This window comes from Pandoraea nosoerga, from assembly GCF_902459585.1.
GTDB lineage: Bacteria > Pseudomonadota > Gammaproteobacteria > Burkholderiales > Burkholderiaceae > Pandoraea > Pandoraea nosoerga.
In genome coordinates this window covers 396,925-453,307 of record NZ_CABPSC010000001.1, presented here as the reverse complement: position 1 = coordinate 453,307, position 56,383 = coordinate 396,925, and the positions used below count along the sequence as shown (strand labels likewise).

The following is a 56,383-nucleotide window of genomic DNA, read 5'->3' as shown; positions in this document are numbered from 1 at the left end:
GAACAGCAGAATCAGCGGCTTGCGGCCCACGCGGTCCGAAATCCAGCCCGTGAGCGGACACAGCACGGCGATGAGCATGGCGGCGATGAACGTCGACAGGCTCGCCGCGCCCTGCGTGAGGCCGAGCTGCTTGACCGCGTAGATCGGCGTGTAGATCAGTGTGACGTAGAACGACGTCGTTGCGGCGACCGTCAGACCGAAGCCGGCGATCAGCGAGCGATAGTGCTTCGAGAAGACGTCGGCGAGCGGCGTGCGCCGCGCGGGTTCGCGTGCCGCGGCATACGCGAGGAATTCGGGCGACTCCGTCATGCGACGGCGAATGTAGAAGCCCACCGGCCCGATGAGAATCCCGAACAGAAACGGCAGACGCCAGCCCCAAGATTCGAGCGCCTCCTTCGTCAGCCCCGTGTTGAGCGCGTAGGCGCACAAGCCCGCCAGCGCGACGGCCAACGCTTGCGAACACATCTGGAAACTGCCGTAGAAGCCGCGCAGATGCGGCGGCGAGAATTCGATCAGCATGGCCGTCGAGCCGCCGAACTCGCCGCCGGCCGAGAAGCCCTGGATCACGCGCGCGAGCAGAATCAGCAGCGGCGCGGCGAAACCGATCGTGGCGTAGGTGGGCGCGATGCCGATCAGGCCCGTGCCCAGCGCCATGAGCAGCACCATCATCGAGAGGGCCGACTTGCGCCCGGCATGGTCGGCGTACAGGCCGAACGCCAGGCCGCCGATCGGTCGGAAGAAGAACGCCACGCCGAGCGAGGCCACACTCGCGAGCAGCGAGTTCGTGTCGTTTTCGGCGGGGAAGAAGAGTTTTGCGATGACGACTGCGAAAAGACCGTAGACGGTGAAGTCGAACCACTCGAATGCATTGCCCAGCGTAGAACCGATCACGGCCTTACGTCGCAGCGCCGGATCGATGACCGGCGTGCTCGTGGGGGTTGCCTGCATGTGCCTCTCCTGTTGGGGCGCCGCCGTCGGATAGGGATGCAAAGGGTTGGCCGTCGGCATCCGTCCGCTCTGTGGCGGCAAGTCCGGTTTAACGTCGTGTGTACCTCTTTTCAGGTTACGGACTCACTCTAGCGCAGGTTCGCAATGCACCACAACGGGTCAATATTCCGCCCGCGGCCGGCGTTTCCGCGGCGCGGGAAATACCTGCCGGCCGCCGGCGAGGCGCACCTGCCGCGGCCAAACGGTTCCTACGGCTTGGGCGGCGCTGCGTCGCGTTTGCGCTCCGACACACGCGGCTTGCGCGGCGCCCGGGCGAACAGCATGTCGTAGAGCCAGCGCGGCAGGCGGCGCATCAGGCATGCGACGACGCCCATCTGCCACGGCAATACCACGAAACGCCTGCGGCGTGCGATCGCGCCGGCGGCCTTGCGCGCGAACTTGTCGGCGTCCATCAGAAACGGCATCGGGAACGGATTGCCATCCGTCATCGGCGTGCGGATGTAGCCCGGTGCAATCGTCACGACGGCGACCTTGTCGGCCCGCAACTCCACGCGCAGGCTCTCCAGGTACGTCATGGCGGCGGCCTTGGAGGCGCTGTACGCGCCATGCCCGGGCAGTCCGCGCACGCCCGCCACGCTGCCGATGCCCACGAGCGTGCCGCGCCTGCGCGCGCGCATGCCGGCGACGAACGGGCTGAACGTGGCGACCATCGCCATCCAGTTGGTGTCCATGACGGAGGCGAAATGCGGCAGATCGGCGGCGTCTTCGGTATGCACGCCGTGGCTGATGCCCGCGTTGGCGATCACGATGTCGGGCACGCCATGACGCGCGATGAAGTCCTCGGCGGCCGCGCGCAGCGCGAGCGCGTCGCGCACGTCGAGCGCGTAGCAATGCACGGCATGCGGGTGCGGCAGCGTGGCGGCGAGATCGGTGAGCCTGTCGCCACGCCGCCCGACCAGTCCGAGAATGGCGCCCTGCGCGGCGTAGTGGCGCGCGAGCGCCTCGCCCAGCCCGCTCGAGGCGCCGGTGATGAAAACCTTCGGTGATGTCGTATGTGTGGCCATATAACGCAAAAGCCCGGCCGGGGCCGGGCTTTGTGAGCGGCGAAGCTTACATCTTCTTCGCGCGGATCTGGTTGATGATCGAGTCGGCCGTCTTGAGCGCGGCGTCGAACGTCTGCTGCTCGGTCGTGGCCGGCTTGCCCGCCTTTTGCAGCGCCTCGCCCGAGGTGGCCGGCGAAACCAGGTACTTGCCCTGGATCGCAATCGTCGGCACGCCGTCGATCTTGTAGTTTTGCCACGTCTTGTTGGCGATGTCCACGGCGGATTCCTTGCGCATCATGGACGGCTTGCCGGCCGCGTCATAAGCGTTGCCGTAAGCCGTCTTGTCGATGCCGAACTGTGCGAGGAAGTCGGCTTGCGAGTCCTTGGTGAGCAGGTAGTTGTGCCTCACGTGGATTTCGTTGAAGACCTTCGGCGTGAGTTCGGCTTCCTTGCCCAGCGTGCTGAGCGCGATGAACATGCGCGTGTGCGGCTCGAAGCGGCTCTGGAAGGCGACCGGCACGCGCTTGAACACCACGTCCTTGCCCTGCTTCTTGACCCACGCTTCGAGCGACGGCTCGAGCGCACTGCAATGCGGGCAGCCGTACCAGAAGAACTCGGTGACTTCGATTTTGCCCGCGCCGGCCGAGAGCGGTTGTTGCGGAATCGTCAGGTAGTCGGTCCCCGCGACCGGTGCTTCGGGCGACGCCGAGGCCGCGCCGGAGAGGAAACCGAAAGAAATCAGAACGGCACCAAGAAGTTTTTTCATGATCGTTGTCGATGTGTGAAGCGCACGCGCCGGCCCCCGGCCTGGCTGCGTCCGCGTGAAACCAGATCCCGGATTCAGGCGCATTCGCCAGCGTGTATGACCGGCAATGCCCTGCCGGGTTCAACGCCCGGCATGCGCCGCAAACCCCATCGCATGATGCAGCGTTTTACGAATTTGTGCTGCGTGCGCAGTCTGTCGGCCCTGAAGCAAAAGGCGTTGCCCGTGTGGTGCAACGCCTTTTGCGTTTATTGCTTGGTGAAACGGATGACCGCCGTGTCGTATCCGCCGTCCTGCAGGCGCTGACGCACGTGGTTCATCTCGTCGAGCTTGCCATACGGTCCGAGACGCACGCGATACAGCGTGAGACCGTTGGCGTCGCGCTGCGTGACTTTCGCCTCGAAGCCCGAGAGGGCCAGCCTGGCGCGCAGTTGCTCGGCGTCGTTTTGCGACTTGAAGGCCCCGACCTGCAGGTAGTACCCGGTGTTGGCGTTGTCCGTGGCGCTCGCCGGCGGCGTGGTCGGCGGGGCGACGGGCACGGTCGACTTGCCGTTGAGGATGTCGGCCGGCGACGGCTTCGTCTGGGCCGGCTGCGAAGAGGGCGCGGGCGGTGCGGACGGGCTCGAGGCCGCGGGCGGCGTGACCGGCGTGCCCGGCACCAGCGGCGAGGTGGCCGCGTCCGGTGCGGCCGGCCCCGATGCGGCGCCAGGCAGCGGCGTGCGCGGCTGCAGCGACTTGTTCGGGTCCGGCGCCTGCGCGGCCGGCGAATTTTCGGCCGGGCGCGGCGGCGTCTTTTCGACGAACGGGGTTGGCGTCTTCGTGATGTAGAGCGCGACGACGACGGCAACGGCCAGCCCAACGATCAGGCCGAGCACGATGCCCAGGAAAGTACCGCCCCGCTGGCGGGGTGGTCGACGTGTGTTTGCCATCGAGTCGATTCCGTCCTTACAGAGTTCCGATGCGTTTGCCGTTCGGAGTGGGTGGAAAACTGGCTTACATCTTGGCCGGCGCGGAGACACCCAGCACGGCGAGGCCGTTGCGCAGCACCTGACGCGTGGCCGCGAGCAGCGCCAGACGCGCATGCTTGACGGTCTCGTCGTCGACCAGCACGCGATCGGCGTTGTAGAAAGAGTGGAACGCGCCCGCCAGGTCCCGCAGGTAGAAGGCCACGGCGTGCGGCGCCAACTCCTCGGCCGCGCGCGTGAGCATATCCGGATACTCGGCGAGCAGTTGCAGCAGCGCGAGCGCGCGTTCGCTGTCGAGCGGCGCGAGTTCGACGCTGGCCAGCCGTGCTTCGTCGCCGCCCCATTGCGTGAGGATCGAGCAGATGCGCGCATGCGCGTACTGCACGTAGTACACGGGGTTCTCGTCGTTCTGCTTGAGCGCGAGGTCCACGTCGAACACGAATTCCGTGTCGGCCTTGCGCGAAATCAGGAAGAAGCGCACCGCGTCGCGGCCGCGGCGCAGCGCGGCTTCTCGCTCGGCGGGGTCCGTCACCGGCGTCTCGGCCGTGATGCCGCCCGACCACTCGATCAGGTCGCGCACGGTCACGTAGCTGCCTGCGCGCTTGGAGATCTTCACCTCTTCGCCGTTGCGCATGACGGTGACCATCTTGTGCAGCACGTAGTCGGGATAGCCCTTCGGGATGCCGATGCCCAGCGCCTGAAGGCCGGCGCGCACGCGGGCGATGGTGCCGTGGTGGTCCGAGCCCTGCACGTTGATGACCTGATGGAAGCCGCGGTCCCACTTGCGCGTGTGATAGGCGACGTCGGGCACGAAGTACGTGTATGTGCCGTCGGACTTGCGCATCACGCGGTCCTTGTCGTCGCCGTAGTCGGTAGTGCGCAGCCACAGCGCGCCTTCCTGCTCGTAAGTCACGCCGGCGTCGACGAGCGCCTGTACCGTGCGCTCGACGCTGCCGTCGGCGTAGAGCGACGACTCGAGGTAGTACTGGTCGAAGATCACGCCGAAGGTCTGCAGGTCGATGTCCTGCTCGCGACGCAGATAGGCCACGGCGAACGCACGGATCGAGTCGATGTCCTCGATGTCGCCGCTGCCCGTGACGGGCTCGCCGTCGGAGGCCTGCACGGTCTTGCGAGCGAGGAAGTCCTGCGCGATGTCGCCGATGTAGTCGCCGTTGTACGCCGATTCCGGCCAGGCGGCGTCGCCCGGCTTGAGGCCGCGCGCGCGCGCCTGCACGGACGTGGCGAGCGTCTGGATCTGCACGCCGGCGTCGTTGTAGTAGAACTCGCGATGCACCGCACGGCCCTGCGTGGCAAGCAGGGCCGAGATCGTGTCGCCGAGCGCGGCCTGACGGCCGTGGCCCACGTGCAGCGGGCCGGTCGGGTTGGCCGAGACGAACTCGACGAGCACCGGGGCGGTGTCGCGGCCGGCGGCGCGTTGGCCGAAGGCGGCGCCCTCGGTCAGGACTGCGCGGGCCACCGATTGCTTGGCGGCGTTGGCCAGCCGCAGGTTGATGAAGCCGGGACCCGCGATCTCGACGGCATCGATGAGACCGCCGGCGCGGCTGTCGGCAAGGATCGCGTCGGCGATCTTCTGCGCCAGCTCGCGCGGATTGGCGCGCATCGGCTTGGCGAGTTGCATCGCCACGTTACAGGCCAGATCGCCGTGCGAGGCGACTTTCGGGCGTTCGAGCAGGATGGCCGGCGCGGCGGGCGCGGTGCCGTCCGTCGGCATCAGACCGGCGACGGCGTCGCCGATCAGCGCGACGAGAGCATTCTTTTGTGCGGGTAGCATTGGCGGGTGTTTCGGATGCGTCCGGACGCTGCCGGACGGGCAATTGAATCGTCAGCACCGGATTTTAACAGGTGTATGATGAAGTCACGGTGCCCGTCTTGCCCCTCATTGCGTGACGGCGGGGGCGAGCGGCGGTGATAACGCGAACAGGGAGACAACCATGTTGGTAACGTTCAAGTCCAAAGCCTCGCCCAATATCACCATGCTGGAAAACCTCGCGCAGTACCTGCTGGGCGTGGTCGGCAAGAGGCTCGGCGAGCGCGGCGCCATCGGCGAAGACGAAACGGCCGAAGCGATCGCGAAGCTCGAAGCCGCCATCGCGGAGGACAACGCCGCGGCCAGGAAGGAGAGCGAGGGCAAGAAGGCTGAGGAGCGCGACGAAGACGAGCGGCTGCGGCTGGCCCAGCGCGCCTACCCGCTGCTCGACATGCTGCGCGAAGCCCACAAGCAGAAAGTCGCCGTCATGTGGGAGACCTGAGGCAGCCGGGCCGACTTCGGGGGAGCGCCGCATCGCCGGACGCGCAGCGTCCGGGCCGCAGGCGACGCCGGTCGGGTCGCGCACGGGCGAGGCATTCGTCTGAGGCGTCCGTCTGACGCATCAAAAAAAGCAGGCCGCGTATCGCGTGCCTGCTTTTTCTTTGCGCGCCCCGGATGGCCGGCGCGGCGATCCGGGGCTAAGGGGGATGATGCGGGATGGGCTTACTGGGCCCGGCCCGGCGCGTTGTCCGGAGCGTTGGTGCCGCCGTTGCCCGTGTTGCCGTTGTTCGGGGTCTTCTTCGTGCTGTGACGCTGCTTCTGCGCCTTCGAGTTCGGGTGCGGGTCCGACGGCGTCATGGTCTGCGCGCTCGGGCTCGGCGCCTGAGGCGACGTCGGCGAGGCCTGGCTGGGCATCGGCGTCGACGGGTCCGTCGTGGTGCCCCCGCCAGGGCCCGCGGCGCCACCCCCTGCGGCACCACCACCCGCGGCGCCTTGGGCGAAACTCAGTGCGGAAGCACCGGCAAGGGTCAGGGCTGCAATCGAGGTAATCAGCTTCTTCATCAGATGGACTCCTTTTGCTTTGCGCTGCACACCGAAGGAACGACTATCGTGCAGGCATCACTTGCGTCAGTGAGATTCCAGTCTAAGAAGCCGCTTGCGGCGGTGCTGTAAGCCTTTGTAATGGATTGTAATTCGACTTCTTTTTAGTCGTCCGAGCGGCTTGACCAGAAGACCTGGTTCACGCCGGGCAGCGTTTCGAGATGGTCGGTGAGCGCATCGAGTTCGCCCGCCTTCACAGCCGTCGGCAACAGCAGCGCTTCGATTTCGACTTCCGCTTCCCCGAACGGATGAATATCGAGCGCACGCACCGGATAGTTCGACGCCTCGAGCCACGCCTCGACCTTGTCGAGCACTTCGCGTTGCGTGGCGCGCGCGCAGATGACGGACAGCGCATAGGTCGCCTCGGACGTTGCCTCGTTGATCGGTGCGCGATTGATGCGATTGACGACCGGACGCAGCAGCGTGTTCGCCGCGAGCACGAAGGCCGCCACCACACACGCCTCGACGATCAGGCTCGCGCCCGCGGCGGCTCCTACGGCCGCCGAGCCCCATAGCGTGGCGGCGGTGTTCAGGCCGCGCACCGAAGCGCCGTCCTTCATGATCGCGCCCGCGCCGAGGAAGCCGACGCCCGAGACCACGTATGCGATCACGCGCGTGTCGCCCGGCATGAGCCGCATCGACAGATCGACGAACGCCGCCGCGCCCACCGCCACGAGCACGTTGGTGCGCAGGCCCGCGGTGCGCTGGCGCACCTGCCGTTCCACGCCGATGATGGTGCCGAGCACGAATGCGACGAACAGCGACACGGCCGTGTTGAGCAGAGGGACGAGCTGGAAATTCTGAATGCTTTGCAGTGCGTGCATGGAACGTCTCGAAGTGAGCGAGCCGGCAGGCGGCCGAAGGCTTTCATGGGCGCGGGCGATTCCGATGTGCCCGGTGGGCCGGCGCCGGCCGGTCGGGCGGGACACTACGCTTCGCGCGCGACAGGGGCGTGACACCGGGCATGACATCGGGCATGACACGGGGCAGCGCGCAGCGCGCAGCGGGACGCAGGGCGATGGGCGCCGCCGTGTGCGAGCCGCCGACGTGCCGGCTACTGCGCCGCCACGTTGCCGTCGTGCCGCCTCAGCGGCCGACGCCGCCGCGATTATGGCATCCGGGCCGGTCGGGCGAAAGTCGCTCGCCCAACCGGGCGCCACTCAGGGACGATGCCCTCGCGTCACGACAGTTGCGGCGCGAGCAGACGTCGCGCCGTGGCTTCATCCACGCCCGTGCGTTCCATGAAGTCCTCGAGCTGATCGGGGCCGATCTTGCCGACGCTGAAATAGGTGCTGTCCGGATGCGAGAGATAGAAGCCCGACACGCTTGCCGCGGGCAGCATGGCAAGCGACTCGGTCACGCTCATGCCGATCTCGTGAGCCTGCAGGTAGTGGAACATCGGCCCTTTGACCGAGTGCTCCGGACAGGCCGGATAGCCGGGCGCCGGACGAATGCCGACGTACTGCTCCTTGATGAGCGCGTCGTTGTCGAGCTGCTCGTCGGCCGCGTAGCCCCAGAACTCGCGCCGCACGCGAGCGTGCATGCGCTCGGCGAACGCTTCGGCCAGGCGATCGGCCAGCGCCTTGAGCATGATCGCGCTGTAGTCGTCGTGATCGGCGAGAAAGCCGGCTTCCCTGGCCTCGACACCGAGCCCCGCCGTCACGGCGAACACGCCGATGTAGTCGGCCACGCCGCTGTCCTTCGGCGCGACGAAGTCGGCAAGCGACCGGTTCGGGCGACGCACGCCGTCCACCACCGGACGCTCGCTCTGCTGGCGCAGGTTATGCCACGTGAACGCGACTTCAGCGCGCGTCTCGTCAGTGTAGATCTCGATGTCGTCGTCGTTCACCACGTTCGCCGGCAGCAGCGCGATGACCCCGTTGGCGGTAAGCCAGCGGCCCTGGATCAGACGGTTGAGCATGGCGCGGCCGTCCGAGAACACGCGGCGCGCCGACTCGCCGACGATCTCGTCGTTGAGGATCGCGGGGTAAGGGCCGGCGAGGTCCCACGTCTGGAAGAACGGCCCCCAGTCGATGAATTCGGCAAGTTCGGCCAGATCGTAATTCTTGAAGACGCGGCGGCCGATGAACTTCGGCCTGGGCGGCACGTAGCTCGACCAGTCGACCTTGAACTTGTTCTCGCGCGCGGCAGCGAGCGAGACCATCGGCGTGGCCTTGCGGTTCGCGTGCTGCGCGCGCACGCGCTCGTAGTCCGCCTTCACCTCTTCGAGGTAGCGCGCCGCGCCCTCGTCCGAGAGCAGGTTCGAGGCGACCGATACGGAGCGCGAGGCGTCCGGTACATAGATCACGGGACCGTCGTAATTGGGCGCGATCTTCACGGCGGTGTGCACGCGCGAGGTTGTCGCGCCGCCGATGAGCAGGGGGATGTTGCGCAAACGGAAGTACTCGTCGCGCTGCATTTCCGAGGCGACGTAGGCCATCTCCTCGAGGCTCGGCGTGATGAGGCCCGACAGGCCGATGATGTCCGCGCCTTCTTCCTTCGCCTTGGCGAGTATCTCGGCGCACGGCACCATCACGCCCATGTTCACCACTTCGAAGTTGTTGCACTGGAGCACGACGGTCACGATGTTCTTGCCGATGTCGTGTACGTCGCCCTTGACCGTGGCGATCACGATCTTGCCCTTGGAGCGCACGTCTTCGCCGGCGGCGGCCATGCGCGCCTTTTCTTCCTCGATGAACGGCACGAGGTGCGCCACGGCCTGCTTCATCACGCGAGCGCTTTTCACCACTTGCGGCAGGAACATCTTGCCCGCGCCGAACAGGTCGCCCACGACGTTCATGCCGTCCATGAGCGGGCCTTCGATCACCTGGATCGGGCGACCGCCGGCGGCGGCAATCTTCTGACGCACTTCCTCGGTGTCTTCCACGATGAACGTGGTGATGCCGTGCACGAGCGCGTGCGTGAGCCGGGCCTCGACCGGCTGATTGCGCCACTCCAGGTTTTCTTCGCGCTTTTGCGCGCCGCCCTTGTAGCGGTCGGCGATCTCGAGCAGCCGCTCGGTGCTGTCCTCGCGCCGGTTGAGCACCACGTCTTCCACGCGCTCGCGCAGTTCGGGGTCGAGGTTTTCGTACACGCCGAGCTGGCCGGCATTGACGATGCCCATGTCCATGCCCGCCTGGATCGCGTGATACAGGAATACGGTGTGAATCGCTTCGCGCACGATGTCGTTGCCGCGAAACGAGAACGACACGTTCGACACGCCGCCGCTGATCTTCGCGCCGGGCAGGTTCGCCTTGATCCAGCGCGTGGCGTTGATGAAGTCGACCGCGTAGTTGTTGTGCTCTTCGATGCCCGTGGCGACCGCGAAGATGTTCGGATCGAAGATGATGTCCTCGGGCGGGAAGCCGACTTCGTCGACCAGCACGCGATAGCTGCGCTCGCAGATCTCGATCTTGCGCTGGTAGGTGTCGGCCTGACCCTGCTCGTCGAAGGCCATGACGACGGCGGCCGCGCCGTAACGGCGGATGCGTCTGGCGTGATGCACGAACGCTTCCTTGCCTTCCTTGAGCGAGATCGAGTTGACGATTGCCTTGCCCTGCACGCACTTCAGACCCGCCTCGATCACTTCCCACTTGGAAGAGTCGATCATGATCGGCACGCGCGCGATGTCGGGCTCCGAGGCGATCAGGTTCAGAAAGCGCACCATGGCGGCTTTCGAGTCGAGCATGGCCTCGTCCATGTTGACGTCGATGACCTGGGCGCCGTTTTCGACCTGCTGGCGGGCGACCGCCAGAGCTTCGTCGAACTGGCCGTTCAGGATCATGCGTGCGAACGCTTTCGAACCCGTGACGTTGGTGCGCTCACCGACGTTCACGAACAGCGTGCCCTCGCCGATGTTGAAGGGCTCGAGGCCGGACAGGCGCATTGGCTGCACTGGCGTTGCGAAGGGCGTTTGGCTCATGGGCGAATCCGTTCGGTGAGTGGCGCGGCGGTGTGGCGGCGCGCCGGGATTTCTGGCAATCGATCTTGTGGGGCGGGCTGCCCGGCCGCCCGTTGGCTTACGACGCGTGCGCCGCGTCGCGGTACTGCGACGGCCAGCGGCGCGGCTTGACGTCCGCGAGCGCTTTCGCGATTTGCGCGATGTGCTCGGGCGTGGTGCCGCAGCAGCCGCCCGCGAGGTTCACCAGACCGGCCTGGGCGAACTCACGCAGCAGGCCCGAGGTGACGTCGGGCGTCTCGTCGAAGCCGGTGTCGCTCATCGGGTTGGGCAGGCCGGCGTTCGGATAGACCGACACGTATGTGTTGCACAGCTTGGCCAGCTCGGCGATGTACGGACGCATGAGCGTGGCGCCGAGCGCGCAGTTCAGGCCGAAGGTGAGCGGCTGGGCGTGGCGCAGCGAGTTCCAGAACGCCTCGACGGTCTGCCCCGACAGGATGCGCCCGGAGGCGTCGGTCACCGTGCCCGAGATCATGATCGGCAGCACTTCGCCGGTGTCTTCGAACAGCTCGTCGATGGCGAAGAGCGCGGCCTTGGCGTTGAGCGTATCGAAGATCGTCTCGACGAGGAACAGGTCCACGCCGCCTTCGAGCAGCGACTTCGCCTGCGCGTAGTAGGCCTCGCGCAGTTGATCGAAGTCGACGTTGCGCGCGCCCGGGTCGTTCACGTCGGGGCTGATGCTCGCGGTCTTGGGCGTCGGGCCGATGGCGCCGGCGGCAAAGCGCGGCTTGTCGGGCGTGCTGTAGGCGTCGCACGCTTCACGTGCGAGACGGGCCGACTCGCGGTTCATCTCGTCGGCCAGGTGCTCCATGTGGTAGTCGGCCTGCGCGATCGTCGTCGCCCCGAAGGTGTTCGTCTCGATGATATCGGCGCCGGCGGCGAGATACTTGCGATGGATCTCGCCGATGATGTCCGCGCGCGTGAGCGAAAGCAGCTCGTTGTTGCCCTTCACGTCGTGCGCGAAGTCGGCGAAACGTTCGCCGCGATACTGCGCTTCGGTCAGCTTGTACTGCTGGATCATCGTCCCCATGGCGCCGTCCAGAATCAGGATGCGTGATTCGAGCAGCGCGGGCAGGACCTGAGCGCGCGTGTATCGGGGCGCGCCGGGGCGCGGCGGCTGCGTGGCGTTCGGTGCGGTCCCCGCTTGGGCGCTGGCGGCGGATGAGGTTGCGGTAGTCATGACGGACGTCGCCTCGGAGTGGCCGGAAAACCTATAATTGTAATGGTTTTCGGCCATCGTGCCCGCGCGCCGTCGCCCGTCGGGCGGGCCGCGGCCGCCGCCCGGCGCGGGTCGTTCGGCCCGCCCGCGGCCCAGGCGGCGCGTCCCTTCAATCCTCTTTCGTCAACGACATGGAATTCCTGCTCCCGGGCGCCGCCCACAAGTTTCTGCAAGCCAACGCCAACGCCCTGTTCGTCGACTGCCGCAGCGAAATGGAATACCTGTTCGTCGGGCACCCGGCCGGCGCGATCCATGTGGCCTGGAACGACGGTCCGGACTGGGAGATCAACCCGCACTTCGTGCAGAGCGTTCGCAAGCTCGCCGGCGCCGGCGGCGAGCGGCCGGTGCTGCTGATCTGCCGCAGCGGCAACCGCAGTGCCGCCGCGGGCGAGGCCCTCGAGGCGGCCGGTTTCCTGAACGTCTATGCCGTGCAGCACGGCTTCGAGGGCGATCTCGACGCCACCCATCACCGCAACGCCGTCAATGGCTGGCGCTTTGAAGGCTTGCCCTGGGAGCAGTGCTGAAGCCGCCGGCGCCGTCATGCCCGGGCGGGCCTCACATCGGGTCAAGCCGTGGCGGGCGTGTGCCGCGACCATAAAAAAACCCTCGCCGGAGCGAGGGTTTTTCGTGGCTGCACCGCGTGCGGTGTCGGAGTCAGTGGAGCACGACCGGATTCGTCATGAAGTTATCGAACTGGCCGAGGAACTCATCGACTTCGTCCTCGGAGGGTTCGGTGGCAATGAGCTTCTGCACCTCTTCACGGAATTGCCGGGCGAGCGAGCCGTCGAGGAAGATCTCGCGGCCAGCGGTTTTGTCCACGATTTCATAGCCACCCGCAGACAGCGCGTGATTGCCGTTATCCGCGGCAAACTCGACGACACAATAATTCGGGCTGTTGTAAATCATGAGCATGGCAACTCTCCTGGTGTTCCTGCATGGTCCTTGGTAACCCACATAGGGGCGACGCGGCGCGATTTCAAGAGGCGATGCCCCATGATTCGCTTATCGGCACACCGGCTGACGAATTCAATGGTTTGGGCCCTCCTTGTGAATTTCCACGCTAAAGGTTCCGATTCGGACTCGTTCAAACGTTAGATGCGCTCGCTTGCAAAAACGTTGCAAGGAGATTGGTTACGAACTGTTTCTGCTCGACGATGGACAGATGCGCCGCGTCGGGCACGATTTCGAGGCGCGCGCCGGCAATGCCCTCGGCAATGCGCCGGGCCACGGCGGGCGGCGTCGACGGGTCGTTTTCGCCGACGATGACCAGTGTCGGCGCGTCGATCTCGTGCAGCCGCGTTCGCACATCGAACGCGGCGAGCGCCTCGCACGCGCCAGCGAAGCCCTCGGGATGCGCATGGGCGACCAGCGAACGGATGCGCTCGGCCCGCGCCGGGTGCCGCTGGCGGAAGCCGGCGCCAAGCCAGCGCTCGAGCGTGCCGTTGGCGAGTTCCCTCATGCCATGCGTGCGGGCCTTGGCGGCGCGCTCCAGGAATTGCTTCGCGTCGGCGGCGTCGTACCCGGCGGTCGTGTCGATCAGCGTCAGGCTCGCGACGCGCTCGGGGGCGTCGAGCGCCAGTTGCTGCGCCACGGCGCCGCCCATCGAAATGCCGATGAAATGCGTGCTCGGAATTTCCAGCGAACTGAGCAGCGCCGTCGCGTCGGCGGCCAGTTGCTCGACGGTGTACGGGCCGTCGGGCACGTCGCTCGCGCCGTGCCCTCGGCCGTCGTATCGCAAGACCCGGAAGTGTGCGGCGAGATCGGGCACGAGATCGTCCCACACCGTGAGATCCGCACCCAGGGGGTGCGCCAGCGTCAGCCACGGTCCGTGGCCATCCACCGCGTAGTGAATCGATACACCGTTAGCACTGACTTTCATGGCGAGAGGCCTCCCATCAATCGTGAACGTGTGTCGATGCAGTGGGATGTTTCCGATTATGTCAGGAACCTTGCGCTCGTGCAGCGCGTTTCGTCGTAGTAGGGCAACACTTCGCGCCCGGCCCGCGTGAAGACTCGATCGGCGCCACCGCCGCTCGATCGTTTGAATTTCGAGACATGTATTTCGGGACGTTTTTCGATGCCGGCGAGCGTGCCGCAAACCTCACCGTGAGCAGGGTTATCGCGACGCGGGCGGCGCATCCGGCCCGTGATTCAATTCGTCGCCTTTTGCGTGAAGACCAGCTCGAACTCGTTGCCCGACGGCTCGACCTGTCTGACGCGCACGGGCATCCAGTCGAGCGACGGCGCGAGCCAGATATCGACGCGCCGCTCGTCGCCCGCCTTGCGCGGCAGCCGCGTGAAGTGGCGCGTCTCGACGTAGCCCTGGGGCGTGCGCAGCGTTTCGGTGCCGACATACTGCACCGGCCAGACCTCGCTGCTGTCCGTGTCGGCCACGGTGAACTCGTGCGTCACGCCGACCTGGGTGTAGCGCTCCGGATTGCCTCGGGCGTAGCCGGCCAACTGCATCATCACGCTGAAGCGGTCCTGGGCGCCGGGCGCGAGCGGCGCCGACTGCCCCGAACGCGTGAAGCTCAGCGTGGGTGTGGCGTCGCGCTCAAACGTCGTGACGTATTGCGCGCGTCGGCCGCGTTTTTCTATATAGCGCGACGGCGCGATGCCATTCGCGTCGAAGCCGCCCTCGCTGACGAATTCGAACGTGCCGAAGAAAATGATCGGCACGGCGACCCGCAGCTCGTAATGCCCGTTTTCGTTGACCCAGTGCAACTCGCCGGTCTGGTTGCGAACGCCGTTCATGAGCGCGTCGTAGGTCAGCGTGGCCGAGGGCGGCGGGGCGAACTTGTCGCCGTTCGCCGCCGCTGCGGTGAGTGCTGGACCGGGCGGCGCGGGCGCCGACGCGGGGGCGCCGGCCGTGTCGGGCGAATTGCCGACGCCCGCGGTCGTTTGTGATGCGGACTGCGGGCCGGGCGCGTCGGCGTGCTCCGGCGCGGCGATCGTGTCCGTCGGCGCGGATGGCGCGGGCGGCGCGGCCGGCGCGGATGGCGGCTTGACCGCGGGCTTGCGCACGGGTGCGGGGGGCGCGGGCGGCGGTGGGGGCGCCGGCGGCGCGGGTGGTGCGATGGGCTTGAGCGGAATCAGCGTGATCGGGATTTCCGGGAGCGGCGTGTCGTCGAGCGCGCGGCGGTGGCGATCGACCCACAGCGCGAGGAACACGTGCGCCGCGAATACGGCCACGAGCACCGCGGCCCAGATGCGCCAACCGCGCCAGACGCGCCAGACGCCGCGTGCCCGCCGGCCGGACTGCGGCGGCATCGGCGGCATCGGCCGTGTCCGGCCTGCCGGCGGCGAGGCGGCCGCGTGGGCGGTGTCGGCAGAGTCGGCGGGGTCGTTGGGAACCGGAGGCACGTTGGGCGCTGCGTCGCGTGAGAGTCGATGGGCAGACGGTGACACGAAATTCGAAAACTCGAAAGTTCGAACGCTCGAAAGGCAAGGACGCCAGAGCGTCAGGATCGCATATCGCGGCGACCCCGGTTCGACAGACGCCGAGCCGGGCCGTTCACGCGCGCGGCGGCGGCGGCCTGCGTCCCGGCACGCGGCTAGGGCGCCGCGCCGGGGGCGTGCGCGTGGCCGAGGTCAGCCGACAGACGCTGCGCGAGCGCGCGCAGCGCGGTGTCGATGGGCCCGCCCCAGCGCGCGTCGAAACGGCTCTCGGGGCCGAGCGCCATCAGGCCCATGACGAGCTGCCCGGTCGCATCGAACACGGGCATGCAGAAGGCGTTGACCGACGGCAGCACCGTGCCCTCCACGCGTGCCGCGCGATGCGCGCGCACGTCGTCGAGCACGGCATCGTATTCGGCGCGTGTGGCAGGCAGATGATGGCGAGACGCGTGTTGCAGTCCGGCAAGCGCCGCGTCGATGAGCGGTGCGGTCTGGCGCGCCGGCAGATAGGCGGCGAACAGGCGGCCGGCGGCCGATTCGAGCATCGGCATCACGTCGCCCAGGCGCAGCGGCACGCGTAGCGGAAAGGTCGAGTCCAGCCAGTGGACCACCGTCGGCCCCTGATTGCCCCACACGCACAACCCCACGGTCTGGTCGATGGTGTCGCGCAACTGGTTCAGTGCGAAGCGGGCGGCCTTGAAGGCGTCGATGCGGGCGAGATGGGCGAGGCCCATGCGCAGCGTGAAAGGACCCAGATCGTAGCGGCCGCTCACCGGGTCCTGCACGATGAGGCCGAGGCGCTGGAAACTTACGAGATAGCGGTGCGCCTTGGCGGGGTTCATGCCGGCCGCATGCGCGAGATCGCGCAGCATCATGGCGTTCGACGCGCCGGTGAGCACCTCGATGAGCCGGAAGCCGACCTCGATCGACTGGATGCCCGAGCGGGCCTTCTCCTCGTCGGGCGCCTTGTCCTCATTGCCGTCGTTGGTTTCGGGGGGGTATGCGTCGCCGTCGTCGATGTTATTAGGCATGGTCATGTGTCTCTGTCTTTTCCTCGTCGCGGCGGTGCTCGCGCGCGTTGGGCGCATGCCTTGCGCACGCGCGGCAGCGTCGCCGGTGCTGCCCGCGCCCCGAGCCGGGCGTGCGGGCGAAGCGCTCAGGTAGAATCGTCGGCTTCACGCGCCATTCTATCGGGCTTGAGACGGCCCGCAGACTTCATCACATGAAACTCGCTACCCGTAAGGACGGCACTCGCGACGGCCAGCTGATCGTCGTGTCGCGCGACCTGTCGAGCGCCTGCATTGCCGACGCCATCGCGCCCACGCTGCAACGCGTGCTCGACGACTGGACCTTCTACGCGCCGCAACTCCAGACGCTCTACAACGAACTCAATCACAACCGCGCCCGCAACGCCTTTGCGTTCGATCCCGCCGAGTGCATGGCGCCGCTGCCGCGCGCCTATCAATGGGCCGACGGCTCGGCCTACGTCAATCACGTCGAACTGGTGCGCCGCGCGCGCGGGGCCGAGATGCCGCCCGAATTCTGGACCGACCCGCTCATGTACCAGGGCGGCAGCGACGACTTCCTCGGCCCGACCGACGACATCGTCTGCGCCTCGGAGGACTTCGGCATCGACTTCGAGGCCGAACTGGCCGTGATCACCTCCGACGTGCCCATGGGCGCGAGCCCGGCCCGAGCGCTCGAAAGCGTGCGCCTGCTGATGCTGGTCAACGACGTGAGCCTGCGCAACCTGATTCCGGCCGAACTGGCCAAGGGCTTCGGCTTTTTCCAGAGCAAGCCCGCGAGCAGCTTCTCGCCGGTGGCGGTCACGCCCGACGAACTCGGCGATGCCTGGCGCGACGGCCGCGTGCATCGCCCGCTCACGGTGAAGTGGAACGACAAGAAGTTCGGCGCCCCCGAATGCGGCGAAGACATGGTGTTTCACTTCGGCCAGCTCGTCGCGCATGTGTGCAAGACGCGCAACGCGCGCGCGGGCACCATCGTCGGCTCGGGCACGATCTCGAACAAGGACCGTAGCCGCGGCAGCGCCTGCATCGCCGAGAAGCGCATGCTCGAGACGATCGACAAGGGAGCGCCCGAAACGTCGTTCATGCGCTACGGCGATCGCGTGCGCATCGAGATGTTCGACGCCCAGGGCAAGTCGATCTTCGGCGCCATCGATCAGGCCGTCGCGCCGCTGGACGAGTAAGGCGCGCGGCGCGCGCGATCGGTGTCGGCACGATCGCGCGCAATGAGAATGCGCCCCCGGAATCCGCATCATCCGTGGCTTTGCGAGGTGCGCGATGCTACCTCCATAGGGTGAACCCGAATATGGCGGGCAATTCCGGCTCGGCTATTCTTGGTCTCCTTGAGTCGGTTCGCACCCCTGACGGGTGTTGGGGGCCGGCGCTAACTTTCGCCGGCGCGGCGCGAGGTGTCCGTCCGGGCGCCTGGCGCAAGAAAAAACCCAGCGCGGGCCAGACCAGGAGATTTTCCATGCGAAACCCCGTGCGCACCGCACTGCTGGGTGCGATGTTGCTGGCGCTGGCCGGCGCCGCCGCCGCTCAGGTCAAGATCGGCGTGAGCATTTCGCTCACCGGCCCTGCCGCTTCGCTCGGCATTCCGGCACGCAACACGGTCACCATGCTGCCGACGGAAATCGGCGGCCAAAAAGTCGACTACATCGTGCTCGACGATGCGTCCGACACCACGACAGCCGTTCAGAACACCAAGAAGCTCATCTCCGAGAACCACGTCGACGCCATCATCGGCTCGTCGATCACGCCGAACACGCTGGCGATGCTCGACGTGATCGCGGGCGGCACTACGCCGACGATCTCGCTCGCGTCCTCGGCGCGCATCATCGAGCCGGTCGACGCCAAGCGTTACTGGATGTTCAAGACCCCGCAGACCGATGCGCAGATGGCCTCGGCGATCGCCGAGCATGCCAGCCGCCACGGCGTGAAGACGATGGCGTTCATCGGCCAGGGCGATGCCCTGGGCGAGGCGTTCTATGAGGAAGTCGCCAAGTTCGCCGGCCTGCACAAGATCAAGATGGTGGCCAACGAGCGTTTCGCGCGCACCGATCCGAGCGTGACAGGCCAGATCCTGAAAATCATGGCGACCAATCCGGACGCCGTCGTCGTGGGCGCGGCGGGCACGCCGGCCGCCCTGCCGCCCAAGGCGCTCGCCGAGCGCGGCTACAAGGGCCTCGTGTATCACAACCACGGCGTGGGCAACAACGATTTCCTGCGCGTGTGCGGCAAGGACTGCAACAACACGTATCTGCCGGCGAGCCCGGTGCTTGTGGCCTCGCAACTGCCGGGCGATCATCCGGCCAAGGCAGTCGCGCTCGACTACATCAAGAAGTACGAAGCCAAGTATGGCGCGGGTACCGTGGCCGCGTTCGGTTCGTATGCCTGGGACGCCGGCATTCTGCTGCAGCGCGCGATTCCCGTCGCGCTGAAGACGGGCAAGCCGGGTACGCCGGAATTCCGCAAGGCCCTGCGCGATGCACTCGAGACGAGCAAGGACGTGCACGTGACCAACGGTGTGATCAACATGAGCCCGACCGATCACCTCGGCCTCGACCAGCGCGCTCGCGTGATGGTCAAGATCGACAACGGCAAGTGGCTGCTCGCGCCGTGAGCGCATGGATGTGAGACGGCAAACTCCGCACGCATCCGAAGTTTCGACCGTTGTTCCGACCGTTTGACCGTCGGCGGCGCCGGCCTCGCCCGGCGCCGCTGTTCCCATCCCCGCTCGCGCGGGGATATTTTTTTGGAGCGGTAGACCATGTCGCAAGACCCGTATCAACACTACCAGTCGCTGCAATTCAAGCGGCATCCCAACGGCGTGCTCGAGCTCGTCATGGGCGCCGGCGCAAACAAGAGCGGCCTGTCGACGGCCGACCATCGCATGCATCAGGAGCTCGCCGACGTGTGGCGCGATATCGATCGCGACACCGAAACGCGTGCCGTCGTGATTCGCGGCGAGGGCAAGGGCTTCTCCGGCGGCGGCGACCTGTCGCTCGTGCAAGACATGGCCGACGATTTCGCGGTGCGCGCGCGCGTGTGGCGCGAGGCGCGCGACCTCGTCTACAACGTGATCAACTGCAGCAAGCCGATCGTGTCGGCCATGCACGGTCCGGCGGTGGGCGCGGGCCTGGTCGCCGGGCTGCTCGCGGACATCTCCATCGCGGCGAAGACGGCGCGCATCATCGACGGTCACACGCGTCTGGGCGTGGCGGCAGGCGACCATGCGGCGATCGTGTGGCCGTTGCTGTGCGGCATGGCCAAGGCGAAGTATTACCTGCTGCTGTGCGAGCCGGTGACGGGCGAGGAAGCCGAGCGCATCGGGCTCGTGTCGCTCACGGTCGACGAGGCTGATCTTCTTCCCAAGGCGTTGGAAGTGGCCGACAGGCTCGCGCGCGGCTCGAGTACGGCCATTCGCTGGACAAAATACACGCTGAACAACTGGCTGCGCAGCGCGGGCCCGGCGTTCGACGCGTCGCTCGCTCTCGAATTCATGGGCTTTTCGGGGCCCGACGTGCGCGAAGGCATTGCGTCGCTTCGCGAGCGTCGCGCGCCGGACTACGGCGGCGATGCGCCGTTCTGACACACCGCCGGCGCGCGCTGGGCGTATGATCGATGTTCAAGCGCCACGACGCGCGCGTTCGGGCGGGAAAGGTCGGCCGGCGCCCGTCCCCGACCGTGACTGGAGACTGTAATGAGCGATTCGACGAGTGCCATGCCAAACGGCTTCGACATTCTCAAGAAGATGTGGGAAGCCTTCAGCCCGCCGGCGACGTTCACTTCGCCGCTCACGCAACTGATGCAGAGCGCGGCGCCGTTGCTCGATCCGGACGAGATCGAGAACCGCATCGCCGAGATGCGCGCGGTCGAGCAGTGGCTCACGCTCAACCTGAATGTGCTGCGCTCGACCATCCAGGCCTTCGAAGTGCAGCGCGCGACCTATGCGACGCTGCGCGCCTTTGGCAGCGGAGGTTTTGACGCGGGCAGCGGCGCGGGCGAGGCGAGCACGGCACAGGCGTCGCCGGCATCCGAGGAGAGCGCCGGCGGTGCGACCTTCTGGCGCTCGCCGTTCGCTGCCCCGGAACCGGCGCAGGACGTGGAGCCGCACGCGGGCGCGTCAGAGGCGCGGGAGGCGTCGGCGGCCGGCGCGCAGCCCGAGCCCGGTCCGGATCAGGAAGGAGCCGCCGCGGGGGACGCGCCGCCGGACAGCGACGAGAAGCCGTCTCCCTTCGCGCAGGCGAGCAACGCCTACGCCGCGCTCGATCCCTCGCTGTGGTTCAACGCCATGCGCGCGCAGTTTGATCAGATCGCGGCAGCGGCGCAGGCCGCCGGCGTCTCGGCCGCGCAGATGACCGAGGCGGCGGCGGCACAGATGTCCGATGCGGCGGCCAAGGCGGCGCGGGCCGCCGCCGCGCCGACCAAGTCCACAGAGAAGTCCGCACGGAAGTCCGCGGCAAAGGCGTCCGGCAAGCCGGCAGGCAAGGGCGCCGGCAAGGCCTCCGGCGAGCCCGGCAAGACGGCAAAGCGCGGGGCCGAGGAGGCGACAGCGGCCGGGACCGCGAGCAAGCGTTCGCCCGCCGCGAAGAAGGCGCCCGCGAAGAGCGCCACGAAAGCATCGACCCGGGCATCAACCAAAGCCTCCACGGCGGCCGGGCCGGCGGGCAAACCCGCCGGCAAGCAAGCAGCATGGAAGTGGTAGGAACACGATAGCGCCGAGCGCATCGGCACTCAGAACAACGGCAGCAACGACAGGAGGGGCCCATGATCTCAGGCGAACGCACCGGCCTCGTCCTGATGGGCGGCGGCGCTCGCGCCGCGTATCAAGTGGGCGTGCTCTCGGCGATTGCGGCGATTCAACGCGAAGTGCTACCGTCGCGGCGCGCGATTCCGTTTCCCATCGTCTGCGGCACGTCCGCCGGGGCGATCAACGCGGCAGCGCTGGCCTCTCACGCCGACGACTTCCAGCACGGCGTGATGAAGCTCGACGCCGTCTGGCGGCAATTCCACGCAGGGCAGGTGTTTCGCGCCGACTCGCTCGGCATGGCCGGCACCGGGGCGCGCTGGCTGGCGGCGCTCTCGCTGGGCTGGGCGCTGCGCCGCTCGCCGAAATCGCTGTTCGACTGGTCGCCGCTTGCCGACATGCTGCGCAACGCAATCCGCCTGGATCGCCTGCCGGACGTCTTCGCCGCAGGCGCGCTTTCGGCGTTGTCGGTGACCGCGCTGTCCTACTCGTCGGGCAAGCATGTCACCTTCTACCAGAGCGCCGAGCCGATCCAGGCCTGGAAGCGCTCGCTGCGGCTCGCGCGCGCGGTGCCGCTTACGGTCGACCATCTGCTGGCGTCGAGCGCGATACCGTTTCTCTTTCCGGCCGTCGAACTCGACCTCGACGGGCAGTCCGAGTATTTCGGCGACGGCTCGATGCGTCAGATCGCGCCGCTCAGCCCGCCGATTCACCTGGGCGCGACGCGCATTCTGATCGTGGGCGCCTCGCATGCCCAGTACGGCGTGGACAGCAGCGGCGAGCGCATCGGCGGCTACCCCAGCCTCGCGCAAATCGGCGGGCAGGCGCTCGCCAGCGTGTTCATCGACGGCCTGTCGGCGGATCTGGAGCGTTTGCAGCACATCAACAACGTGCTGCGGCATGTGTCCGAGGCCGATCGCGAATCGAGTGGATGGAAACCCATTGAGACACTCGTCATTTCACCGAGCCAGCGCCTCGAGCCGATTGCGGCGCGGCATCTGCAACAGATGCCGCGCGCGGTGCGCACCATGCTCGGCGCGATCGGTGCCGACGAGGCGCGCGGCGCGGCGTTCGCGAGCTACCTGCTGTTCGAGTCGTCCTACACGCAGGAGCTCATCGCCCTGGGCGAGGCGGACGCCTATGCGCAGCGCGATGCCATCGCGGCATGGCTCGTCGCCGAAGCGGACGGCACCAGCCCACTCGAGCACGTGGAGGCCGGCGCCGTGGGCGGCGACGACCTCCCGGCCAACTCCGCGCTGGCCGCGCGCGCGCCGCATGCCGAACAAGCCGTGGCTGCCGAGGGCAGCAAACCCGCCGTTGGCGGCGACGCCGCCTGAGCCTCATGATGCGATCCCCATCTTCCCAATCCGTGAAACCGGCGCCCGTCGCTCGCGTGAAGTCCGCGAAACCCTCTGCGGCCTGTCCATATCCGTCGACCTTCTGGCGCGATCCGGCGCTGCCGTTTCTCGAGGCGCGGGAAGTGGTGGACGGCCGTCGCGTGTGCTACGCGCTGCACAGCCACGAGACGTTTTCCATCGGCGTGGTGACGGGCGGGCGCAGCACTTATCTGAACGGGCGCGCGAGAGAGACGGTCGGCGCAGGCAGCGTCGTCGTGATGAACCCCGACGCCGTTCACGCCTGCAACCCGATCGGCGAGCAGGCGTGGGCCTACCGCATGCTGTTCGTCGACACGGTGTGGTTGCGCGATTTTCAGCGCGAGATCGGCTTCGGCCATGGGCAGGACCTGCACATGTTCGATCCGTTGTCCTCGCGCGACCCGGTACTCTACGCAGGCATCAACCGGCTCTACGACATTTGCACGGATGCCTCGCGTGACAGGCTCGAGCGCGAGAGCGCCGTGCAACAGTGTTTCATCGACGTGCACGAGCGGCTCAATCCGGCACCGCGACCGGTGCGCGACGATCCGCACAAGCACAGAAAGCTCGCCGACGCCGCCGACTTCATCCGGGCGCACTGCCGGGAATCGCTGACGCTGGCGCAGATTTGCGCCGCGGCCGGGTTGTCGGCGTCGTACCTGACGCGTGCGTTTCGTGCGCATTACGGCCTCACACCGCACGCGTTCCTGATGAACCAGCGGATCCAATACGCGCGCGCACGGCTGCGGCGCGGCCATGCCATTGCCGAAGTGGCGCTCGACGCAGGCTTTGCGGATCAGGCCCATTTCCAGCGCACGTTCAAACAACTGCTCGCGGCCACACCGGGGCACTATCGGGAGTCCCGCGCTGCCTGACTCGCCACCTGACGCACGGCCACGCCCGGACGGCGATTCAGGGTGTTGCGCATCGAGCGGCGCGCGCCCGGGACCGCGCCGCTCGCCATACCGAGCCGCATGTGCCCCGCCTACAGGGTGGCCGCCAGATACACGGCGCTGGCGGCGAGCAGTGCCGCCATGACGCGGTTCAGGCGCCGAACGCGCTTTGCGCTGCGCATCTGGCGCCGCATCATCGCGCCTGCGGCCGCCCAGCAGCCAACCGATAGCCAGCAGACCACGAAGTAAATCGCAGCGAACTGCCAGATGCGCACCGGCTCCCCGGCCGTGTACAAGCCCATGCCGGCGAACGCTGCGAGCCATGCCTTCGGATTGAGCCACTGCATGATGGCGCCATGCACGACCGAGGGGCCGCGTTGCACGGCAGCGTCGCCGATTTCGCCATCGTCACGCGCGAGCTTGTACGCCATGTAGAGCAGGAAGGCCACGCCGAACCACTGAATCGCGTGCATCAGCACGGGCGCGCGTTGCAGCAGTTCGTAAAGCCCGAAGCCGACCGCCACGAGCAGCAGGACGAACGCCACCGTCGCGCCCGTCACATGACGCAGGCTGGGCACGAGCCCGTAGCGCGCGCCCGCGCCCAACGCCACGACGTTGACCGGGCCAGGGGTGATCGAAGCGGCCAGCGCAAACGCGGCCATCGAATAGGACAGAGTCATCGGAATCCTCAGTGCGAAATGACGGTAATGCGAGGTTCCGACTGTAGAGCGCGGCGGGCGCCGCGTATTGAAGAAAACTGCCCTCTCGCGAATGATGGTTTCGGGCCGTCGCGAGAATGCGAATCGGTGGCGCACCGCGAAGTGAGGAAGTGATGGCGAAGTGGCGGCGGAGTGGCGGCGGAGTGGCGGCGAAGTGGCGGCGAAGTGACGCCGAAGTGGCGGCGAAGAGACAGCGGATGGGCGGCTCAGGGCAGAAAGCGTTGCCGCGCCCAGCGCAGGAGCCGGCCCACGACAGGCAGCTTGAGGTACAGGTCTTCGGTGGCGTCCCAGTAATCGCGTTGATAGGCCACGCGTCCGTCGACGGCCAGCCGCAGATGCGACGCGCCATGGACGACCTGCTCGTCCTCAAGCCAGCGCTTCAGATGGAAATGGAGATTCCAGACGAGCAACGCCTGGTTGTGCTGCAACAGTGTCGCGGTGATCTCGAAGCGTGGTACGTCGACGCGTTCGAACAGGTGCGTGAGCAGCGCGGCGACCTCGGCCGCGCTGCGTACCTCGTGGAGCGGCGTCTTCAGATAGACGTTGGGCGCGTAGAACTCCCCCAGATTCGCGACGCTTTGCCGGGTGAGCGTTTCGAAGTAACGCGTCAGGCGCGTGAGCGCGGCAGCATGGTCGATTTCCATAGGCACGTTCGCGTGGGCGCTGTGGCAGCGCGGGTCGATGGGCGGAGCGATTCGGTCGTCGGTGCGGTCGTCGGTGCGGTCCTCGGTGCGGTCCTCGATAGGGTGACGCCGGCACGCCTCGTGAGCGCGGCAGCGCTGCGGTTTTTCGTAACTTACCAGCCGGGCGTGGTGCATGCACCGCGCCGGGGCAGCACGTGGCGCGCACGCGACACCGTATCGCCGGCGCCGGTCTCCTGTCGCTCGCGACGCCCGGGCAGCGGCTGGGGCGCCCGTGCGTCAGCGCGAGTTGCTGACGAGTTCCGCGCGTAGGTCAGGCGCGCTGGTGCGCGGGTCGAGCCAGATGGCGAAGAACGCCCGCCCGAAGGCGTCGCCCGCGATCTGGCCGATGAGCTTGCCATCCGAGAAGAAGCGCGTGCCGTCGCCCGGCAGGAATACGCCGGTGAGGTGCTGGCCTGCCGATACGTCCGGCAGGATGCGCGAGAGCTGCTCCGCCCAGTGCTGGCGTTCTGCGTCGGTTGCGACTTGCAGCTTCGTCATCTCGACGAGGGTGCGCTGCACGAGCGTGTGCGATTTGAAACTGCGCGCGTAGCGCAAATCGAGGACCAGCGGGTGAGCGCTCCAGTTCGCGCCGATGCGCTCGCTGCCGGAGAAGAGGGCGGCGTCGTACAAGTGAAAGCCCATGCGCGTGAACGATCCCTGGCCGATCAGGTGTGCGGCGGGGATTTCCCGCGACGCGAGTTGACCGGCGTCGAATGCCAGTGCGGCCGACGAGGCGCATACGGCGGCCAGGACGCAGAAAAGGCGCAGGCCGGCGGCGAGCCGGGCGGCCGGAGCAAACGCGCCGGGCGAGCCGCAGGCGCCCGGCGTGGCGGAGGGACCGGTGCAGGGGCCGGTGCAGAGGCCAGCAGAGGGACTGGCGGGGGCGATTGCGGGACGAGTGGCCATGCTCGGCTCCTTATCGGTTCCTTATCGGCGCCTTATCGGCTCCTTATCGGTCAAGGATTCCGTCGAGTTGGTAGGCCCGTTGGCGGCGCGCGGGTCGTTCGTCCATGGCGCCCGCCGGAATAACTTGTTGCGTAATTGCGACTGAGAACTATCCTCAAGACGAGGTGAACGACATCACGTCGCCGGGCGCCCGCATCGGGTGGCGCATCGCAGTCACGGAACGACTGGTTTGAGCGTAGACCATCGGACGCCGTCCGGCAGGCCCGTCGTACAAGGAAATACCCTGACGCGCTGCCCAGGCCGCCCCGCGCGAAGGCTCGTGGAAGGCGGTTGCAGCGGCGCTGGGACGCAGTGCCGGCGGGGCATGCCGGGGAGCCCGTCCCCCTTGAGCTTAGGCGCTTTGCGTGACAAATTGACTATCGTCAACGTTACGACGCATTACCGTCACGTGGCTGTCAGCGTTCGCGGTTTTTAAAGGCTTTTATGTTATGATTCAAGAGTTTGCCCATATTTTAGTGGGGTCGCTCTAAGCCAGATCGTCAGGATGCGGCCACGTGACAGGCGTTAAATTCGAAGCGTTAAGTTTCGAGGCGTTAAATTCGTCGTCCTTCTGCGACGACAGGGTTCAAGACGTGAAGCCGGACGGCGGGGGCCGTCCGCGTCGCGCTCACTGTTTTGTCTGTCGAAATTCGGCGTAAACTTTCACAATACTATCTTGAGTCCTGGTGTAAGGTCTCGCGACCTTGGGGGTAATTGAAATGAACGAAATGTTGTATCCCGAGTTGTACAAGTCGCTGGAGGCAGTGCGTTGGAACATGGAGAAGGACATTCCGTGGGACAAGTTCGACGCCAGCCAACTGACCGACGATCAGGCACGCACCATCAAGATGAATGCCATCACGGAATGGGCGGCGCTGCCGGCTACCGAGATGTTCCTGCGTGATAACCGTGACGACAGCGATTTCTCGGCGTTCATGAGTGTGTGGTTTTTCGAAGAGCAGAAGCATTCGCTGGTGCTCATGGAATACCTGCGGCGCTTCCGCCCGGAACTGGTGCCCACCGAAGCCGAGCTGCACGCGGTGCGCTTCCCGTTCGACCCGGCGCCGCCGCTCGAGACGCTGATGCTGCACTTCTGCGGCGAAATCCGCCTGAACCACTGGTATCGCCGTGCCGCCGAATGGCACACCGAGCCGGTGATCAAGGCCATCTACGAAATCATCTCGCGCGACGAAGCGCGTCATGGCGGCGCCTACCTGCGCTACATGAAGAAGGCGCTCACGAGCTTTGGCGACAACGCGCGCGCCGCGTTCGCCAAGATCGGCGTGCTGATGGCGTCGGCGCGCCGCACGGAAAAGCCGCTGCACCCGACCAACCTGCACGTGAACAAGGATCTGTTCCCCAACGATACGGTGCAGTCGCGTTTGCCGGAGCCGGAGTGGCTCGAGCACTGGCTCGACGAGCAGATCAAGTTCGACGACAGCTGGGAGAAGAAGGTGGTCGAGCGCATTCTGCACAACATGTCGCTGCTGTTCGAGCGCACGTTCGCCACCGCGCAGGACCTCAATCGCTACCGCAAGGAAATCACCGGCCGTCTGGCGGCTGTGGCTTCGCCGGCGGTTGCAACGTCGTCGTAATACGCCGGCCTCCGACGCGAGGGTTCGCACCGAACCGCATATTGACGCGAAGAACGCCAAGGACGCGCAGGGGCGCGAGCGGCGCGCGGTGACGCGAACAGAGACAAAAGGGGCTTCGGCCCCTTTTGTCTTGCCGCCGCCAACGGATTTTGGCGCGCGCCGCGTCGCGTGGGACAATAGCGCGTTCACTTCGACTGATCGTTATGTCCTCTTCCCAAGTCATTCCTCCCCCCGCTTTCGAGGCCAAGGTGCTCTCGCGCGACGACCTCGTGACGCTGGCCCCGACGCTGCCGCGCCCGCTCGTGTTCACCAACGGCGTGTTCGACATCCTGCATCGCGGCCACGTCACCTATCTCGCGCAGGCGCGCACGCTCGGCGCATGCCTCGTCGTGGCGGTGAACACCGACGCGTCGGTGCGCACCCTCGGCAAGGGAGACGACCGTCCCATCAATAACGAAGACGACCGCGCCGCACTCCTCGCGGCGCTCCAGAGCGTGGACTACGTCGTGAAATTCGGTGAATCGACGCCCGAGGCGCTGATCGCCGCAGTGCGCCCGGACATTCTCGTCAAGGGCGGCGACTACGACATGGACAAGCTGCCGGAGTCGGCGCTCGTGCGCAGCTGGGGCGGCAAGGCGCTGGCGATTCCGTTCGAGCATCAACGCTCGACGACGTCGCTCCTCAAGAAAGTGCGGGCCCAATCATGAACCTCGCACCGCTTGTCGAAGTCACCCGCGGGGCGAACGGCATCGAGACCGTCGAATGCGTGCATTACGGCTCGGTAGCCGTGGTCGACGCGCAAGGGCGGCTGCGCTATGCCGCCGGCGATCCGTCGTTCCTTACGTTTTCGCGCTCCACACTCAAGCCCTTCCAGGCGTTGCCCTTTGTCGAAGGCGGCGGTGTTGCGCACTTTGGTCTCACCCAGGGCGAGCTGGCGTTGTTGTGCGCCAGTCACTCGGGAGAGCCTTTTCATGTCGATGGCGTCAAGCGCTTGCTAAGTAAGGCAGGATGCGACGAGCATCACCTGCAATGCGGCTGCCATACGCCCACGTTCTATTCGGCGACGGGCAAGCGCGCGCCGGCGGATCTGAAGCCGACGGCGCTGCATCACAACTGTTCCGGCAAGCACGCCGGCTTTCTCGCGTATTGCGCGCAGCACGGCTTGCCGCTCGACACTTACCTCGATCCCGCGCATGCGCTGCAGCAGGCGATTCGCGCGCGTGTGGGCGATGTGGTCGGCGTGCCCGGCGACGCGCTGCCGCTCGGTATCGACGGCTGCTCGGCGCCGAACTATGCGCTGCCGCTCGAGAAGCTCGCTGGCGCTTATGCACGATTGGCCGCAAGCGACGATGCGGCCCTCTCGACGCTTTTTGCTGCCATGACGCAGCAACCCGAGATGGTCTCCGGCACGGCGCGCAACGATCTCGCCTTCATGCGCATGGCGCCGGGCGACTGGGTGGCCAAGATTGGCGCGGATGGCGTGCAGACCATCGGTGTGCGCTCGGCCGGGATCGGGATTGCGATCAAGGTCGTCGACGGCAACATGCGGGCGCTCTATACCGCTGCCGTTGCCGTGCTAAAGGCGCTCGGCCTCGTCGAATCCCCGGAAACGACGGGTTTGGCCCCGTGGGCGCTGCCGACCGTCAAGAACGCACGCGGCGTCCATACGGGCGTCGTGCGTCCGGTGGTCGAGCTCAAACGCGTGGGCTGACCACGCGGAAGCCGGGGGCTGCGCCGCGTCCGGCGCGGCTCAGTGAGCGCCTGCCGGCGGACTGCCCGCCGGCGCCGGGCATGTCCTGACGAGGCTCGCGGACCATTGCTGCGACACCACGCCGCGCACCTGCGTCGCCGCGTTCGCGTTGATGCCGGCAATGCGGTAAATGATCCGGCTCCTGGCATTCGGCCTCTCGCTCAATTGCGGCGTGAGGCCTTTTTTCTGCGCCGTGGACATCAATCGCGCGGCCCTTTCGCGATCGCTGAACAGGCCTAGCGACACGACGAGACTCGGCCCGTCGCCATTGAGCAGGAAGTACTCGGTGACACCGGCCGCGCGTAGCTGCGCCACCTGTTTGTCCGCGGCGGCCTTGCTGGGCACCGGATCGAGATGCACCCAGTATCGCTTGTCGAGTGCGACGGATTGGATATCGCCTTGGCCGGCCGGGAGTGCGGCGAGCAGGAGGCCACGCGCCTGCGCGGCATCGTTCGATGCGAACGGCCCGACGTCGAGGCAGGTCGACGCGGCTGTCGCTGTCGCTATCGCCGCCGCTGTCGCCGCCGCTGTCGCCGCTGCGGGCTGCGACGCCGACGGGTTTGCCGCCGCTTCGCCGGAGGTCGCGCTCGGCGTCGCCGCGGCGACGGCTTGGCTCGCCGCCGCGGCGGCTGCCGAGGCGGGAGACGGCGGCGCGTTGTTCGGCTCAACCGCGCCCCGGCTTGCACCTCCGGCCGCGTCGGGCGTGGCGGCAGCCCCGCTCGCCAGTTCCGGCGCGCTCAGTTCTGCGCCCGTCAGCCGGATCCGGCCGGGCTCGAGTTGCGTTGCGAGCCGCGCCGGTTCACGCCCCGTGGCGGGCAGCACGTCGCGCCATTTCAACCAGCCGAACTGCACGGCCGCCAGTGCTGCGTTGGCCGCGATGAACATCAGCAGCAATAGGGCGCGCAGCATCTCAGGCGTCTCCCCGGGCTTGGCCGCCATCGTGGAATTCCCGCGTCGAGGTGCCCGCAGCGGGCGCCGTTCCAATAGGTGCGCTGCCCGCGCCAAGCGCCACTTCATACAGTCCGGCGGGCACCAACTGATCGTGTTCGGTGAAGGGCAGCGCGAGCGTTTGCGCGAGCGCATGGCGGGCGCCGCCGGCGAGCACGCAGCGCACCGTCGCGCCGAGTTGCGCTTGCAACTGCGCATGGCTGCGTTCGACGAGTCCGGCCTGTGCGGCCGCGCAGCCGCGCAGAATCGCGTCCGACGTGCTGCGCGCGAAGTCCTGTCCTCCCGATGACATTGCGGCGTCGAGCGTGGGCAACTGCGCCGTGCCTTGCGCGAGGGACTGGAGCATCAATGCGGGTCCCGGCGCGATGAGGCCGCCGAGATATTCGCCATCGCCTCGCAGCGCTTCGACGGTCGTTGCCGTGCCCAGGGTGACGATGAGCAGATGCTCGCCGGGCCAGGCCGCATGCGCGCCGATCAGGCTCGCCCAGCGATCGCTGCCGAGCTGCGTCGGCTCCCGGTAGCCGTTGCGCACGCCCGCGCGCGCGTCGCTCGCACGCAGTACTTGCAACCAGTCGGCCGATGCCATACCCCACAGGGTCTGCAGCGTCATGCGCACGGCCTGCTCCGCGGCATCGCCGGCCACGTTCGTGAGCCAGACGCCCGCAGGAGCCGGGCAGACGAAGCCGCCGTCCCGAGGCTCCTGAGTGCCGTGCCCTAGCGCAAGCGGTGTTGTGTTGGGTGCGAAGTGTGCGTCGCCGCCCGAGCCTGCGGCCATCGCCGCCCAGCCTGCGCGAATCTGTGTGGCGAGGGTGCGCCACTCGGCGTGATCGACGGCGCCGCTGGCGAGAAATGCCGGCGCCGCCGCCCGCCAATTTGCCGGGCGTGTGGCCGGCGCCAACGCCCATTTGATCCGGCTGTTGCCCGCGTCGACGAGCAGCCACGGCGCACCGTTGGTGCTGCCTGCCACGTTTCCGGCGGCTAGCGAAGCGGCCCTGGCGCTGTCGCCGCTGCCGTCCGGCAACGCGGACGCCCGAGGGTTCGGCGTTGTCCGTCGGGCCGTCATTGGCGCGGTCCCGATGCGTCGCGCGCGGGCGAATCCAGCAAACGCACGGAGACCTCGCCGCTGGCGATCGTGCGCTCGCCGTCCGTCGTGGCGACGCGCAGGAACCCTCTCTCGTCGACACCCAGTGCAACGCCGTGCAACAGATCGCGTCCGTGTTCGATCAGCCGAATCGGCGCATCGCGGTAGGCATGCATCGCTTCCCAGTCTTCGCGAAACGCCCCGAAGCCGTGTTCGGCGAAACGCGCGAGCATATCGGCCAGCCGCTGTACCAGCGCGATGAGCACGGACGACATATCGGGCGCCGGCAACACGGATTCCAGGGCGGCGGGCGGCGTTGCCGGAGCGGCAGCAGCGGCCTCGCCCACCGACACTGCGCAGGTCCCGGCTACCGCACGGTCGATGCGGGTGGCGACGTCCGCGGCTTGGCGCAGGTTGAGCCCGATGCCGATCACGACTCCGATACGGCCCGGCCCGGCAGGCACCGTCTCGATGAGAATGCCGGCCAGTTTGCCGCCGCGCAGCAGGACGTCGTTGGGCCACTTGAGGCCGAGCGCCTGCGGCGCCGACAGTGGCAAATCGGAGAGTCCTTCGACGACGGCGACGCCGGTGGCGAGCGACAGCCCGGCCAGTTCTGCGGGACCGCCGCGCATTACATACGCCAGCGAGAATGTGAGACTGTCGCCCGGCGAACTTTGCCATGCGCGCCCGCGCTGACCCCGTCCCGCCGTCTGGATCATGGCGGCGCGCACGATCGGCGCGCACGCGGCGTCTTCGCGAAGCCGCGCGAGCAGATCGACGTTCGTAGAGCCGGTGGACTCGACGACTTCGATCTGCCAGCCACGGCAGGCAGACGCCAGGCGCGCGCGAATCCGGTCACCGTCGAGGCGGCGCGCCGGCGTGTCGTGTGCCGGCTCGGTGGACGACGCAATGGGCGACGCAATGGGAGAGGAGGGCGAGGCGATATTCATGGCTGCTATTGTAGCGGCGAGGCAGAGGCTGCGCCGGTCTGCCCTGCGTCAATGCCGGCTTTTCGGCATGATCCGAGGGCGCGCTAAGCCGATTCCGGGGCGTTTTCAGTCGTTGCCGGGTTGCCACCGTGGGGTCGCACCTGTACCGTACAATGACCGCGTCGCGCAGCGCTTCGCCGTATTTTGCTGTATTTCGCCGCATTTTCCGGCGGGTTTGTTGTCAGGAGATCGTCTGTTTTGGACCTCGATGCCGTGCCCACTCTGGAGCTCACCACCTCGCCGCAAGGCCCGGTGGTCATGCTGCGCGGCCTGTGGACGGCGCTGGCGCTCTCGCAGCGCAAGAAAACGCTGCTGCGTCTGGTGCACGCGCTGCCACGCGGTGAGCTCGCGTGGGACCTCACCTGCGTCGAGCGCCTCGATCACGTGGGTGCGCAAGCGCTGTGGCGCTACTGGAACCGCAAGTTTCCGCAGCGTGTGGCACTGACCCCCACGCAGCGCGCCTTGTTCGATCACCTCGCGGAATTCGATCGTTCGCGGCAAAGCCCCGTGCCCAAGCGCCGCGTCGACCCGATCAGTCAGTTGGGCTATTCGCTGTTCTCGCTGTGCGGCCACTTGCGCGACGGCATTACGATGTTCGGGCGCTTCGTCATCGATCTCGGCCGCGTCGTGCGACATCCGGTGCGCGCGCCGTGGCTGGAAATCTCCGCCAACATCTATAGCGCCGGCACGAAGGCCCTGGGCATCACGGCACTCGTCGCGTTTCTGATCGGCATCGTGCTGTCGTATCTGTCGGCGCAGCAGTTGAAGCTGTATGGCGCAAGCACGTTCATCGTGAACATCCTCGGACTGGCCGTCATCCGCGAGCTGGGGCCCGTGCTTTCGGCCATTCTCGTGGCGGGCCGTTCGGGCTCGGCAATCACGGCGCAACTGGGTGTCATGCGCGTGACTGAAGAGCTCGACGCGATGCGCGTGATGGACATCCCGCACGGGCTGCGGCTCGTGCTGCCGAAGGTCATCGCGCTGGCCGTCGCCATGCCGCTGCTGGTGATGTGGACGAACATCGTCGCGCTGCTCGGTGGTGCGCTCGCCGCGAAGTACGAGCTCGGCATCGGGCTGCACTACTTCTTCACCACGTTGCCCAATGCGGTGCGCATCGCCAACCTGTGGATCGGGCTCGGCAAGGGCGTCGTGTTCGGCATGCTGATCGCGCTTGTGGCGTGTCACTTCGGCATGCGCGTCAAGCCGAACACGCAGAGTCTGGGCGAAGGGACGACGCAATCGGTCGTCACGGCCATCACGGTGGTGATTCTGGCCGACGCCGTCTTCGCGATTCTGTTCCGCAACGTGGGGATCGGCTGATGCGCGAGTCCACGGCGCCCCACTCGCCCGAGTCGATGACCGCCTCGGATTCCGCGGCATCGCTGCGTGACGACGTGCGCGCGTCGGCCGCCGGTTGCCCGCCGGTGTCGTCGACGCTGCCCGGAGAGGCGCAGCCCTTGATCGAGGTGCGCGACCTGACCAAACGCTACGGCACGCACACGATCCATGACCATCTCGATCTCACCGTGCGGCAAAGCGAAATCATCGCGCTCGTGGGCGGATCGGGCTCGGGCAAGACCACGCTGATTCGCCAGATCATCGGTCTGGAGGCGCCCACGAACGGGCACATCAGCATCTTCGGTCACGACATCACGATGATCGACCGGCGCACGGCGCATTTGCTGCGACGCCGCTCGGGCATGCTGTTCCAGCGCGGCGCATTATTCTCGGCCATGACCGTGTTCGACAACATCGCGCAGCCGCTGCGCGAACTGCACACGTTGTCCGAAGATCTGATTCGCGATGTCGTGATGTACAAGCTCGAAATGGTCGGGCTGTCGGGGCGCATGGCCAACCGCATGCCGTCGGAGCTGTCCGGCGGGATGATCAAGCGCGTGGGCATCGCGCGCGCCATTGCCCTCGAACCCGAACTGCTCTTTCTCGACGAGCCGACGGCCGGGCTCGACCCGCAGGCGTCCGACGAGTTCGTCGACATGATTCGCGGCCTGCACCATTCGCTCGGCCTGACCGTGGTGATGGTCACGCACGACCTCGATACGGTGATGATGCTCGCCACGCGGGTGGCGGTGCTTGCCGATCGCAAGGTACTCGTCAATGCGCCCGTCGAAGAGGTGGTGCGGGTCGATCACCCGTTCATCCACAGCTTTTTCCTCGGTGAGCGCGGCAGACGCGCGTTGCTGGCCTTGCCGGCCGCGCGCCGCGCCAGGATTTCGGAGTTACTCGACGATGGAAAATAAATCGCACGCTTTCATGGCGGGCCTGTTCACGCTGGTGTTGCTCGCGGCCGTCGCCGCGGCGGTGTACTGGTTCAACCGGGACAACCGCGTGCGCGTGCCTTACGAGCTCGTGTCGCACACCAACGTGAACGGCCTGAACCCGGAATCCGTGGTGCGCTATCGTGGGCTGGCCGTGGGCAAGGTCGACTCCATCAAGTTCGATCCGCGCACGCCGGGCCAGATACTGATCCGTATTCTGGTCAACGAAGGCACGCCGATGACGAAATCGACGTTTGCCACGCTCAGCTATCAGGGCGTGACGGGACTGGCCTTCGTGCAGCTCGACGATGACGGCCATGACCGCACCCTGCTGCCGTCGAGCGAGGCGCATGTCGCGCAACTGCGCTTGCGCCCCAGCTTCATCGACGAGTTGCAGCGCCGCGGCAACAGCCTGGTCCGTCAGCTCGAGGAAGCGAGCTCGTCGGTCAACCAGCTGCTCTCGCCGGAGAACCGGCAGGCGGTGATGGATTCGATCAACAGCGTGAAGACGGCGGCGCAGAGCGTAAACCGCGTGGCGCAGCAGCTCGAGCCGGTCACCAAACAACTGCCTGACACGGTGCGCGAACTCAATGGCACGCTCGCCGGCACGCATCGTCTGACCCAGCAATTGTCCGACCCGCAGGGGCCGCTGGTGCGCAACCTGGACAGCGTCGGGCGGGCGGCCGACCAGGCGGCGTCGAGTCTCGCGGCGTTCGAGGGCACCATGCACACCTTCGAGGGCTCGCTGCAGCAAGAAGCGTTGCCGCGACTCAACACGCTCTCCGACGATCTTCGTTTTACGGCGCAAGCCGTTGGCCAGGCTGCGCAGACCATCAATCGCAATCCGCGAGCGTTGCTTTTCGGCACCTCGCCGCCGCCGCCCGGACCGGGTGAGTCGGGCTTTTCGTGGCCCGCGGGCGCAGGCCGATGAGGTGCGACAACGTCATGCAAGGGGAAATGGAGATGACCGAACCGATCGAGACGCAGCCGGTCCGCTACGGCGCCACGGCTGCGCGCAGACTTGCGGCGTGGTGGTTTTATGCCGGTGTGAGCGTGCTCGTGGCCGGGTGTGCGAGTTCGACGCCGCCAGGCTCCCTCGCGCGCTTTGACCTCGGACCGCCGACGGCTCCCGCGGCGGCGACTGCTGCAGTGACCGGGCATGCGGCCACGGCGGCGGCCGCCTCGGACGTGGCGGCCTCGGGAGTGTCGGGACCGTCACGGAGCCCGGGCACTCCGAGCCTGTCGCCGCTCAAGGTGGTCGTCAACGCGCCGAACTGGCTCGATTCCGACGTAATCTATTATCGGCTGCCGTCAAGTGAGGGCGATCAGGCGCGCGCGTATGCGAACAGCCGCTGGCTCGCGTCGCCGGCACGGTTGTTCGGCGACCGTTTGCGTGCCGCGTTGTCCGTTGAGCGCGCCGTGCTCGCCGCCGGCGACCCCACTGCGGCGCCTGCGCTGCGCGTGGAGCTCGAAGAGTTCTCGCAGTATTTCGACAGCGCGTCGGCAAGCCACGGCGTGGTGCAGGTGCGGGCGACGCTGTTCGATGGACCGAAGCTGCTCGCGCAAACGACGCTGCGCGCACAGGCGCCTGCCGCAAGCGCCGACGCGGCGGGCGGCGCACGCGCGCTCGCCGCAGCGAGCGACGCCGTGCAGACGCAACTGATCCAATGGCTGGCAGGCCGCGTGCCCGCCCCGTCGGCGACGACCCGTGCGCCGGCGCAGTCTCGCGCTGTGCCGGCGTCGTCATCGGCGTCGCCGGCGCAGGCGCGTTAGGCCCCGAGGGGCGGTCCCACCGATGCCGGAGCTGGATGTCAAACCCTGGCAACGACGCGCGTCCCCGCTCACGCGTCAGGCCCTGCTGTGCCTGATCCTGCTGGTCGCATACGCGAGCCTGTATCCGTTCGAGTTCCAGCGCGCCGCCGTCGGGCCGTTTGACTATCTGTTCGCACCCTTGCCGCGCTGGATGACGACGTTCGACGTGGTGACCAACGTGATCGGGTATCTGCCGCTGGGCATGTTGACGGTGCTGGCGCTGCACCCGGTGTGGCGAGGGGCGCGAGCCGTGTTCGCCGCGCTGGCGCTCGGCGCCGTGCTCTCGTGCGGCATGGAGGCGCTGCAAACCTATCTGCCCACGCGCGTGGCCTCGAACGTCGATCTGGCGACGAACGCCCTGGGCGCGTTGATCGGCGGCGCCATCGCCGTGCCGCTCACCAGCCCGCTGCTCGATCGCGGCTGGCTGCGACACCTGCGCTTCGCCTGGTTCGAGCGTCACGCCAGCGTGCTGCTCGTGTTGCTCGCGCTGTGGCCGTGGGCGCAGGCGTACCCGCAGCAGTTTCTCTTCGGCGACGGCGACCTCGTGCGCCAGATCTGGCTCTGGCAGGACCCCGACGTGACCGATCTCGTGCTCGATTGGGTGCCGCGGCTCGGCCAGTTGCAGGACTATCTCTCGGCGCTCGACGCCGTGGCCAGCCACGCGCTGTGGGAGACGATCGTGACGGCCTGCGGTACGGTGCTCGCCGGCTTGCTCGCCACCCTGGCGATGCGCCGCTCGGCGCCGCGCACGCCGCTGCTGTGCGCGATGTTCGTGAGCGCATTCGCGATCAAGGCGATGGCCGCCGCATGGCAGTTCTCGCCGGCGCAGGCGTTCGACTGGGTGACGGTCGGCGCAATTTACGGGCTCATCATCGGCGCGCTGGTGCTGCTCGTGGCGGGGCGCGGCCCGCGCGCGTTGCGCGGCGCGGTCGCGCTCGCCGCGCTGATCGTGCTTCTCGTTCTCGTGAATCTGCTGCCCGCGAACCCATACTACGAGGCCGCGCTCCAGTCGTGGCGGCAGGGCCGTTACGTACACTTCAACGTGCTCGCGCGCTGGCTTGCCTGGACCTGGCCGTACCTCGTGCTGATCTATCTGCTCGCCATGTTCGACCCGAGCCATCGCGGGCCCGCTCGCAGCGCCGGCAAGCCCGGCTGACGCATTGCCCCGTCGGCGAGGCAGGACGGGAGGGAGCGGGCCGCGGCTGGCAGGATCGGGCAGGGTCGGGCAGGACATTGTTTCCAATTCGGAAATAGCGTATTGGTCGTCGTCCTGTTGGTCCGGCGCCCCGAAAAACCTACACTCTCATGTAAGGCACGCTGACACTCAGCGTGCCGTGACCGCCCGGCATCTGCAGGCAGATCCCGGGCGTTTCGCATTCGTGAGGAGTCGATGAGTACCTGGGGATTGGTGTTTGCGCACAAGACGCGGCAGCGTGTGCTGATGGCGGTCATCGCCGCAGCCACGGGCATCGAAATGCTGGAAAACGGCATGTTCGTGTTCGCGTCGTCGCATATTGCCGGCGGCGTGGGCGCCGCGCCCGAGGAATACGCGTTCGTCTCCACGTTGTACGCCGTTGCCGGCATCCTGGTCATTCTCAAGCAACGCTGGCTCGCCTCGCGCCTGGGCTATCGCACGTTCCTCGCGGGGGCGCTGACGCTCATGGCGTTCGGCGCCTGGCTTTGCGGCATGGCACACAACCCGTTCCAACTGGCGCTCGCACGTTTCATTCTCGGCCTCGGGGCCGGGTCGCTCTTCACGGCGAGCCGGATTCTCATCAACCTGTGCTTCGCTCCCGAACTGCGCTTGCGTGCGCTGCTGTTCTTCACCTACGGCTTTTTCGGCGGGCAGATCACGGCCCCGCTGCTCGCGAGCTACCTCGTCGATCACTTCCAGTGGTCGTCGGTGTTCTTTGCCGTGGTGCCGATTGCGCTGGCGGGCGCGCTGGCCTCGTGGCTCGTGATTCCGGACTTTCGGGGGCGGCTGCGCGACGAGGGCGAGTTCGAGATGCGCGGCATCGTGTTCTTCGCCGCCGGCGTGCTGTTCGTCGAAATCATGATGCAGCGCTCACGCTTCGACTTCTTCTCGAACCCGCTGCATCTGCTCGAACTGTGCCTGGTCGGCGCCGTGTGCGCCATCGGTTACATGTGGCACCAGTATTCGCATCGCAAGCCGCTGATCGATTTTCGCGTGCTAGTGCGCAATCCGGCCTATGTCCTCGGTCTCGGCGGCTACGCGGTGTACTACTTCTTCTCGTATTCGACCTCGTACCTGTTCCCGATCTACATGCAGCAGGGGTTGAACTGGAGCGTGGAACATACCGGCTATCTGCAGGCCGTGGCGTCGGTCACGAGCCTCGCGGTCGCCGTGATGTACACGCTGGCGCGCCCGCGCTTCACCCGCCTCAAACCCTTCGTGCTGGCAGGCTACCTGTGCCTGCTCGGCTACGCCTTCCTGCTCTCGCGAAGCTATCAGGGCGTGTCGAGCGAGTGGCTGATCCTGCCGATGGTGCTGAGCGGTCTGGGCGGGGTGTTCGCCATGATTCCCATCGCGGAACTCACGTTCCGCGGCATGGACGAGTACGTCTTCCAGCATGGTTACCAGACGAAGAACATCGTGCGCCAGTTGGTGAGCTCCCTGTCCGTGTCGGTGATGGCGGTGTTGATGCAGGACCGGCAGGCCGTATTCATGCATCAGCTCACACCGTCGATGACGCCGCTCAATCCCGTGTACAACGCCGCGGTGTCGCAGGCGCAGCAGGCGTTCGGCGCGAGCGTGGACCCGGCGACGGCCGCGCACATGGCCTCGGCGTGGGTGGGCAGCCTCGCGTCGCAGCAGGCGCTCGTGCTCTCCTGCGTGAACGTGTTCTTCGGCTTCGCCTGCCTGGCCGCTTTCTGCGCGCTTTTCATGGCGATGCAACGCCGCCTCGGCTGATCCGCCGCCCGCCATCCGCCGTTCCGGCACGGGCCGGCGTACCGCCCCGCGACCGGCGCGTCCCGGAATCTGCGTTTCCTTTCGCCGCGTCGCGCATGGCCGCGCCGAGCCGTGGCGACCGCCCGCACCGGCCGGGCAGGTCGGTTAGAATGGCCCGCAGTACGTCAATACGTCATACGTCGCCACTTCTTCAAAACATCGACATGGCCACCCCGTCGCAGTACTACCAACACCACGTGTTTTTCTGCCTGAACCAGCGCGAGCCGGGCGCCGATCGCCCTTCGTGTGCGAACTGCAACGCGCAGTCGATGCAGGAATACGCCAAGAAGAAGGTCAAGGCGCTCGGCTTGGCCGGGCCGGGCAAGGTTCGCATCAACAAGGCGGGATGCCTCGATCGCTGCGAGCTGGGGCCGACGTTGGTCGTCTACCCGGAAGGCACCTGGTACACGTATTTCGACGAATCCGACATCGACGAGATCGTCGAGAAGCACCTGGCGGGCGGCGAAGTCGTCGAGCGGCTGCTCATCGACTGATCCAACACCGCCAGCCCTTGGCTGAACACGTGCCGGCGCGCGGGCGTCGGCGCCTTGCCGCTTCACATCGCTCATGAACGCCCAGACTGAACGCTTCACCATCGACGGCCCGGTCGGCGCCGTCGAAATCGCCATCGACCGTCCGGCCGGCGAGCCGCGCGGAATCACGCTTGTCGCGCATCCGCACCCGCTGTTCGGCGGCACGCTCGACAACAAGGTCGCACAGACGCTCGCTCGCGCCTTCGTGCAACTCGGCTACGCCGTGGTGCGTCCGAATTTCCGCGGCGTGGGTAAGTCCGAGGGCGAGCACGACAAGGGCATCGGCGAGCGTGACGATCTGCTCGCCGTGATCGCCTGGATGCGCCGGCAACCGGGTTGGGAGACGCTGCCGCTCGCGCTTGCCGGCTTCTCGTTCGGTACGTTCGTGCTCTCGCACGTGGCGAAGTCGCTCGAAGCGGCGGGCACGCCGGCACAACGCCTGGTCTTCGTGGGGACGGCCGCGAGCAACTGGGAAGTGGCCCCGGTGCCGGCCGACACGCTTGTCATTCACGGCGAGCAGGACGATACCGTGCCGCTGCAATCGGTGCTCGACTGGGCGCGGCCGCAGAAGCTTCCCGTCGTGGTGATCCCGGGCGGCGAACACTTTTTCCACGGCCTGTTGCCCCTGCTGAAACAGATCGTGGTCGACGCGTGGCGCCATTGACACATCCCGCACGAAATCCAGGCAATTTCGGCGGCGCGGGCCCGGCGGGCCAGGAACGTGAAATGGCCGCGGGTATAATCCGCTCCTGAACCTTGTCCGGTCGAGCCGGGTCTATGTACCCGGCAGACATGGCCCGGCGCTGCCGGTGCCGCTGTCTTTTTCACCGTGCCGCGCCCGCGAGGCGCGAGTCGCGCGGTGTTCCATCTAGCGCAGATGCCCCTGAGTCTCACTTCGTTTTTCTCTTCGCCAATGACATTCAACGCTTCGCTGTCCCGTGCCGCCGTCGCCGCGGCGCTCGTCGCTTGCGGCTCGCTCGCAACGCTTCCCGCACGTGCTCAACAGATTCCGCCGCCGCCGATGACGGCCAAGGCGTGGACGATCGTCGACGTCACCAGCGGTCAGGTGCTCGCCGCCGGCGATCCGGACGCACGCGTGGAGCCCGCCTCGCTCACGAAGATCATGACCTCGTACCTGATCTTCGAAGCGCTGCGCGACAAGCGCATCTCGATGGAGCAGACCGTCATCCCGGGCGAGTCGGTTCGCAAGGTGGGCCGAGACGAATCGCGCACGTTCATCGAAGCGGGCAAGCCGGTCACCGTGCACGACCTCGTGTATGGCATGATCATCCAATCGGGCAACGACGCGTCCATCGCCCTCGCCGAACTCGTCGGCGGCTCGCAAGCCGGTTTCGTCGAACTGATGAACCGTGCGGCCCAGCGCATGGGGCTGAAGAACACGCACTACACGAACGTCGACGGACTGACCGACCCGCAGCACTACACCACGGTCGCCGACATCGCCAGGCTCTCGACGCTGATGATTCAGGACTTCCCCGAGTACTACAAGATCTACTCGGAGAAGAGCTTCACGTACAACAACATCCGCCAGCCGAACCGCAACCGCCTGCTGTATCTCGATCCGACGGTCGACGGCCTGAAGACCGGCCACACGAAGGAAGCGGGCTACTGCCTGGTGTCGACGGCCTCGCGTCCGCTGCCGGGCGCCCCGGGCGTGAACCGCCGTGTGCTCTCGGTGGTGGTGGGCGAGCCCACCGAGCGCGCCCGCGTGCAGGACAGCCTCTCGGCGCTGAACTACGGCTACCAGAACTTCGACACGCTGCGCGTGTACGGCGCCAATCAGGTCGTGGCCACGCCCAAGGTGTGGAAGGGCAAGGAAAGCGAGCTGAAGATCGGCGTGAAGAAGGACACCTTCATCACCGTGCCCAAGGGCATGGCCGACAAGATCAAGCCGCAGCTCGAACTGCGCGAACCGCTGATCGCCCCGATCGCCAACGGCGCGCAGGTCGGTACGGTCAAGGTGATGGCCGACGGCAAGCAACTGGCCGAGTTCCCGGTCGTCGCGCTGGCCGACGTGCCGCAGGCGAGCTTCATCGGCCGCGCCTGGGACGCGCTGCGCCTGATGTTCGTGAAGAAGTAACGCCGGCCGGCGACGTTCCCGCTTCGGCGGGACGCGCGCTCGCAAAGCGCGTAGCATGGCCGAACCTGCCGGCGGGGCTCGCATGCGAGCCCGCCGGGGCAAGGCGCGCTCCCGTGGGGCGCGTTTTTTCCTTTCGTCGTGCGCTCGACGCGCACCTTGCAAACATGGACAACCCCACTGTCTGGCTCAATGGCGAATTGATTCCGCTCAGCGACGCGAAGATCTCCGTTCTCGATCGCGGTTTTCTCTTTGGCGACGGCGTCTACGAAGTCGTGCCGGTCTATCGCGGCAAGCCGTTCCGTCTGGCACAGCACCTCGACCGGCTGGAGCGAAGCCTCGCGGAGATCCGCATCGCCAATCCGTACACGCGCGCCGAATGGGAAGCGCTTTTCGCGCGCCTGTCGGCGACGTGCACCGCCGATCCGCACAGCGTCTACGTGCAGGTCACGCGCGGCGTGGCGCCGCGCCAGCATACCTTCCCGAAGGGCGTCGCGCCGACCGTGTTCGGCATCGCCACGCCGCTCTCGCTGCCCAACCGCGAGAAGGTCGAGCACGGCGTGGGCGCTGTCACGCACGAAGATCGCCGCTGGCTGAATTGCCACATCAAATCGACCTCGCTTCTGGGCAACGTGCTGATGGCCCAGTACGCGGCCGATCACGACGTGCAGGAGACGATCCAGTTCCGCGACGGCTACCTGAGCGAGGCGTCGTCGAGCAACGTGTGGGTGATCAAGGGCGGTGAAATGTTCGCGCCGCAGCGCGATAATCGGATTTTGGAAGGCATTCGCTACGGCGTGCTGGCCGATCTCGCGCGCGAATGCGGCATTCGCTTCGAGGAGCGCCCGGTTACCGAGGCCGAGGTGCGCAGCGCCGACGAACTGCTCATCACGTCCGCCACGAAGGAAGTGCTCGCCGTTGTCACGCTCGACGGCAAGCCCGTGGGCGACGGCAGGCCGGGCCCCGTCTTTCGGGCGCTGTACGCGGCCTATCAATGCGCCAAGGAGGCCCTATGACGACGGAAAGGAAGGAGAGCCTGCTCGAGTTTCCGTGTGACTTTCCCATCAAGGTAATGGGCGCGACGCAGGACGGTTTTGCCGACGCCATCGTGGCGCTGCTGCGCGAATTCGATTCCGAATTCGATGCGGCGACCGTGGAGATGCGCCCATCGAGCTCGGGCAAATATCTCGGGCTGACCGTTACCGTGCGCGCGCATTCGAAAGCGCATCTCGACGACATCTATCGCGCTCTCACCGGCCATCCGATGGTCAAGGTCGTGCTGTAACGGCAAGATGGCGCCGGCGCATGACGGCCGCGCTTCACGCGTGTGTCGGAGCGCCGTCGTCGTCGATCGGCGCGACCGGATCGAGCCCCAGCTGAGCGTCCGTGGCCATCTCGCCGGCAGTCGCGGCCATGCCCGCGGCGAGCGCTGCAGGGCTCGGGCGAGTCGGGCGCCGCTGCATGTGCTTGACCGACTCGAATGCCGCCAGCTCTTCCAGAAACCATGTCCTGAACGCCTGCAAGCGCTGCGTCTCGAGCACGCCCGGCGGGCACACGAAGTAATAGTCCCATTCGCAGGGCGTGTCGACGTCGGAGAGCCGCACGAGGCGCCCGGCCATGATGTCGCCCACCGCGAGCGAGCGCCGCACGAGCGCCACCCCCTGGCCGACGATGGCCGCTTGCGAAAGCATGCCGGAATCCTGGTACATCATGCCCTGCGACGGTTCGGGCAGATCGAACCCGGCAGCCGCGAACCATGGGGCCCACGGTTCGCCCTCCGAACGCAGCAGCGTGCTGCGACGAAATTCCTCGGCGGTTCTCGGTAGCCGTCCGTTGTTGTACGTGGGGCTGCAGGCGGGGAAGAAAACGTCCTCCAGCACCTTTTCGATGTGCAGGCCGGGCCAGTTTCCCTTGCCCATGCGCAGCGCGACGTCCACGTCGTCACGCTCGAAGTCGACGAGCTCGGCGCTGCAGCGCAATTCCACTTCCAGTTCCGGATGACGATCGATGAAGCGGCCGATGCGCGGCGTGAGCCAGCGGCTCGCGAACGACGGCATTGTCGTGAGCACGAGGCGGCGCTCGCTGCGCGTGCCGGCCTGCAGTTTGCGCGTGGCCTGCGCAATGTCGCCGAGCGCGGCGCGGATCGACAGCGCGTATTGGCGGCCGGTCGGCGTGATGCTGATGCGCTTGCCGTTGCGCGCGAACAGCGTCGTGCCCAGTTCCTGTTCGAGCGCGCGAATCTGGTGGCTGATCGCGCCGTGCGTGACGAACAACTCCTCCGCAGCGCGCGAGAAGCTCTCCAGGCGGGCGGCCGCCTCGAACGCGCGCAAGGCGCTAAGGTTGGGAAGTCTCCGAAGATCCATGTGAGCTTTATTTGCAAAGCCGTGAAAATATGTCGTTTGGTGCGGCGCCTGCCAGTCCCTATGATTCAGTCATTGTCTCGCACTGAGTGGGGGTCGTAAAATGCAAAACAATTTGACAAAGGTTCAGTACTTCTACGGTATTCGTCCGGGCGAAGTCGTCACGCTCGACCTCCACCACGAGCATACGCTGGTCGCACGCGGTGCGGCAGTCTGGGTGACGCGGGCCGGTGATCCGCGCGACTACTGGCTGATGCCGGGGCAGCGCCTTGCCGTCGAGCCGGGACGCCGTTACTGGGTGTCGTCGGACGAGGGCGCCGAGGCGCAGCTCGAGCGCGATGTGGCGCATCGTTTCACACTCGCTCGCGCGCTGCGTCAGTGGCTCGCCGGGCGGCGCGCGGCACGCGAAGCGAACTCGTGCACTGCGGCGGCCTGACGGTACGCCGCTTTGCCGCAGCGGGAACCGCGCGCTCCACGCCTGGTGTCGGCGGGCGGGCGCGTGATGCGTTCCGGCATCGTGGGGGGGCACGCCCGAGGCGCGCTCAAGGGACTGTCAATGTGTCAATGAAATTCACAACAAGGCCCGCAATAATCGCGTCTGAAAAAGCTCGATAACGCGACGAAACCAGAGAAGTCCCCGATGACCCAAGCTTGCCCCCCAGCTTCCCTTCCCGATCCCGCGCCATTGCGCCACACCCAGGCCGAAGAGCGGCTCGGCCGTCTGTTGATGATTGCCGCGATGGTGATCTCCGGCACGATTGGCTACTTCGTGTTGATGTCGGGGCAACCGGCGCTCAACGTGGTCTTCTGGCGCTGCCTGATCGGCGCGGCGAGCCTCTGCGCCTGGTGCGCGTATCGCGGCTACTGGCGCGGCCTGCGCCTGACGCGCTGGCAGGTCGTCAACGTCGTCCTGGGGGCGATCACGCTCGTCTGCAACTGGTATTTCCTGTTCACGGCCTACCGGATGACCTCGGTGGGCATCACCACGGTCGTCTACAACGTGCAGCCGTTCCTGCTGGTGCTCGCGAGCGCGGTCATCACGCGCGAGCGCCCGTCGCTCGTCACGCTCGGCTGTCTGGGCGTGGCGTTTGCCGGGCTGGTCATCCTCGCTGAGCCGGGCGGCGTGCATGGCGAGCGCTATCTGCTCGGCGTCGCGAGCGCGCTCGCGGCCGCATCGCTGTATGCCGCAACCACGCTTTTCACGAAGAAACTCGCGGGCACGCTTTGGCCAGAGATCATTGCCGCGCTGCACATGATCATTGGCGCGGTGGTGTTCGTGTGGATGGCGGATTTTGGCCGACTGCCCACGACCCCGCACGAGGTCGGCGCCATCGTCACGCTGGGGTTGTTCCATACGACGTTCATGTATCTGCTGCTGTATGGCGCGTTCCAGAAAGCGTCCACGTCGAGCCTTGCCGTGTTCGGTTTCGTCTATCCCGTGGTGGCGGTCGCCGTCGATTTCCTGGCCTTTGGCATTGTGCTGCACCCGACGCAATGGCTCGGCGCCGCGATGATCCTTGCGGCCGCCGGCGGGTACGCCAGGGGGCTCGGCGCCGGGGCCGCCAAGCCGGTCACGCCCACCGACCCCACTCGCCGCGCCTGACGCCAAACTATCCCATGATGGGATGATTGCGATCCGGCGGCGCGCGCGTCGTGCGCCGCCCGGGCACGCGGGCGTCAGCAAGACTGCGCGGCTTTCGTTAAAATCGCGCTCATGACCTCCCCGATCGAAGTGTGCTGGCGCGGCACCGAAGACTACGCCACATCGTTCGACGCCATGCGCGCGTACACCGATGCGCGTGGCCCGCACGCCCCGGATCAGCTCTGGATCGTCCAGCATCCGCCCGTCTATACGCTGGGATTGGCCGGCGATCCCGCCCATCTGCTCGTAGCCGACACCGGCATTCCGCTTGTCAAGGTCGATCGCGGCGGCCAGATCACGTATCACGGCCCCGGCCAGGTGTTGATCTATCTGCTCGTGGACCTGCGCCGCCGCAAGCTTGGCGTGCGCGAAATGGTGCGGCTGATCGAGCAGGCGGTGATCGACACCCTTGGAGCGTATAATCTCGACGTTGAGCGCCGAGCCGGCGCGCCGGGCATCTATGTGAGTCCGGGCGGCCCCGCCGCGGCGCATGCCGGCGCGAAGATTGCCGCGCTCGGATTGAAGATCCGCAACGGATGCAGCTATCACGGCGTATCGCTGAACGTCGCCATGGATCTGCGGCCGTTCGACTGGATCAATCCGTGCGGCTACGCCGGCCTGCAAACCATAGACATGGCCACGCTCGGCGTGGCCGCCCGCTGGGACGAAGTGGCCGCGCGACTGGCGCAGCAACTCGGCCGTCACCTCGAACAGCACACCGCGTCGGCACACGCCGCGCCTTCGACCCATACGGCTGATGCGGCCAACGCCGCTGCCTGAACGGACGCCTGGAAAGCCCCATCATGACCACCACCGTGACCCAGAACGACACCGCGAGCAAGGAAGTTCGCACGATCGACGGCGACTACGACGCCACCGCCAAGCAAAAGTCGCAGGCCAAGACCGCGCGTATTCCGATCAAGATCGTGCCGGTCGAGCGTTTGAAGAAGCCGGACTGGATCCGCGTGAAGGCAGCCACCCATACGTCGCGCTTCTACGAAATCAAGCAGATCCTGCGCGAGCACAACCTGCACACGGTGTGCGAAGAGGCGAGCTGCCCGAACATCGGCGAGTGCTTCGGCAAGGGCACGGCGACCTTCATGATCATGGGCGACAAGTGCACGCGGCGCTGCCCGTTCTGCGACGTGGGGCACGGCCGCCCGGATCCGCTCGACGCGAACGAGCCGCTCAATCTCGCGAAGACCATCGCGGCAATGCGCCTGAAGTACGTGGTGATCACGAGCGTGGATCGCGACGACCTGCGTGACGGCGGCGCCCAGCACTTCGTCGATTGCATTCGCCATGTGCGCGAGCTTTCCCCGCAGACCCGCATCGAGATCCTCACGCCGGATTTCCGCGCGCGCCTGGATCGCGCCCTCGGCATCCTGAACGCCGCCCCGCCGGACGTGATGAACCACAACCTCGAGACGGTGCCGCGTCTGTACAAGGAAGCGCGCCCGGGCTCGGACTACCAGCACTCGCTCACGCTGCTCAAGGAATTCAAGGCGAAGCACCCGGACGTCGCCACCAAATCGGGCCTGATGGTCGGTCTGGGCGAGACGGACGAGGAAATTCTGCAGGTCATGCGCGATCTGCGCGCACACAACGTCGACATGCTCACCATCGGCCAGTATCTGCAGCCCTCGGAGCACCATCTGCCGGTGCGCCGCTACGTGACGCCGGAGACGTTCAAGATGTTCGAAGCACAAGCCTACGAGATGGGCTTCACGCACGCCGCCGTGGGCGCGATGGTGCGCTCGAGCTATCACGCCGACGTGCAGGCGCACGAAGCGGGTGTGGCCGACGCGATCTGAGCGCAGGCGCCCCGGGCGCCGGAGAACGACAAGGCGCGGGCCGTCGAAAGACGGTCCGCGTTTTTGTTTGTGAGAACGCATCAGCAAACGCGACGCGTGGCCGCCGCTGCGGCGATCGCCGCCCGGAAACCATTACGAGTCATCACAGCCGGTGCGCCGGGTTCGTTGCGCGAGACGCCTTTGTGCTCCCGCATGCGGGCGGCAAGTGCTGATAAACGCGCCGGCAACTTCATGCATCTTCGCCTAACTTCGTCACACCGTCGCCGAGCGCGGCGTCGTGCGCCGGGAAATATGTTGTAACACGCCTCGCCTTGTCGGCGCCGAACCGTTGTTTCAGAATATTGAAACCCTGTTTTGCTGTTCAAAACGGAGGGCTTGCCAACGGCGAGCGAGAGTGCCGGAAGCGCGTGAGGAGACTGCATGTCCCGCCAGGTCACCGAGGGCCGATTTTTTGTGGAAGGGCCACAAGAGGGCAGGGGTGGCTCGGGCAGACGTTTGCCCCTGGTGATCGACGTGCCCCACAGCGGCCACGTGCTCCCGCCGGATTTCGACACCATTGCGCCCACGGCGGCGATTCTCGCGTGCGGCGACGCTTATGTCGACGAACTCTGGCTCGCGGCCACGCACCACGGCGCGACGCTCATCGCCGCGCTCTTCCCGCGCGCTTACATCGATCCGAATCGTGCCGTGTACGACATCGATCCCGAGCTGCTCGCGAGCCTGTGGCCGCACGATGCGCGCCCGCAGGCGTACAGCGAGCGTGGCGTGGGACTGCTGCATCGCTTTGCGGCGCCCAATGTGCCGCTCTACGACCGGCGTCTCACGGTCGCCGAAGTCGAGCGGCGCATTCACGACTACTACCTGCCATACCGCCAGGCGCTGCGCGATGCGCTCGACACCGCGTGGCGGCGGCACGGCGCGGTCTGGCATCTGGACTGCCATTCGATGCGCGCGCGCGGCGGCGCGCTCGATCCGGATGCCGGCATGCCGCGCCCGGACGCGATCGTGAGCGACGCCGACGGCACGAGCGCGGATCCGGCGTTCTCGCGCTGGATCATCGCGGAGCTCACGCGGCTGGGGTTTCGCGTGGCCTACAACACGCCGTATCGCGGCGGCGACATCGTGCGCCACTTCGGACGGCCTGCGCAGCGGCGCCACAGCGTACAGATCGAGCTGAACCAGGCGCTTTACCTGAATGAGGCGCGCGGCGAAAAGCATGACGGCTTCTCGACGCTGCAATCGCAACTGGGGCAATTCGCGGCGGCGCTCGCCGCCTATGCCGAACAACATAGCGAGGAAGTTTGATGGACTACACAGTCGCTTCGGTCGACACGGCACTTACGCTGCTGTCGCTGGTCGGGGAGTGCCCCGGCCTGGGCGTGACGGAACTGGCGCAGCGCGCGGGCCTGAACAAGTCGCGTGCGTTTCGTCTGCTGGCCACGCTCGAGCGACACCGCTGGGTGGTGCGCGAAGGCAGTCCGGTGACCTACGTGCTCGGCGCCCAGGCGCTGGTGCTCGGCGTGGCCGGCCACGAGCAGGTCAATCTCGTGAAGGTGGCGCATCGCCATCTCCAGGCGCTCAACCGCGCGCTCAACGAGAACATTCAACTTCGCGTGCGCGACGGCCTCGAGTCGCTGTGCGTGGCGCGCGTCGAATCCACGCACGAGTTGCGCGTGCACGGCGTGGTCGGCAACCGTCGGCCGCTGTACGTGGGCGCGTCGGGCCGCGTGCTGCTCGCATTCGCCTCGGACGACGTGCGTGCGCAAGTGCTGGGCCGCCCCCGCAAGCGCTTTACCGCCGGCACGCTCATCGAGCGCGACGAACTCGCCGCCGAATTGCTCAACGTGCGCCGCCAGGACGTTGCGGTGAGCTTTGGCGAACTGGCGCCGGAAGCCGTCTCGGTCGCCGTGCCGGTGCGCGACGCCTCGGGCGAGGTGATCGCATCGCTCTCGGCGTCGGGGCCGTCATCGCGCATGACACGCGCGCTGTTGCCCGACATCTCGTCGCGGCTGTCGGCGTGCGCGGCCGAGATCTCGGCTGCGCTGGGCTACCAGCCGCCCGTGCCCGAGGCGCTGTCCGCCTGAGGTCATGCTGGCCGGTGCCGGCGGCATCGGCCAATGGCTTTCGCCTCACGCGTCGGTGCCGGGTCGGCGCAACAACGCCTGTCCCTGCACTCTCGAGCCTCCACCGCCCGCGCCCCTCAATCCGCGACCCGCGGAACCCCTGCAGTCGGCGTATCCAGTCCCCAGCCTCGGCTGCCCGGCGACCCCGTCGCCCACCTCGCCGTTGTCCGGGACTCGCAGGTTTTCTGGAATTCCAGAAAGATCGTGCGAGAGTTTTCCGGAATTCCGTATACCCGACTATCGGGTTTTCCTCAATTTCACTTAATAAAATCAAGGACTTGTTCGTCTGGCATAAGTATTGCTTTCTAACGCGCGTGCTACCGCGGCGTCTGAAAATCCGACGTTTCCGAGATTTCCGACGTTTCCGGCGGGCCATTCCAATAAGAGAGAAAGGAGACCTTATGTTCAAGCAATGCCTTGCCGCCGCAGCGCTGTGTGCGGCTTCGCTGCACGCGTTTGCCGACGACCTCGTGCGTCTGGGGAATCTGAAGTTCGCGCACTACGGCGCGGTCTCGTACATGAAGGTGATCGGGCCGAAGTACGGCCTGAAGATCGAAGAGCGGATGTTCGCCAAGGGCGTGGACATCATGCCGGCGATCGTAGCCGGCCAGATCGACGTGTCGGCCAGCGCGCTCGACGCCGCCATCGCGGGGCGCGCGCAGGGCGCGCCGATCTACGCCGTGGCCGGGTTTGCCAAGGGCGGCGTGCGTCTTGTCGCGAAGAAAGGGCTGCCGATCGTGAAGGTCGCCGACCTCAAGGGCAAGAAGGTGGGCGTGGCCCGTGGCGGCGCGCAGGAGCTCATTCTCTACGCTGAGCTGGCCAAGGCCGGCCTGACGTGGTCGGACCAGCCGGGCAAGGACGTGCAGATCATGTTCATGGCCTTCGCCGATCTGAACCAGGCGCTCGCCGCCGGCAGCATCGACGCGATGTGCCAGTCGGAGCCGCAGGCCTCGCAGGCCATCAACAAGGGTTTCGGCGTGGAAGTGCTCAAGCCCTACGACACCCCGATCGGCGAGCCGGTGCGCGCGCTCGTGATCACCGAGAAGCTCTACAAGGAGAAGCCGGACGTGGCGCAGCGCCTGATGTACGCGTTCGTCGAAGCGACCGACTACTTCATCAAGAACCCGCAGGCGGCCGAGAAGTACGTGCGTGAGGACATGTTCAAGAACCAGATCACCACGCAGGATTTCACCGACGCGATCGGCAACTCGCCGTACAGCTACGACCTGAGCACCTCGCACGTGCAGCTCACGACCGACCTCATGAAGAAGTATGGCGTGGGCAAGCTGCAGGACCCGGTGCCGAAGGCCGACGACTGGGTCAAGCTCGACCTGCTCGCCAAGGCCAAGACCAAGCTGAACGTCAAGTAAGCGGGGCATCCGGATGGCCGCAGTGCTCGCTTCTTCCGGCACGCGCTCCTCGCGCGTGCTGCGCGGCGTGTTGATTCCGCTCGCGGTCGTGGCGATCTGGCAGATCGTCACGGGCCTCGGGTGGATCAACCCGATCATTCTTCCGTCGCCGCTCGCCGTCATCACCAAGTGGTGGCAGTACCTCAAGCCGACGGCCGCCATGGCCGACGGCTTCGGCGCGTGGCTGCATTCGAGCGAACTGCTCACCGACGCGGCCAACAGCCTCTATCGCGTGATCATGGGCTTTCTCGTCGGCACCGTCATCGCGCTGCCGCTCGGCCTGCTCATGGGCACCAGCACGCGCGTCTACGGGCTCTTCAACCCGCTGGTGCAGGTCGTGCGCCCGATCCCGCCGATCGCCTACATTCCGCTCGCCATCCTGTGGTTCGGGCTGGGCAACCCGCCGGCGTTCTTCCTTATCGCGCTCGGGGCGTTCTTTCCCGTGCTGATGAACACCATCGCCGGCGTGCGCCACGTCGACGGCATCTACCTGCGCGCGGCGCGCAACCTCGGCGCGAGCCAGTTCACGATCTTTCGCCGCGTGATCATGCCGGCCGCCACGCCCTACATCCTCTCGGGCATCCGGATCGGCATCGGCACGGCGTTCATCGTCGTGATCGTGGCCGAGATGATTGCCGTGAACAATGGCCTGGGCTACCGCATTCTGGAAGCGCGCGAGTACATGTGGTCGGACAAGATCATCGCCGGCATGCTGACCATCGGTCTGCTCGGACTGATCATCGACCTGGGCATGGACCGCCTCAACAGCCACCTGCTCAAGTGGCATCGTGGTCTCGAAACGAAGTGAGGCGAACGACATGCTGATCGAAATTCAAAACGTCAACAAACAGTTCGCCATTCCCGGGGGCACGATCGACGCGCTCAAGAACATCGATCTGAACATTCGCACCGGCGAGTTCGTGTGCCTGCTCGGCCCGTCGGGCTGCGGCAAGTCCACGCTGCTCAATGCGCTGGCGGGCTTCGTGCAGCCGAGCTCGGGCGAAATCCGCATCGACGGCCGGGCGGACGCGGCCGCCGAGCCGGGCCCGGATCGCGGCATGGTGTTCCAGGAGTACGCGCTGTTCCCGTGGATGACGGTGGCGCAGAACATTGCGTTCGGCCTGGAAATCAAGGGCATGAAACGCGCGCAGATCAACGAGCGCGTGGATCTGCTGCTCGGCAAGCTCAACCTGCGCGAGTTTCGCGATCGTTTCCCGCGCGACCTCTCGGGCGGCATGCGCCAGCGCGTGGCGATCGCGCGCGTGCTCGCGCTCGACAGCCCGATCATGCTCATGGACGAGCCGTTCGGCGCGCTCGACGCACTCACGCGACGCACGCTGCAGGACGAGTTGCTGCGTATCTGGGAGGAATTCAGGAAGACGATCATTTTCGTCACCCACAGCATCGAGGAGTCGATCTATCTGGCCGACCGGGTCGTCGTGATGACGTACCGGCCGGGCACGGTCAAGCGGGATGTCGCCATCGAACTGCCTCGTCCGCGCGACACGGCCGGCAGCGAATTCAACGAATTGAAGAAGGAGCTGGCCCAGATGGTGATGGAGGAGCAAATGCGCTTTGCGCAAAGCGAGATTCGCGGCGTCACCGCGGATTGACAACGAGGGCGGTGGCTTGCCCCACCGTCTGAAGAGGAAACAACATGCAAACCAAGACCAAGACCCCCTTTTATCGCATTCTGTACGTGCAGGTGCTGATCGCCATCATCATCGGCGTGCTGCTCGGGCACTTCAAGCCCGACCTCGCGGTGCAGATGAAGCCGCTCGGCGATGCGTTCATCAAGCTGATCAAGATGATCATCGGCCCGGTGATCTTCTGTACGGTGGTGACCGGCATCGCCGGCATGGAGGACATGAAGAAGGTCGGCCGCGTCGGCGGCAAGGCGCTCATCTACTTCGAAATCGTGTCGACGCTCGCGCTCATCATCGGTCTGTTCGCGACGCACATCCTGAAGCCGGGCGCCGGCTTCAACGTCGACATCAACTCGCTCGATCCGAAGGCGATCGCCGGCTACGCCGAGAAGGCGGCGCACGGCGATACGTTCGTCGACTTCCTGCTGCACCTGATTCCGAACACGATCACCGACGCGTTCGCCAAGGGTGAGATTCTGCAGATCCTCGTGATCGCCATCCTGTTCGGCGCCGCGCTGAGCGCGATCGGCGATCGCGGCCGCGTGGTGACGAGCTGGATCGACAGCGTCTCGGGCGTGCTCTTTCGCGTGGTGCATATCATCACCAAGGTGGCCCCGCTCGGCGCCTTCGGTGCGATGGCGTTCACGATCGGCAAGTACGGCATTGCCTCGCTCGTGCCACTGGCCAAGCTCATGGGCACGTTCTACCTGACGTCGTTCCTGTTCGTGATCGTCGTGCTTGGGCTCATCGCCAAATTCACCGGTTTCTCGATCTTCCGCTTCCTCGCCTACATCAAGGAAGAGCTGCTGATCGTGCTCGGCACGAGCTCGTCGGAGGCCGCGCTGCCGCATCTGATGGAGAAGATGGAGAAGGCCGGTTGCTCGAAGTCGGTGGTGGGTCTGGTGATCCCGACCGGCTACTCGTTCAACCTCGACGGCACGAACATCTACATGACGATGGCCGTGCTGTTCATCGCGCAGGCGACCAACATCGACCTGACCTGGGGCCAGCAGCTCACGCTGCTCGCCGTGGCGATGCTCACCTCGAAGGGCGCTTCGGGCGTGACCGGCGCGGGCTTCATCACGCTGGCCGCCACGCTGGCCGTGATCCCGACCATTCCGGTAGCCGGGATGGTGCTGATCCTCGGTATCGACCGCTTCATGAGCGAGTGCCGTGCACTCACGAACATCTGCGGCAACGGCGTTGCCACGATCGTCGTGTCGGCCTGGGAAAAGGAGCTGGACCGCAAGAAACTGGCCGAGGCCATGTCGAGCAAGCGGGAACCGGAACTGGCCTGACGGCCCGCGGGACATCGGAGCGGTGTCGTGGCGGGAACGCACGGCGACGCCCGGCCGATGCCCCGGCCCGCCCCGGCGCGTGCGGCACGAAGGCATGTCGCGGCCGCCGGGGCGGGGCGAACGCGCCGGACCCCCGGCGTGTTCGCACGCATTACGTTCGCCACCGGGCGGCGCGGCACAGGCACAATAGCGCCTGAGCTTCGCCGCCCGGTGGCCTTTTGACGTCGTGATGGGTGTTGTGACGCCATGGCCACGCTGCAAGACAACTCGATCCGCCCTCGCCAGCGCGACGCACCGGAAGGTGCTGCGCCCGCCTACGCGAGCGGTGCGGCCCGCCGGCGCGACGGAGTCCCCCTCGATCTCGAAAGGACTTTGCCGATGCGCCGTGGGTCATGGATCGCCGCCATGCTGGTGGCGAGCATCCTGTTTTGCTGGTTGACATACGCCCTGAGCTGGCAGCGCGGTGTGGCCGACCTGCGCGTGAACGCCGGCGCGCGCGTCGAGCGCTACGCGGGCAGCCTGCGCAGCACCGTCGATCGCTACGAATTCCTGCCGTACCTGCTCTCACTGCATCCGTATGTCCATGATCTGCTGCGGCATCCGGCCGATCGCGCCGTCGTGCAGCGGGCCAACGATTATCTGTTCGACGTGAATCAGCGCGCCAAGGCTTCGGCCGCGTATGTCATCGACGCGACCGGGCTTGCGCTGGCCGCCAGCAACTGGCGCGAAAAGGCCACTTTCGTCGGCCAGGAATACCGCTTCCGCCCGTATTTCATCGACGCCATGAAGGGGGCGCTCGGCCGCTTCTACGGCGTGGGAACCACTTCCGGCGAGCCGGGGTATTTCGTCTCGCAGCCGATCGTGGTGGACGGTCAGATTCTCGGGGTGGTGGTCGTCAAACTGAATCTCGAATGGTTCCAGCGCGCGGGCGCGGACGCCTCCGAGCCGGTCGTCGTGGCAGACGATCATGGCGTGGTGTTCCTGTCGTCCGAGCCGCGCTGGCAATATCGCTCGCTCGCGCCGCTCGCGCCCGACGTGAAGGCTGCGCTCGAGAGCACGCGCCAGTACTACAACCAGCACATCACACCGCTCGCCTGGACCGAGGACGAGCGGCTCGACGCCGACGGCGAAGTCGTGACCGTGCGCGACGGACGCGGCGCGGGCAGGACCCGGCGCTTTCTCGCCGTGCAGCGCAAGCTGGGCGAGCCCGACTGGACGCTCATGTACTTCGCGCCGCTCGATCAGGTCATCGCGAACGCGCGCATCGCGGCCGTGGCGGCGGCATGTCTGGCGGCCTTTACGTGCCTGCTCGGCATTGCATGGAACCAGCGTCGACAGCGCGTGCGCGATATGCTCAAGAGCCGCGAACTGCTGCAGGCGGCGTATGCCGAACTGGGCGAGCGCGTGGCCGAGCGCACCGCGGATCTGCAGGCGGCCAACGAGCGTTTGCAAACGGAAGTGCAGGAACGTGCGCGTACCGAGCACGAGCTGCGCGAGACGCAAAGCGAGCTCGTTCAGGCGTCCAAACTCGTGGCGCTCGGCCAGATGGCCGCGGGCATCACGCATGAACTCAATCAGCCGCTCTCGGCGCTGCGCACGTTCTCCGACAATACGCGCGTGCTGCTCGAGCGCGGCGAGTACGCGGCGGCGCGCGAAAATCTCGAAGCGATTGCCTCGCTCACCGACCGCATGGGCAAGATCACCGGCCAGTTGCGGCTCTTTGCGGGACGCTCGCGGCGCGGCGACATGGAGGCGTCGGTGCGACGCGCGCTCGACAATACGACGATGCTGCTGCGCGCACGCCTGGAGGGCATCCAGCTGACGACCACGTTCGCCGACGGCCTGGAAGAGGTGCAGGTCGCCTGCGAAGGGCTGCGGCTCGAACAGGTGCTGATCAACCTGGTCGGCAACGCCATCGACGCGGTCTCGAGCGGCGCCGGCGCGCCGGCGTCGCCGTCGATATGGATCGACGTGGACGCCAGCGAGGCGTGGGTGCGCATCTACGTGCGCGATAACGGGCCGGGCATCGCGCAGGCGCACATGCCGCGCCTGTTCGAGCCGTTTTTCAGTACCAAGGAGGGCGGTCAGGGCATGGGGCTCGGACTGGCCATCTCGTCGTCCATCGCGCAGGAGAACGGCGGGCAACTCGTGGCCCGCAACGTTCCCGGCGGTGGTGCGGAATTTCTCGTGACGCTGCGCCGCGTGCAACACGCCGGCGCGACAATCGCATGATGTACAAGAACCTCCAGATCCTCTTCGTCGAAGACGACGAACTCGTGCGGCGCGCGACGCTGCAAAGCCTGCAACTCGCTGGCCTGGACGCCTTCGGGCTCGCCTCGGCCGAAGCCGCGCGCGAGCGCATCACGCCGGACTTCCCGGGTATCGTCGTGTCCGATATTCGCCTCGTGGGCATGAGCGGGCTGGAACTGCTCGCTCATCTGCGTCAGCATGCGCCGGAGGTGCCCGTCATTCTCGTGACCGGTCAC

Annotated in this window: 53 protein-coding genes and 1 pseudogene (2 of these 54 running past the window's edge); 34 read left to right on the top strand and 20 right to left on the bottom strand. The window is 66.7% G+C overall.

Going from position 1 to position 56,383, the window contains the following annotated elements; all coding sequences use genetic code 11:
* From PNO31109_RS02070 to argS, 5 genes are all read right to left on the bottom strand, one after another.
* A protein-coding gene (locus PNO31109_RS02070; protein WP_150553956.1) for an MFS transporter crosses the window boundary here: on the bottom strand, positions 1-948 show its 5' portion. 372 nt of this gene lie to the left of the window's left edge; 948 of the gene's 1,320 nt are visible here — the first part of the coding sequence; its start codon is at positions 946-948; its stop codon lies beyond the left edge, outside the window.
* A 248-nt stretch (positions 949-1,196) separates the two neighbouring features.
* Entirely contained in the window at positions 1,197-2,012 is an 816-nt protein-coding gene (locus PNO31109_RS02065; RefSeq protein ID WP_150553955.1) for an SDR family oxidoreductase, read from the bottom strand.
* Positions 2,013-2,058: 46 nt separating this feature from the next.
* Positions 2,059-2,757 (bottom strand): thiol:disulfide interchange protein DsbA/DsbL, encoded by a 699-nt coding sequence (locus PNO31109_RS02060; RefSeq protein ID WP_150553954.1) that lies wholly within the window; start codon positions 2,755-2,757, stop codon positions 2,059-2,061.
* Between the two features lie 245 nt (positions 2,758-3,002).
* Entirely contained in the window at positions 3,003-3,683 is a 681-nt protein-coding gene (locus PNO31109_RS02055) for an SPOR domain-containing protein (RefSeq protein WP_150553953.1), read from the bottom strand.
* 64 nt (positions 3,684-3,747) lie between these two features.
* Positions 3,748-5,511, bottom strand: a complete 1,764-nt coding sequence (argS, locus tag PNO31109_RS02050) for an arginine--tRNA ligase (protein ID WP_150553952.1) — start codon at positions 5,509-5,511, stop codon at positions 3,748-3,750.
* Positions 5,512-5,671: 160 nt separating this feature from the next.
* Here argS and PNO31109_RS02045 point away from each other — a divergent pair, with 160 nt between their 5' ends.
* Positions 5,672-5,989, top strand: a complete 318-nt coding sequence (locus PNO31109_RS02045) for a DUF1840 domain-containing protein (protein ID WP_150553951.1) — start codon at positions 5,672-5,674, stop codon at positions 5,987-5,989.
* A 221-nt stretch (positions 5,990-6,210) separates the two neighbouring features.
* On the opposite strand, the gene PNO31109_RS02040 is transcribed toward PNO31109_RS02045, so the two are convergent.
* The 4 genes from PNO31109_RS02040 to PNO31109_RS02025 form a co-directional block, all read right to left on the bottom strand.
* Positions 6,211-6,549, bottom strand: a complete 339-nt coding sequence (locus PNO31109_RS02040; RefSeq protein ID WP_150553950.1) for a hypothetical protein — start codon at positions 6,547-6,549, stop codon at positions 6,211-6,213.
* 143 nt (positions 6,550-6,692) lie between these two features.
* Positions 6,693-7,403 (bottom strand): MgtC/SapB family protein, encoded by a 711-nt coding sequence (locus PNO31109_RS02035; RefSeq protein ID WP_150554170.1) that lies wholly within the window; start codon positions 7,401-7,403, stop codon positions 6,693-6,695.
* A gap of 365 nt (positions 7,404-7,768) precedes the next feature.
* Positions 7,769-10,570 (bottom strand): methionine synthase, encoded by a 2,802-nt coding sequence (gene metH, locus PNO31109_RS02030; RefSeq protein WP_280525217.1) that lies wholly within the window; start codon positions 10,568-10,570, stop codon positions 7,769-7,771.
* A 37-nt stretch (positions 10,571-10,607) separates the two neighbouring features.
* Complete coding sequence (locus tag PNO31109_RS02025; protein ID WP_241013710.1) at positions 10,608-11,726, bottom strand: homocysteine S-methyltransferase family protein; 1,119 nt, start codon at positions 11,724-11,726, stop codon at positions 10,608-10,610.
* A gap of 170 nt (positions 11,727-11,896) precedes the next feature.
* Between PNO31109_RS02025 and PNO31109_RS02020 the strand changes: the two genes are divergently transcribed.
* A complete protein-coding gene (locus tag PNO31109_RS02020) occupies positions 11,897-12,289 on the top strand; it encodes a rhodanese-like domain-containing protein (protein WP_150553948.1) in 393 nt (130 codons plus the stop codon).
* A 130-nt stretch (positions 12,290-12,419) separates the two neighbouring features.
* Here PNO31109_RS02020 and PNO31109_RS02015 read toward each other — a convergent pair whose 3' ends face one another.
* The 4 genes from PNO31109_RS02015 to PNO31109_RS02000 all read right to left on the bottom strand — a co-directional run bounded on the left by PNO31109_RS02015 (position 12,420) and on the right by PNO31109_RS02000 (position 16,192).
* Entirely contained in the window at positions 12,420-12,677 is a 258-nt protein-coding gene (locus tag PNO31109_RS02015) for a BTH_I0359 family protein (protein ID WP_150553947.1), read from the bottom strand.
* Between the two features lie 172 nt (positions 12,678-12,849).
* Positions 12,850-13,644, bottom strand: coding sequence for a 3-oxoadipate enol-lactonase (gene pcaD, locus PNO31109_RS02010; RefSeq protein WP_150553946.1), 795 nt, complete (start codon positions 13,642-13,644; stop codon positions 12,850-12,852).
* A 272-nt stretch (positions 13,645-13,916) separates the two neighbouring features.
* On the bottom strand, positions 13,917-15,044 hold the full coding sequence (locus PNO31109_RS02005; protein ID WP_150553945.1) for a DUF3108 domain-containing protein: 1,128 nt from the start codon (positions 15,042-15,044) through the stop codon (positions 13,917-13,919).
* Positions 15,045-15,319: 275 nt separating this feature from the next.
* On the bottom strand, positions 15,320-16,192 hold the full coding sequence (locus tag PNO31109_RS02000) for an IclR family transcriptional regulator (RefSeq protein ID WP_150554168.1): 873 nt from the start codon (positions 16,190-16,192) through the stop codon (positions 15,320-15,322).
* A gap of 191 nt (positions 16,193-16,383) precedes the next feature.
* On the opposite strand from PNO31109_RS02000, the gene PNO31109_RS01995 reads away from it, so the two are divergent.
* From PNO31109_RS01995 to PNO31109_RS01970, 6 genes are all read left to right on the top strand, one after another.
* Complete coding sequence (locus tag PNO31109_RS01995) at positions 16,384-17,370, top strand: fumarylacetoacetate hydrolase family protein (protein WP_150553944.1); 987 nt, start codon at positions 16,384-16,386, stop codon at positions 17,368-17,370.
* Between the two features lie 287 nt (positions 17,371-17,657).
* The gene (locus PNO31109_RS01990; protein WP_150553943.1) at positions 17,658-18,809 is read left to right on the top strand and encodes an ABC transporter substrate-binding protein; all 1,152 of its coding nucleotides are present in this window, start codon (positions 17,658-17,660) and stop codon (positions 18,807-18,809) included.
* Positions 18,810-18,956: 147 nt separating this feature from the next.
* Positions 18,957-19,778 carry an enoyl-CoA hydratase/isomerase family protein gene (locus PNO31109_RS01985; RefSeq protein ID WP_150553942.1) on the top strand — a complete coding sequence of 274 codons (822 nt, stop codon included), beginning with the start codon at positions 18,957-18,959 and terminating at the stop codon, positions 19,776-19,778.
* A gap of 111 nt (positions 19,779-19,889) precedes the next feature.
* On the top strand, positions 19,890-20,894 hold the full coding sequence (locus tag PNO31109_RS01980; protein ID WP_150553941.1) for a PhaM family polyhydroxyalkanoate granule multifunctional regulatory protein: 1,005 nt from the start codon (positions 19,890-19,892) through the stop codon (positions 20,892-20,894).
* Between the two features lie 62 nt (positions 20,895-20,956).
* Positions 20,957-22,273, top strand: a complete 1,317-nt coding sequence (locus PNO31109_RS01975; RefSeq protein WP_241013711.1) for a patatin-like phospholipase family protein — start codon at positions 20,957-20,959, stop codon at positions 22,271-22,273.
* A gap of 8 nt (positions 22,274-22,281) precedes the next feature.
* A complete protein-coding gene (locus PNO31109_RS01970) occupies positions 22,282-23,187 on the top strand; it encodes an AraC family transcriptional regulator (protein ID WP_150554167.1) in 906 nt (301 codons plus the stop codon).
* A 110-nt stretch (positions 23,188-23,297) separates the two neighbouring features.
* Here the strand turns inward: PNO31109_RS01970 and PNO31109_RS01965 are convergent, their stop codons facing one another.
* The 3 genes from PNO31109_RS01965 to PNO31109_RS01955 all read right to left on the bottom strand — a co-directional run bounded on the left by PNO31109_RS01965 (position 23,298) and on the right by PNO31109_RS01955 (position 25,513).
* A complete protein-coding gene (locus PNO31109_RS01965; RefSeq protein WP_150553940.1) occupies positions 23,298-23,885 on the bottom strand; it encodes a LysE family translocator in 588 nt (195 codons plus the stop codon).
* A gap of 245 nt (positions 23,886-24,130) precedes the next feature.
* Positions 24,131-24,742 (bottom strand): nuclear transport factor 2 family protein, encoded by a 612-nt coding sequence (locus PNO31109_RS01960; RefSeq protein WP_150553939.1) that lies wholly within the window; start codon positions 24,740-24,742, stop codon positions 24,131-24,133.
* A gap of 102 nt (positions 24,743-24,844) precedes the next feature.
* Entirely contained in the window at positions 24,845-25,513 is a 669-nt protein-coding gene (locus PNO31109_RS01955; protein WP_150553938.1) for a chalcone isomerase family protein, read from the bottom strand.
* Between the two features lie 767 nt (positions 25,514-26,280).
* On the opposite strand from PNO31109_RS01955, the gene PNO31109_RS01950 reads away from it, so the two are divergent.
* The 3 genes from PNO31109_RS01950 (at position 26,281) to PNO31109_RS01940 (ending at position 28,858) form a co-directional block, all read left to right on the top strand.
* Positions 26,281-27,147: a ferritin family protein gene (locus tag PNO31109_RS01950; RefSeq protein WP_174966251.1), complete on the top strand. Its 867-nt coding sequence runs from the start codon at positions 26,281-26,283 to the stop codon at positions 27,145-27,147.
* A gap of 203 nt (positions 27,148-27,350) precedes the next feature.
* Complete coding sequence (rfaE2, locus tag PNO31109_RS01945) at positions 27,351-27,854, top strand: D-glycero-beta-D-manno-heptose 1-phosphate adenylyltransferase (protein WP_150553936.1); 504 nt, start codon at positions 27,351-27,353, stop codon at positions 27,852-27,854.
* A complete protein-coding gene (locus PNO31109_RS01940) occupies positions 27,851-28,858 on the top strand; it encodes an asparaginase (RefSeq protein ID WP_150553935.1) in 1,008 nt (335 codons plus the stop codon). Before rfaE2 ends, PNO31109_RS01940 begins: the two co-directional genes overlap by 4 nt.
* A gap of 39 nt (positions 28,859-28,897) precedes the next feature.
* Here PNO31109_RS01940 and PNO31109_RS01935 read toward each other — a convergent pair whose 3' ends face one another.
* The 3 genes and pseudogenes from PNO31109_RS01935 to PNO31109_RS01925 form a co-directional block, all read right to left on the bottom strand.
* The gene (locus tag PNO31109_RS01935) at positions 28,898-29,836 is read right to left on the bottom strand and encodes an SPOR domain-containing protein (protein ID WP_174966236.1); all 939 of its coding nucleotides are present in this window, start codon (positions 29,834-29,836) and stop codon (positions 28,898-28,900) included.
* A gap of 67 nt (positions 29,837-29,903) precedes the next feature.
* A pseudogene (locus tag PNO31109_RS01930) lies at positions 29,904-30,812 on the bottom strand (type III pantothenate kinase); the annotation flags it as partial.
* A gap of 92 nt (positions 30,813-30,904) precedes the next feature.
* Entirely contained in the window at positions 30,905-31,876 is a 972-nt protein-coding gene (locus PNO31109_RS01925) for a biotin--[acetyl-CoA-carboxylase] ligase (RefSeq protein WP_150553932.1), read from the bottom strand.
* 237 nt (positions 31,877-32,113) lie between these two features.
* Here PNO31109_RS01925 and PNO31109_RS01920 point away from each other — a divergent pair, with 237 nt between their 5' ends.
* The 11 genes from PNO31109_RS01920 (at position 32,114) to PNO31109_RS01870 (ending at position 42,890) form a co-directional block, all read left to right on the top strand.
* Complete coding sequence (locus PNO31109_RS01920) at positions 32,114-33,235, top strand: MlaE family ABC transporter permease (RefSeq protein ID WP_370749637.1); 1,122 nt, start codon at positions 32,114-32,116, stop codon at positions 33,233-33,235.
* 35 nt (positions 33,236-33,270) lie between these two features.
* Positions 33,271-34,173, top strand: a complete 903-nt coding sequence (locus PNO31109_RS01915; protein ID WP_241013732.1) for an ABC transporter ATP-binding protein — start codon at positions 33,271-33,273, stop codon at positions 34,171-34,173.
* Positions 34,163-35,122 carry an MlaD family protein gene (locus PNO31109_RS01910; protein ID WP_150553931.1) on the top strand — a complete coding sequence of 320 codons (960 nt, stop codon included), beginning with the start codon at positions 34,163-34,165 and terminating at the stop codon, positions 35,120-35,122. Before PNO31109_RS01915 ends, PNO31109_RS01910 begins: the two co-directional genes overlap by 11 nt.
* A gap of 32 nt (positions 35,123-35,154) precedes the next feature.
* Positions 35,155-35,964 (top strand): ABC-type transport auxiliary lipoprotein family protein, encoded by an 810-nt coding sequence (locus PNO31109_RS01905; protein WP_174966235.1) that lies wholly within the window; start codon positions 35,155-35,157, stop codon positions 35,962-35,964.
* A 22-nt stretch (positions 35,965-35,986) separates the two neighbouring features.
* Positions 35,987-37,159, top strand: coding sequence for a VanZ family protein (locus PNO31109_RS01900; protein WP_306345228.1), 1,173 nt, complete (start codon positions 35,987-35,989; stop codon positions 37,157-37,159).
* 234 nt (positions 37,160-37,393) lie between these two features.
* Positions 37,394-38,935 (top strand): MFS transporter, encoded by a 1,542-nt coding sequence (locus PNO31109_RS01895; RefSeq protein WP_150553929.1) that lies wholly within the window; start codon positions 37,394-37,396, stop codon positions 38,933-38,935.
* A gap of 203 nt (positions 38,936-39,138) precedes the next feature.
* Positions 39,139-39,468, top strand: a complete 330-nt coding sequence (locus PNO31109_RS01890; RefSeq protein WP_150553928.1) for a (2Fe-2S) ferredoxin domain-containing protein — start codon at positions 39,139-39,141, stop codon at positions 39,466-39,468.
* 73 nt (positions 39,469-39,541) lie between these two features.
* Positions 39,542-40,171: an alpha/beta hydrolase gene (locus tag PNO31109_RS01885; protein ID WP_150553927.1), complete on the top strand. Its 630-nt coding sequence runs from the start codon at positions 39,542-39,544 to the stop codon at positions 40,169-40,171.
* Between the two features lie 213 nt (positions 40,172-40,384).
* Positions 40,385-41,608 (top strand): D-alanyl-D-alanine carboxypeptidase family protein, encoded by a 1,224-nt coding sequence (locus tag PNO31109_RS01880; protein WP_370749634.1) that lies wholly within the window; start codon positions 40,385-40,387, stop codon positions 41,606-41,608.
* A 164-nt stretch (positions 41,609-41,772) separates the two neighbouring features.
* A complete protein-coding gene (locus PNO31109_RS01875; RefSeq protein ID WP_150553925.1) occupies positions 41,773-42,621 on the top strand; it encodes a D-amino acid aminotransferase in 849 nt (282 codons plus the stop codon).
* Entirely contained in the window at positions 42,618-42,890 is a 273-nt protein-coding gene (locus PNO31109_RS01870; RefSeq protein ID WP_150553924.1) for a DUF493 family protein, read from the top strand. The genes PNO31109_RS01875 and PNO31109_RS01870 overlap by 4 nt, the downstream gene beginning before the upstream one ends.
* 34 nt (positions 42,891-42,924) lie before the next feature.
* Here PNO31109_RS01870 and PNO31109_RS01865 read toward each other — a convergent pair whose 3' ends face one another.
* Positions 42,925-43,968, bottom strand: coding sequence for a transcriptional regulator GcvA (locus PNO31109_RS01865; protein ID WP_150553923.1), 1,044 nt, complete (start codon positions 43,966-43,968; stop codon positions 42,925-42,927).
* Between the two features lie 112 nt (positions 43,969-44,080).
* On the opposite strand from PNO31109_RS01865, the gene PNO31109_RS01860 reads away from it, so the two are divergent.
* From PNO31109_RS01860 to PNO31109_RS01805, 12 genes are all read left to right on the top strand, one after another.
* Complete coding sequence (locus PNO31109_RS01860; RefSeq protein WP_174966234.1) at positions 44,081-44,401, top strand: DUF2917 domain-containing protein; 321 nt, start codon at positions 44,081-44,083, stop codon at positions 44,399-44,401.
* Between the two features lie 204 nt (positions 44,402-44,605).
* Complete coding sequence (locus PNO31109_RS01855; protein WP_150553921.1) at positions 44,606-45,568, top strand: DMT family transporter; 963 nt, start codon at positions 44,606-44,608, stop codon at positions 45,566-45,568.
* Between the two features lie 111 nt (positions 45,569-45,679).
* Positions 45,680-46,387, top strand: coding sequence for a lipoyl(octanoyl) transferase LipB (gene lipB, locus PNO31109_RS01850; RefSeq protein ID WP_150553920.1), 708 nt, complete (start codon positions 45,680-45,682; stop codon positions 46,385-46,387).
* Between the two features lie 23 nt (positions 46,388-46,410).
* Positions 46,411-47,421: a lipoyl synthase gene (gene lipA, locus PNO31109_RS01845; RefSeq protein WP_241013712.1), complete on the top strand. Its 1,011-nt coding sequence runs from the start codon at positions 46,411-46,413 to the stop codon at positions 47,419-47,421.
* Between the two features lie 420 nt (positions 47,422-47,841).
* On the top strand, positions 47,842-48,726 hold the full coding sequence (locus tag PNO31109_RS01840) for an N-formylglutamate amidohydrolase (RefSeq protein ID WP_150553919.1): 885 nt from the start codon (positions 47,842-47,844) through the stop codon (positions 48,724-48,726).
* The gene (locus tag PNO31109_RS01835; protein ID WP_150553918.1) at positions 48,726-49,505 is read left to right on the top strand and encodes an IclR family transcriptional regulator; all 780 of its coding nucleotides are present in this window, start codon (positions 48,726-48,728) and stop codon (positions 49,503-49,505) included. The genes PNO31109_RS01840 and PNO31109_RS01835 overlap by 1 nt, the downstream gene beginning before the upstream one ends.
* Before the next feature lie 440 nt (positions 49,506-49,945).
* Positions 49,946-50,914, top strand: coding sequence for an ABC transporter substrate-binding protein (locus PNO31109_RS01830; RefSeq protein WP_150553917.1), 969 nt, complete (start codon positions 49,946-49,948; stop codon positions 50,912-50,914).
* Positions 50,915-50,927: 13 nt separating this feature from the next.
* Entirely contained in the window at positions 50,928-51,761 is an 834-nt protein-coding gene (locus tag PNO31109_RS01825) for an ABC transporter permease (RefSeq protein ID WP_150553916.1), read from the top strand.
* A 10-nt stretch (positions 51,762-51,771) separates the two neighbouring features.
* Entirely contained in the window at positions 51,772-52,566 is a 795-nt protein-coding gene (locus PNO31109_RS01820) for an ABC transporter ATP-binding protein (RefSeq protein ID WP_150553915.1), read from the top strand.
* 44 nt (positions 52,567-52,610) lie between these two features.
* Positions 52,611-53,897, top strand: coding sequence for a dicarboxylate/amino acid:cation symporter (locus PNO31109_RS01815; RefSeq protein WP_150553914.1), 1,287 nt, complete (start codon positions 52,611-52,613; stop codon positions 53,895-53,897).
* 246 nt (positions 53,898-54,143) lie between these two features.
* Positions 54,144-56,129: a sensor histidine kinase gene (locus PNO31109_RS01810; RefSeq protein WP_150553913.1), complete on the top strand. Its 1,986-nt coding sequence runs from the start codon at positions 54,144-54,146 to the stop codon at positions 56,127-56,129.
* Positions 56,129-56,383, top strand: partial view of a sigma-54-dependent transcriptional regulator gene (locus PNO31109_RS01805; RefSeq protein ID WP_150554162.1) — the beginning only. 1,098 nt of this gene lie beyond the right edge of the window; the window shows 255 of its 1,353 coding nt (coding positions 1-255); the start codon lies at positions 56,129-56,131; its stop codon lies off the right edge, out of view. Before PNO31109_RS01810 ends, PNO31109_RS01805 begins: the two co-directional genes overlap by 1 nt.

Bases quoted from the DNA above. Each gene is read 5' to 3' on its own strand.
- PNO31109_RS02065 (WP_150553955.1), bottom strand. From the start codon at position 2,012: ATGGCCACACATACGACATCACCGAAGGTTTTCATCACCGGCGCCTCG.
- PNO31109_RS02060 (WP_150553954.1), bottom strand. From the start codon at position 2,757: ATGAAAAAACTTCTTGGTGCCGTTCTGATTTCTTTCGGTTTCCTCTCC.
- PNO31109_RS02055 (WP_150553953.1), bottom strand. From the start codon at position 3,683: ATGGCAAACACACGTCGACCACCCCGCCAGCGGGGCGGTACTTTCCTG.
- argS (WP_150553952.1), bottom strand. From the start codon at position 5,511: ATGCTACCCGCACAAAAGAATGCTCTCGTCGCGCTGATCGGCGACGCC.
- PNO31109_RS02045 (WP_150553951.1), top strand. From the start codon at position 5,672: ATGTTGGTAACGTTCAAGTCCAAAGCCTCGCCCAATATCACCATGCTG.
- PNO31109_RS02040 (WP_150553950.1), bottom strand. From the start codon at position 6,549: ATGAAGAAGCTGATTACCTCGATTGCAGCCCTGACCCTTGCCGGTGCT.
- PNO31109_RS02025 (WP_241013710.1), bottom strand. From the start codon at position 11,726: ATGACTACCGCAACCTCATCCGCCGCCAGCGCCCAAGCGGGGACCGCA.
- PNO31109_RS02020 (WP_150553948.1), top strand. From the start codon at position 11,897: ATGGAATTCCTGCTCCCGGGCGCCGCCCACAAGTTTCTGCAAGCCAAC.
- PNO31109_RS02015 (WP_150553947.1), bottom strand. From the start codon at position 12,677: ATGCTCATGATTTACAACAGCCCGAATTATTGTGTCGTCGAGTTTGCC.
- pcaD (WP_150553946.1), bottom strand. From the start codon at position 13,644: ATGAAAGTCAGTGCTAACGGTGTATCGATTCACTACGCGGTGGATGGC.
- PNO31109_RS02005 (WP_150553945.1), bottom strand. From the start codon at position 15,044: ATGCCGCCGATGCCGCCGCAGTCCGGCCGGCGGGCACGCGGCGTCTGG.
- PNO31109_RS02000 (WP_150554168.1), bottom strand. From the start codon at position 16,192: ATGCCTAATAACATCGACGACGGCGACGCATACCCCCCCGAAACCAAC.
- PNO31109_RS01995 (WP_150553944.1), top strand. From the start codon at position 16,384: ATGAAACTCGCTACCCGTAAGGACGGCACTCGCGACGGCCAGCTGATC.
- PNO31109_RS01990 (WP_150553943.1), top strand. From the start codon at position 17,658: ATGCGAAACCCCGTGCGCACCGCACTGCTGGGTGCGATGTTGCTGGCG.
- PNO31109_RS01985 (WP_150553942.1), top strand. From the start codon at position 18,957: ATGTCGCAAGACCCGTATCAACACTACCAGTCGCTGCAATTCAAGCGG.
- PNO31109_RS01980 (WP_150553941.1), top strand. From the start codon at position 19,890: ATGAGCGATTCGACGAGTGCCATGCCAAACGGCTTCGACATTCTCAAG.
- PNO31109_RS01975 (WP_241013711.1), top strand. From the start codon at position 20,957: ATGATCTCAGGCGAACGCACCGGCCTCGTCCTGATGGGCGGCGGCGCT.
- PNO31109_RS01970 (WP_150554167.1), top strand. From the start codon at position 22,282: ATGCGATCCCCATCTTCCCAATCCGTGAAACCGGCGCCCGTCGCTCGC.
- PNO31109_RS01965 (WP_150553940.1), bottom strand. From the start codon at position 23,885: ATGACTCTGTCCTATTCGATGGCCGCGTTTGCGCTGGCCGCTTCGATC.
- PNO31109_RS01960 (WP_150553939.1), bottom strand. From the start codon at position 24,742: ATGCACCACGCCCGGCTGGTAAGTTACGAAAAACCGCAGCGCTGCCGC.
- PNO31109_RS01955 (WP_150553938.1), bottom strand. From the start codon at position 25,513: ATGGCCACTCGTCCCGCAATCGCCCCCGCCAGTCCCTCTGCTGGCCTC.
- PNO31109_RS01950 (WP_174966251.1), top strand. From the start codon at position 26,281: ATGTTGTATCCCGAGTTGTACAAGTCGCTGGAGGCAGTGCGTTGGAAC.
- rfaE2 (WP_150553936.1), top strand. From the start codon at position 27,351: ATGTCCTCTTCCCAAGTCATTCCTCCCCCCGCTTTCGAGGCCAAGGTG.
- PNO31109_RS01940 (WP_150553935.1), top strand. From the start codon at position 27,851: ATGAACCTCGCACCGCTTGTCGAAGTCACCCGCGGGGCGAACGGCATC.
- PNO31109_RS01935 (WP_174966236.1), bottom strand. From the start codon at position 29,836: ATGGCGGCCAAGCCCGGGGAGACGCCTGAGATGCTGCGCGCCCTATTG.
- PNO31109_RS01925 (WP_150553932.1), bottom strand. From the start codon at position 31,876: ATGAATATCGCCTCGCCCTCCTCTCCCATTGCGTCGCCCATTGCGTCG.
- PNO31109_RS01915 (WP_241013732.1), top strand. From the start codon at position 33,271: ATGACCGCCTCGGATTCCGCGGCATCGCTGCGTGACGACGTGCGCGCG.
- PNO31109_RS01910 (WP_150553931.1), top strand. From the start codon at position 34,163: ATGGAAAATAAATCGCACGCTTTCATGGCGGGCCTGTTCACGCTGGTG.
- PNO31109_RS01905 (WP_174966235.1), top strand. From the start codon at position 35,155: ATGACCGAACCGATCGAGACGCAGCCGGTCCGCTACGGCGCCACGGCT.
- PNO31109_RS01900 (WP_306345228.1), top strand. From the start codon at position 35,987: ATGCCGGAGCTGGATGTCAAACCCTGGCAACGACGCGCGTCCCCGCTC.
- PNO31109_RS01895 (WP_150553929.1), top strand. From the start codon at position 37,394: ATGAGTACCTGGGGATTGGTGTTTGCGCACAAGACGCGGCAGCGTGTG.
- PNO31109_RS01890 (WP_150553928.1), top strand. From the start codon at position 39,139: ATGGCCACCCCGTCGCAGTACTACCAACACCACGTGTTTTTCTGCCTG.
- PNO31109_RS01885 (WP_150553927.1), top strand. From the start codon at position 39,542: ATGAACGCCCAGACTGAACGCTTCACCATCGACGGCCCGGTCGGCGCC.
- PNO31109_RS01880 (WP_370749634.1), top strand. From the start codon at position 40,385: ATGCCCCTGAGTCTCACTTCGTTTTTCTCTTCGCCAATGACATTCAAC.
- PNO31109_RS01875 (WP_150553925.1), top strand. From the start codon at position 41,773: ATGGACAACCCCACTGTCTGGCTCAATGGCGAATTGATTCCGCTCAGC.
- PNO31109_RS01870 (WP_150553924.1), top strand. From the start codon at position 42,618: ATGACGACGGAAAGGAAGGAGAGCCTGCTCGAGTTTCCGTGTGACTTT.
- PNO31109_RS01865 (WP_150553923.1), bottom strand. From the start codon at position 43,968: ATGGATCTTCGGAGACTTCCCAACCTTAGCGCCTTGCGCGCGTTCGAG.
- PNO31109_RS01855 (WP_150553921.1), top strand. From the start codon at position 44,606: ATGACCCAAGCTTGCCCCCCAGCTTCCCTTCCCGATCCCGCGCCATTG.
- lipB (WP_150553920.1), top strand. From the start codon at position 45,680: ATGACCTCCCCGATCGAAGTGTGCTGGCGCGGCACCGAAGACTACGCC.
- lipA (WP_241013712.1), top strand. From the start codon at position 46,411: ATGACCACCACCGTGACCCAGAACGACACCGCGAGCAAGGAAGTTCGC.
- PNO31109_RS01840 (WP_150553919.1), top strand. From the start codon at position 47,842: ATGTCCCGCCAGGTCACCGAGGGCCGATTTTTTGTGGAAGGGCCACAA.
- PNO31109_RS01835 (WP_150553918.1), top strand. From the start codon at position 48,726: ATGGACTACACAGTCGCTTCGGTCGACACGGCACTTACGCTGCTGTCG.
- PNO31109_RS01830 (WP_150553917.1), top strand. From the start codon at position 49,946: ATGTTCAAGCAATGCCTTGCCGCCGCAGCGCTGTGTGCGGCTTCGCTG.
- PNO31109_RS01825 (WP_150553916.1), top strand. From the start codon at position 50,928: ATGGCCGCAGTGCTCGCTTCTTCCGGCACGCGCTCCTCGCGCGTGCTG.
- PNO31109_RS01820 (WP_150553915.1), top strand. From the start codon at position 51,772: ATGCTGATCGAAATTCAAAACGTCAACAAACAGTTCGCCATTCCCGGG.
- PNO31109_RS01815 (WP_150553914.1), top strand. From the start codon at position 52,611: ATGCAAACCAAGACCAAGACCCCCTTTTATCGCATTCTGTACGTGCAG.
- PNO31109_RS01810 (WP_150553913.1), top strand. From the start codon at position 54,144: ATGGCCACGCTGCAAGACAACTCGATCCGCCCTCGCCAGCGCGACGCA.